The organism is Mitsuaria sp. RG (assembly GCF_028369275.1).
In the GTDB taxonomy this organism is placed as follows: Bacteria; Pseudomonadota; Gammaproteobacteria; order Pseudomonadales; family Pseudomonadaceae; genus Aquipseudomonas; species Aquipseudomonas peradeniyensis.
Map to the genome: position 1 here is coordinate 111345 of NZ_JAQMYQ010000003.1, position 57553 is coordinate 168897.

Annotated in this window: 50 protein-coding genes (2 of these 50 only partly in view); 33 read left to right on the forward strand and 17 right to left on the reverse strand. The window is 63.1% G+C overall.

The window, feature by feature from the left end; genetic code table 11:
• Positions 1 to 1108: the 5' portion of a class II fumarate hydratase gene (locus POF53_RS03015; RefSeq protein WP_232856440.1), read on the reverse strand. 287 nt of this gene lie to the left of the window's left edge; only the first 1108 of its 1395 coding nucleotides appear in the window; it begins with the start codon at positions 1106 to 1108; the stop codon falls past the left edge of the window.
• 153 nt (positions 1109 to 1261) lie between these two features.
• Between POF53_RS03015 and POF53_RS03020 the strand changes: the two genes are divergently transcribed.
• The 7 genes from POF53_RS03020 (at position 1262) to POF53_RS03050 (ending at position 9200) form a co-directional block, all read left to right on the forward strand.
• Positions 1262 to 1786: a DUF2059 domain-containing protein gene (locus POF53_RS03020; RefSeq protein ID WP_050704598.1), complete on the forward strand. Its 525-nt coding sequence runs from the start codon at positions 1262 to 1264 to the stop codon at positions 1784 to 1786.
• 10 nt (positions 1787 to 1796) lie between these two features.
• The gene (locus tag POF53_RS03025) at positions 1797 to 2093 is read left to right on the forward strand and encodes a BolA family protein (protein ID WP_203647638.1); all 297 of its coding nucleotides are present in this window, start codon (positions 1797 to 1799) and stop codon (positions 2091 to 2093) included.
• Between the two features lie 204 nt (positions 2094 to 2297).
• A complete protein-coding gene (gene trhO / locus POF53_RS03030) occupies positions 2298 to 3230 on the forward strand; it encodes an oxygen-dependent tRNA uridine(34) hydroxylase TrhO (protein WP_110736504.1) in 933 nt (310 codons plus the stop codon).
• 3 nt (positions 3231 to 3233) lie between these two features.
• Positions 3234 to 3866 (forward strand): DsbA family protein, encoded by a 633-nt coding sequence (locus POF53_RS03035; RefSeq protein ID WP_254463857.1) that lies wholly within the window; start codon positions 3234 to 3236, stop codon positions 3864 to 3866.
• 43 nt (positions 3867 to 3909) lie between these two features.
• Positions 3910 to 5691, forward strand: coding sequence for an ABC transporter ATP-binding protein (locus POF53_RS03040; RefSeq protein ID WP_498966311.1), 1782 nt, complete (start codon positions 3910 to 3912; stop codon positions 5689 to 5691).
• 228 nt (positions 5692 to 5919) lie between these two features.
• On the forward strand, positions 5920 to 8376 hold the full coding sequence (locus POF53_RS03045; RefSeq protein WP_203647636.1) for an EAL domain-containing protein: 2457 nt from the start codon (positions 5920 to 5922) through the stop codon (positions 8374 to 8376).
• A 38-nt stretch (positions 8377 to 8414) separates the two neighbouring features.
• A complete protein-coding gene (locus POF53_RS03050; protein WP_203647635.1) occupies positions 8415 to 9200 on the forward strand; it encodes an iron-containing redox enzyme family protein in 786 nt (261 codons plus the stop codon).
• Positions 9201 to 9444: 244 nt separating this feature from the next.
• Here the strand turns inward: POF53_RS03050 and POF53_RS03055 are convergent, their stop codons facing one another.
• The 4 genes from POF53_RS03055 to POF53_RS03070 all read right to left on the reverse strand — a co-directional run bounded on the left by POF53_RS03055 (position 9445) and on the right by POF53_RS03070 (position 13086).
• Positions 9445 to 10185: a YciK family oxidoreductase gene (locus tag POF53_RS03055; RefSeq protein ID WP_203647634.1), complete on the reverse strand. Its 741-nt coding sequence runs from the start codon at positions 10183 to 10185 to the stop codon at positions 9445 to 9447.
• A 139-nt stretch (positions 10186 to 10324) separates the two neighbouring features.
• Entirely contained in the window at positions 10325 to 10996 is a 672-nt protein-coding gene (gene mupP / locus POF53_RS03060) for an N-acetylmuramic acid 6-phosphate phosphatase MupP (RefSeq protein ID WP_102684341.1), read from the reverse strand.
• Positions 10997 to 10998: 2 nt separating this feature from the next.
• Positions 10999 to 11697, reverse strand: coding sequence for a bifunctional 2-polyprenyl-6-hydroxyphenol methylase/3-demethylubiquinol 3-O-methyltransferase UbiG (gene ubiG, locus POF53_RS03065; protein ID WP_050704607.1), 699 nt, complete (start codon positions 11695 to 11697; stop codon positions 10999 to 11001).
• 63 nt (positions 11698 to 11760) lie between these two features.
• Entirely contained in the window at positions 11761 to 13086 is a 1326-nt protein-coding gene (locus POF53_RS03070) for a TRZ/ATZ family hydrolase (RefSeq protein ID WP_203647633.1), read from the reverse strand.
• A gap of 111 nt (positions 13087 to 13197) precedes the next feature.
• Between POF53_RS03070 and mtnA the strand changes: the two genes are divergently transcribed.
• From mtnA to POF53_RS03120, 10 genes are all read left to right on the forward strand, one after another.
• A complete protein-coding gene (gene mtnA / locus POF53_RS03075; protein WP_203647632.1) occupies positions 13198 to 14274 on the forward strand; it encodes an S-methyl-5-thioribose-1-phosphate isomerase in 1077 nt (358 codons plus the stop codon).
• Positions 14275 to 14522: 248 nt separating this feature from the next.
• A complete protein-coding gene (gene gyrA, locus POF53_RS03080; protein ID WP_498966316.1) occupies positions 14523 to 17285 on the forward strand; it encodes a DNA gyrase subunit A in 2763 nt (920 codons plus the stop codon).
• Positions 17286 to 17516: 231 nt separating this feature from the next.
• Positions 17517 to 18602, forward strand: coding sequence for a 3-phosphoserine/phosphohydroxythreonine transaminase (gene serC / locus POF53_RS03085; protein ID WP_498966318.1), 1086 nt, complete (start codon positions 17517 to 17519; stop codon positions 18600 to 18602).
• The gene (pheA, locus tag POF53_RS03090) at positions 18602 to 19696 is read left to right on the forward strand and encodes a prephenate dehydratase (protein ID WP_028690825.1); all 1095 of its coding nucleotides are present in this window, start codon (positions 18602 to 18604) and stop codon (positions 19694 to 19696) included. Before serC ends, pheA begins: the two co-directional genes overlap by 1 nt.
• Positions 19697 to 19791: 95 nt before the next feature.
• The gene (locus POF53_RS03095; protein ID WP_203647629.1) at positions 19792 to 22032 is read left to right on the forward strand and encodes a bifunctional prephenate dehydrogenase/3-phosphoshikimate 1-carboxyvinyltransferase; all 2241 of its coding nucleotides are present in this window, start codon (positions 19792 to 19794) and stop codon (positions 22030 to 22032) included.
• Complete coding sequence (gene cmk, locus POF53_RS03100; protein WP_203647628.1) at positions 22029 to 22715, forward strand: (d)CMP kinase; 687 nt, start codon at positions 22029 to 22031, stop codon at positions 22713 to 22715. The genes POF53_RS03095 and cmk overlap by 4 nt, the downstream gene beginning before the upstream one ends.
• Positions 22716 to 22838: 123 nt before the next feature.
• Positions 22839 to 24515: a 30S ribosomal protein S1 gene (gene rpsA, locus POF53_RS03105; protein WP_046856619.1), complete on the forward strand. Its 1677-nt coding sequence runs from the start codon at positions 22839 to 22841 to the stop codon at positions 24513 to 24515.
• 323 nt (positions 24516 to 24838) lie between these two features.
• On the forward strand, positions 24839 to 25135 hold the full coding sequence (ihfB, locus tag POF53_RS03110; protein WP_203647627.1) for an integration host factor subunit beta: 297 nt from the start codon (positions 24839 to 24841) through the stop codon (positions 25133 to 25135).
• Positions 25122 to 25415, forward strand: coding sequence for a lipopolysaccharide assembly protein LapA domain-containing protein (locus tag POF53_RS03115; protein ID WP_498966322.1), 294 nt, complete (start codon positions 25122 to 25124; stop codon positions 25413 to 25415). Before ihfB ends, POF53_RS03115 begins: the two co-directional genes overlap by 14 nt.
• A 594-nt stretch (positions 25416 to 26009) precedes the next feature.
• Complete coding sequence (locus tag POF53_RS03120; protein WP_254463854.1) at positions 26010 to 27059, forward strand: LPS O-antigen chain length determinant protein WzzB; 1050 nt, start codon at positions 26010 to 26012, stop codon at positions 27057 to 27059.
• A gap of 168 nt (positions 27060 to 27227) precedes the next feature.
• Here the strand turns inward: POF53_RS03120 and POF53_RS03125 are convergent, their stop codons facing one another.
• A complete protein-coding gene (locus tag POF53_RS03125) occupies positions 27228 to 28100 on the reverse strand; it encodes a methionyl-tRNA formyltransferase (protein WP_232856431.1) in 873 nt (290 codons plus the stop codon).
• Between the two features lie 791 nt (positions 28101 to 28891).
• On the opposite strand from POF53_RS03125, the gene rffA reads away from it, so the two are divergent.
• From rffA to POF53_RS03175, 10 genes are all read left to right on the forward strand, one after another.
• On the forward strand, positions 28892 to 30028 hold the full coding sequence (rffA, locus tag POF53_RS03130; protein ID WP_234562419.1) for a dTDP-4-amino-4,6-dideoxygalactose transaminase: 1137 nt from the start codon (positions 28892 to 28894) through the stop codon (positions 30026 to 30028).
• A complete protein-coding gene (locus tag POF53_RS03135; RefSeq protein ID WP_498966325.1) occupies positions 30018 to 31316 on the forward strand; it encodes an O-antigen translocase in 1299 nt (432 codons plus the stop codon). Before rffA ends, POF53_RS03135 begins: the two co-directional genes overlap by 11 nt.
• Positions 31316 to 32224 carry a glycosyltransferase gene (locus POF53_RS03140; protein ID WP_232856428.1) on the forward strand — a complete coding sequence of 303 codons (909 nt, stop codon included), beginning with the start codon at positions 31316 to 31318 and terminating at the stop codon, positions 32222 to 32224. Before POF53_RS03135 ends, POF53_RS03140 begins: the two co-directional genes overlap by 1 nt.
• 460 nt (positions 32225 to 32684) lie before the next feature.
• The gene (locus POF53_RS03145; RefSeq protein ID WP_498966327.1) at positions 32685 to 34031 is read left to right on the forward strand and encodes a Wzz/FepE/Etk N-terminal domain-containing protein; all 1347 of its coding nucleotides are present in this window, start codon (positions 32685 to 32687) and stop codon (positions 34029 to 34031) included.
• A 397-nt stretch (positions 34032 to 34428) separates the two neighbouring features.
• Positions 34429 to 35667, forward strand: a complete 1239-nt coding sequence (locus tag POF53_RS03150; protein ID WP_498966329.1) for a hypothetical protein — start codon at positions 34429 to 34431, stop codon at positions 35665 to 35667.
• 106 nt (positions 35668 to 35773) lie between these two features.
• Positions 35774 to 36922, forward strand: a complete 1149-nt coding sequence (locus POF53_RS03155) for a glycosyltransferase (RefSeq protein WP_498966332.1) — start codon at positions 35774 to 35776, stop codon at positions 36920 to 36922.
• Entirely contained in the window at positions 36919 to 37917 is a 999-nt protein-coding gene (locus POF53_RS03160; RefSeq protein ID WP_232856424.1) for a UDP-glucose 4-epimerase family protein, read from the forward strand. The genes POF53_RS03155 and POF53_RS03160 overlap by 4 nt, the downstream gene beginning before the upstream one ends.
• On the forward strand, positions 37914 to 38945 hold the full coding sequence (locus tag POF53_RS03165; RefSeq protein WP_232856423.1) for an MraY family glycosyltransferase: 1032 nt from the start codon (positions 37914 to 37916) through the stop codon (positions 38943 to 38945). Before POF53_RS03160 ends, POF53_RS03165 begins: the two co-directional genes overlap by 4 nt.
• A 157-nt stretch (positions 38946 to 39102) precedes the next feature.
• The gene (locus tag POF53_RS03170; RefSeq protein ID WP_498966334.1) at positions 39103 to 41037 is read left to right on the forward strand and encodes a polysaccharide biosynthesis protein; all 1935 of its coding nucleotides are present in this window, start codon (positions 39103 to 39105) and stop codon (positions 41035 to 41037) included.
• A 143-nt stretch (positions 41038 to 41180) separates the two neighbouring features.
• Entirely contained in the window at positions 41181 to 41519 is a 339-nt protein-coding gene (locus POF53_RS03175; RefSeq protein WP_232856421.1) for a ComEA family DNA-binding protein, read from the forward strand.
• A 47-nt stretch (positions 41520 to 41566) separates the two neighbouring features.
• On the opposite strand, the gene POF53_RS03180 is transcribed toward POF53_RS03175, so the two are convergent.
• Complete coding sequence (locus tag POF53_RS03180) at positions 41567 to 41734, reverse strand: DUF2897 family protein (protein ID WP_082337674.1); 168 nt, start codon at positions 41732 to 41734, stop codon at positions 41567 to 41569.
• A gap of 182 nt (positions 41735 to 41916) precedes the next feature.
• On the opposite strand from POF53_RS03180, the gene pyrF reads away from it, so the two are divergent.
• Positions 41917 to 42618: an orotidine-5'-phosphate decarboxylase gene (pyrF, locus tag POF53_RS03185; RefSeq protein WP_232856420.1), complete on the forward strand. Its 702-nt coding sequence runs from the start codon at positions 41917 to 41919 to the stop codon at positions 42616 to 42618.
• Between the two features lie 100 nt (positions 42619 to 42718).
• Here the strand turns inward: pyrF and POF53_RS03190 are convergent, their stop codons facing one another.
• Positions 42719 to 43720, reverse strand: coding sequence for an NADP-dependent oxidoreductase (locus tag POF53_RS03190; protein WP_498966338.1), 1002 nt, complete (start codon positions 43718 to 43720; stop codon positions 42719 to 42721).
• 176 nt (positions 43721 to 43896) lie between these two features.
• Between POF53_RS03190 and POF53_RS03195 the strand changes: the two genes are divergently transcribed.
• Positions 43897 to 44658, forward strand: coding sequence for an SDR family oxidoreductase (locus POF53_RS03195; RefSeq protein WP_498966340.1), 762 nt, complete (start codon positions 43897 to 43899; stop codon positions 44656 to 44658).
• A 4-nt stretch (positions 44659 to 44662) separates the two neighbouring features.
• Here POF53_RS03195 and POF53_RS03200 read toward each other — a convergent pair whose 3' ends face one another.
• On the reverse strand, positions 44663 to 45838 hold the full coding sequence (locus POF53_RS03200) for an MFS transporter (protein ID WP_498966342.1): 1176 nt from the start codon (positions 45836 to 45838) through the stop codon (positions 44663 to 44665).
• A 123-nt stretch (positions 45839 to 45961) separates the two neighbouring features.
• On the opposite strand from POF53_RS03200, the gene POF53_RS03205 reads away from it, so the two are divergent.
• Entirely contained in the window at positions 45962 to 47359 is a 1398-nt protein-coding gene (locus tag POF53_RS03205) for an aminotransferase-like domain-containing protein (protein WP_254463852.1), read from the forward strand.
• A 114-nt stretch (positions 47360 to 47473) separates the two neighbouring features.
• A complete protein-coding gene (locus tag POF53_RS03210) occupies positions 47474 to 49414 on the forward strand; it encodes a methyl-accepting chemotaxis protein (RefSeq protein WP_254463851.1) in 1941 nt (646 codons plus the stop codon).
• Positions 49415 to 49511: 97 nt separating this feature from the next.
• Here the strand turns inward: POF53_RS03210 and POF53_RS03215 are convergent, their stop codons facing one another.
• Complete coding sequence (locus POF53_RS03215) at positions 49512 to 50702, reverse strand: benzoate/H(+) symporter BenE family transporter (RefSeq protein ID WP_234562877.1); 1191 nt, start codon at positions 50700 to 50702, stop codon at positions 49512 to 49514.
• A gap of 144 nt (positions 50703 to 50846) precedes the next feature.
• Between POF53_RS03215 and POF53_RS03220 the strand changes: the two genes are divergently transcribed.
• Positions 50847 to 51449, forward strand: coding sequence for a glutathione S-transferase family protein (locus POF53_RS03220; protein WP_050704632.1), 603 nt, complete (start codon positions 50847 to 50849; stop codon positions 51447 to 51449).
• 156 nt (positions 51450 to 51605) lie between these two features.
• Here POF53_RS03220 and POF53_RS03225 read toward each other — a convergent pair whose 3' ends face one another.
• The 5 genes from POF53_RS03225 to POF53_RS03245 all read right to left on the reverse strand — a co-directional run bounded on the left by POF53_RS03225 (position 51606) and on the right by POF53_RS03245 (position 54416).
• A complete protein-coding gene (locus tag POF53_RS03225; RefSeq protein ID WP_232856413.1) occupies positions 51606 to 51977 on the reverse strand; it encodes a glutathione S-transferase N-terminal domain-containing protein in 372 nt (123 codons plus the stop codon).
• Positions 51978 to 52034: 57 nt separating this feature from the next.
• Entirely contained in the window at positions 52035 to 52580 is a 546-nt protein-coding gene (gene folE / locus POF53_RS03230) for a GTP cyclohydrolase I FolE (RefSeq protein WP_110736603.1), read from the reverse strand.
• A gap of 69 nt (positions 52581 to 52649) precedes the next feature.
• Entirely contained in the window at positions 52650 to 53210 is a 561-nt protein-coding gene (locus POF53_RS03235; protein WP_232856412.1) for a Smr/MutS family protein, read from the reverse strand.
• Between the two features lie 206 nt (positions 53211 to 53416).
• Complete coding sequence (locus POF53_RS03240) at positions 53417 to 53737, reverse strand: hypothetical protein (protein ID WP_203647603.1); 321 nt, start codon at positions 53735 to 53737, stop codon at positions 53417 to 53419.
• Between the two features lie 88 nt (positions 53738 to 53825).
• The gene (locus POF53_RS03245) at positions 53826 to 54416 is read right to left on the reverse strand and encodes a cysteine hydrolase family protein (protein WP_050704637.1); all 591 of its coding nucleotides are present in this window, start codon (positions 54414 to 54416) and stop codon (positions 53826 to 53828) included.
• Positions 54417 to 54595: 179 nt separating this feature from the next.
• Between POF53_RS03245 and prmB the strand changes: the two genes are divergently transcribed.
• Positions 54596 to 55504 carry a 50S ribosomal protein L3 N(5)-glutamine methyltransferase gene (gene prmB, locus POF53_RS03250; RefSeq protein ID WP_198742723.1) on the forward strand — a complete coding sequence of 303 codons (909 nt, stop codon included), beginning with the start codon at positions 54596 to 54598 and terminating at the stop codon, positions 55502 to 55504.
• Between the two features lie 170 nt (positions 55505 to 55674).
• Here prmB and POF53_RS03255 read toward each other — a convergent pair whose 3' ends face one another.
• Positions 55675 to 56457 (reverse strand): hypothetical protein, encoded by a 783-nt coding sequence (locus POF53_RS03255; protein ID WP_254463850.1) that lies wholly within the window; start codon positions 56455 to 56457, stop codon positions 55675 to 55677.
• A gap of 151 nt (positions 56458 to 56608) precedes the next feature.
• Positions 56609 to 57553: the 3' portion of an alpha/beta hydrolase gene (locus POF53_RS03260; RefSeq protein WP_234562876.1), read on the reverse strand. It continues 15 nt past the right edge of the window; the window shows 945 of its 960 coding nt (coding positions 16-960); its start codon lies beyond the right edge, outside the window; its stop codon occupies positions 56609 to 56611.

Genomic DNA, 57553 nt, shown 5'->3' on the forward strand with positions numbered 1-57553 from the left:
ACTGCAGCAGGTTGTGGATGATCACCGGCTTGAACACGTTCAGCTGCAGATGGCCCTGGCTTGCGGCAAAGCCGATCGCCGCGTCGTTGCCCAGCACCTGGCAGGCCAGCATCGACAGCGCCTCGCACTGGGTCGGGTTGACCTTGCCGGGCATGATCGAGCTGCCCGGCTCGTTGGCCGGCAGGCGCACCTCGGCAAGCCCCGCGCGCGGGCCGGAGCCCAGCAGGCGCAGGTCGTTGGCGATCTTCATCAGGGCCACGGCCAGGGTCTTCAGCGCGCCGGCCAGGCTGGTCAGCGGCTCGTGTCCGGCGAGGGCGGCGAATTTGTTCGGCGCGGTGACGAACGGCAGGCCGGACAGCGCCGCCAGCTCCGCGGCTATGGCTTCGGCGAAACCGTGCGGGGCGTTGAGGCCGGTACCCACGGCGGTGCCGCCCTGGGCCAGCTCGCAGACCGCCGGCAGCGTCGCGCGGATGGCGCGCTGGGCGTAGTCGAGCTGGGCGACGAAGGCCGAGACCTCCTGGCCGAAGGTGATCGGCGTCGCGTCCATCATGTGCGTGCGCCCGGTCTTGACCAGGTGCGTGTGGCGCGCCGACAGTTCGGCCAGCCCCCCCGACAGCTCGGTGATCGCCGGCAGCAGTCGTTCATGCACGGCCTGGACGGCGGCGATGTGCATGGCGGTGGGGAAGCAGTCGTTGGAGCTCTGTGAGCGGTTGACGTGATCGTTGGGGTGCACCGGCAGCTTGCCGCCGCGACCCTTGCCGGCCAGTTCGTTGGCGCGTCCGGCGATCACCTCGTTGACGTTCATGTTGCTCTGGGTGCCGCTGCCGGTCTGCCACACCACCAGCGGGAACTGCTCGTCGTGGTCGCCGGCAAGCACTTCGTCGGCGGCCTGCTCGATCAGCCGGGCGATGTCGGCGGGCAGGTCGCCGTTGCGGTCGTTGACCCGGGCAGCGGCTTTCTTGACCAGCGCCAGGGCGTGCAGCACCGCCAGCGGCATGCGCTCCTTGCCGATGGCGAAGTTGATCAGCGAACGCTGGGTCTGCGCACCCCAGTAGGCGTCCTCTGGAACTTCGACCGGGCCCAGGCTGTCTGTCTCGATACGGCTCATGCTGCGCTCACTCCTTTGTAGTCAGAAATCGCAGTTTAGGCCCTGATTCGACACAGCGGTTCAGTCGCTCGTCGTGCCACTTGAGCACTTCGCCATCACGGCGCAGAATGCTCTACCCTGAGGTACTCGCCTCCCTTTCTTGAAGGAAATGCAATGACCCGTCTTCGTGTCCTCTTTGCCGCCGTTGCCCTGGCCTGCGCCAGCGGCCAGGTACTCGCCGCCACCGCGAGCCACAATGCCGCCGCCGAGAAATTCCTGACCCTGGCCAATGCCGACAAGCTGGGCACCCCGGTGTACATGCAGGTCCAGCAGATGTTCGCCCAGCGTTTCGAACAGACCAAGGCGCCGGCTGCCAAGAAAACCGTGCTCGACAGCTATCAGGCCAAGGCCAACGCCGCCCTGGACAACGCCATCGGCTGGAAGAAGCTCAAGCCGAAGATGGTCGACCTGTACACCGCGACCTTCACCGAGGCCGAGCTGAACGACCTGGTCAAGTTCTACGAGTCGCCGCTGGGCAAGAAAGTCCTGCGCGAGATGCCCAAGGTCACCCAGCAGTCGGCCCAGCTGACCCAGCAGAGCCTGGAACCGGCGGTGCCGGTGGTCAACAAGCTGCTCGACGACATGACCAAGGAACTCGACCCGAGCGCCGGCAAGGCAGCCGCTCCGGCGAAGAAGTGAGCCTGACGCGATGAACATGCAGCAACGCATCGAACAGCAGCTGGCGCCGCTGGGCACCGACCACCTCGAAGTGCGCAACGAAAGCCACATGCACAGCCGTGGCCAGGAAACGCACTACAAGGCGGTGCTGGTCAGCGAGCAGTTCGCCGGGCTGAATAGCGTCAAGCGCCACCAGAAGGTCTACGCCACCATGGGTGAGCTGATGGGCGAGATCCACGCCCTGGCGATCCACACCTACACGCCCGAGGAATGGGCGGCAGTCGGCGCGGCGCCAGCCTCGCCGGTGTGCGCCGGCGGCGGGCACTGAATCCTTTCCGTCGTTCTGGTACAATCTCGCAAAATCCGGGGGCTGCTTTGCAGCCCTTTCGCGGCACAAGGCCGCTCCTACAGGAGTATGCAGTTCCCTGTAGGAGCGGCCTTGTGCCGCGAAAGGGGCGCAAAGCGCCCCCATGCTTTTTATGTCAAACCCGGTCCGCCCCTTACGAGGGCAACCACCAGGAGTTTCAGATTCATGACCCAACCGATCGTCGTGGCGGCGCTGTACAAGTTCGTCACCCTGGAAGACTACGTCGAACTGCGCGAGCCGCTGCTCAAGGCCATGGCCGACAACGGCGTCAAAGGCACCCTGCTGCTGGCTAACGAAGGCATCAACGGCACGGTCTCGGCCACCCGTGAAGGCATCGACGCGCTGCTGGCCTGGCTGCGCAGCGACCCACGCCTGGTGGATGTCGACCACAAAGAGTCGTATTGCGACGAGCAGCCGTTCTACCGTACCAAGGTCAAGCTCAAGAAAGAGATCGTCACCCTCGGCGTGCCGGGCGTGGACCCGAACAAGGCGGTCGGCACCTACGTCGATCCGAAAGACTGGAACGCCTTGATCAGCGACCCGGAAGTGCTGCTGATCGACACCCGCAACGACTACGAAGTGGCCATCGGCACCTTCAAGGGCGCCATCGACCCGAAGACCGAGACCTTCCGCGAGTTTCCCGACTACATCAAGGCCAACTTCGACCCGAGCAAGCACAAGAAGGTCGCCATGTTCTGCACCGGTGGCATCCGCTGCGAGAAGGCCTCCAGCTACATGCTCGGTGAGGGCTATGAAGCCGTCTATCATCTTAAGGGCGGCATCCTGAAATACTTCGAGGAAGTAGCCCAGGAAGAAAGCCTCTGGGACGGCGACTGCTTCGTCTTCGACAACCGGGTCACCGTGCGTCACGACCTGAGCGAGGGCGAGTACGACCAGTGCCATGCCTGCCGCCACCCGATCGACGTGAAGGACCGGGAGTCGGAACACTATTCGCCAGGCGTGAGCTGCCCGCATTGCTGGGACAGCCTGAGCGAGAAGACCCGGCGCAGCGCCATCGACCGCCAGAAGCAGATCGAACTGGCCAAGGCGCGCAACCAGCCACACCCGATCGGCTACAACTACAAAGCCGAGGCCTGATGCATGTCCGCACGCCTGCTCTATGTGATGGACCCGATGTGTTCCTGGTGCTGGGGTTTCGCCCCGGTGGCCGAGGCGCTGATCGCCCAGGCGCGTGAGGCGGGTGTCGTCACCCGCCTGGTGCCCGGTGGCCTGCGCAGCGGCGGCAGCGCCCTGGATGCCTCGACCCGCAAGTACATCCTCGAGCACTGGCAGGCGGTGCATGACGCCACCGGGCAGCCGTTCCGCTTCGACGGCGCGATGCCCGACGGCTTTGTTTACGACACCGAGCCTGCGTGCCGCGCATTGGTCGCGGCGCGTGAGCTGGACGACAAGCGGGCCTGGACGCTGCTCAAGCTGATCCAGCGCTCGTTCTACGAGCAGGGGCTGGATGTCACCCGCGCCCCGCAGCTGGTGGAGCTGGCCGAACAGGCCGGTTTCGACCGCGAGTCGTTCTCGCAGTGCTTCACCAATGCCGATACCCGCGCCGCCACCAGCGCCGACTTCGGCTGGGTACAGGACCTGGGCATTGCCGGTTTCCCCACGCTGCTGGCCGAGCGCAATGGTCAGCTGGCCCTGCTGACCAACGGCTACCAGTCGCTGGACAGCCTGCAGTCGCTGCTCGGCCGCTGGCTGCAGCAGGCCGCCTGTGCTTGACCTGCCAGGGTCGCCAGACCCTGTGCCAGGGAAGTCCCCCGCTGTGCCTGATCGCCTGAGCTGGGCGGAAATCCGCCGCCTGGCCCTGCACCACAAGAAGGCTTTGTGGACTGCCAACCTGGTAGCCGTGCTCGCCGCCCTGTGCAGTGTGCCGATCCCGTTGCTGCTGCCGCTGCTGGTGGACGAAGTGCTGCTGGGCCATGGTGACGCCGCGCTTAAGTGGATGAACAACTTCCTGCCCGCTGGCTGGCAGGTGGCCGCGGGCTATATCGGCCTGATGCTCTGCGCCACCTTGGGCCTGCGCCTGGCGGCGCTGGCGTTCAACGTGGTCCAGGCCAAGCTGTTCGCCGGCCTGGCCAAGGACATCGTCTACCGCCTGCGTATCCGCCTGATCGAGCGGCTCAAGCGCATTTCGCTCAAGGAATATGAAAGCCTGGGCAGCGGTACGGTGACCACCCACCTGGTCACCGACCTGGACACCCTCGACAAGTTCGTCGGCGAAACCCTGAGCCGCTTCCTGGTGGCGGTGCTGACGCTGACCGGCACCGCCGCCATCCTGATCTGGATGCACTGGCAGCTGGCGCTGCTGATCCTGCTGTTCAACCCGCTGGTGATCTTCTTCACCGTGCAGTTGGGCAAGCGCGTCAAGCACCTGAAGAAACTCGAGAACGACAGCACCGCGCGCTTCACCCAGGCGCTGACCGAGACCCTCGATGCGATCCAGGAAATCCGTGCCGGCAACCGCCAGGGCTATTTCCTCGGTCGCCTTGGCCTGCGTGCCCGCGAGGTGCGCGACTACGCGGTGGCCTCGCAGTGGAAGAGCGATGCCAGTGGCCGGGCCAGTGGCCTGTTGTTCCAGTTCGGCATCGACATCTTCCGTGCCGCGGCGATGCTCACCGTGTTGTTCTCCGACTTGTCGATCGGCCAGATGCTGGCGGTGTTCAGCTACCTGTGGTTCATGATCGGCCCGGTGGAGCAGTTGCTGAACCTGCAATATGCCTACTACGCCGCCGGAGGCGCGCTGAGCCGCTTGAACGAGCTGCTGGCGCGGGCCGACGAGCCGCAGTACCCCGCGGGCAGCGACCCGTTCGCCGGGCGCGAGACGGTCGGCATCGAGGTGCGCGACCTGCGCTTCGCCTACGCCGACGAGCCGGTGCTGGATCAGCTGAACCTGTCCATCGCCCCGGGCGAGAAGGTTGCCATCGTCGGCGCCAGCGGCGGTGGCAAGAGCACCCTGGTGCAACTGCTGCTGGGTTTGTACAGCGCCCAGGCCGGGACCATCCGCTTCGGCGGCTCCAGCCTGCAGGAGATCGGCCTGGAGACCCTGCGCGAGAACGTCGCGGTGGTGCTGCAGCATCCGTCGCTGTTCAACGACAGCGTGCGCGCCAACCTGACCATGGGCCGCGATTGCAGCGACGATGCCTGCTGGCAGGCGCTGCGCATCGCCCAGTTGGACGGCACCATCGCCGCGCTGCCCCAGGGCCTGGACAGCATCGTCGGGCGCTCCGGCGTGCGCCTGTCCGGCGGCCAGCGCCAGCGCCTGGCGATCGCCCGCATGGTGCTGGCCGAGCCCAAGGTGGTCATCCTCGACGAGGCCACCTCGGCGCTGGACGCCGCCACCGAGTACAACCTGCACCTGGCCCTGGCGCGCTTCCTCAGCGGCCGCACCACGCTGATCATCGCCCACCGCCTGTCGGCGGTGAAGCAGGCCGACCGCGTGCTGGTGTTCGACGGCGGCCATGTGGCCGAGGACGGCGGCCACCAGCAATTGATCGCCGAGGGCGGCCTGTACGCCAAGCTTTACGGTCACCTGCAGCAGACCTGAGCCACCTACGTCCATGTAGGAGCGGCCTCGTGCCGCGAAAGGGCCGCAGAGCGGCCCCCGGCGATCTTGTGGGGCTGCTGCGCAGCCCTTTCGCGGCACAAGGCCGCTCCTACAGGTGCTGCGCCCCTTTCCCCGTCATCAAAAACCACGCCACAGGCATGGCAAATGGCCTACGCTGTGCTTGTCTAGGTCGATTCGTGCCTTATCTGCCGCCATGACAGGGATTACATGAAGGGAAATCGGACTCTCGAAGCGCCAAGGCTGCTGGGTATCATCTGGCCCTTCGTCGCCGTTGTGGTTTTCCAGGTACTGCTGGGCAGTCTGAGCCTTTATGCATTGTCCGCCGTGCGCGCCTACGTGGCGGGCGAGAGCCTGTGGTCCAAGGCACAGAAGGACGCCATCTATTACCTCAACCTCTACGCCGACGACCGCGATCCGCTGACCTATGCCCGCTACCGCCGGGCGATCCTGGTACCCCAGGGCGATCACAACCTGCGCCTGGCCCTGGACCGACCTGAACCGGACCTGGAAGCAGCGCGCCAGGGTGTGCTGCAGGGTGGCAACCATCCCGAGGACGTCGCCCGGATCATCTGGTTCTATCGCAATTTCCGGCATATCAGCTATATGGAAACCGCCATCGATTACTGGGACATCGGTGACGATTACCTGCGTCAGCTCGACGTGCTGGCCCAGCAGATGCGCGAAGGCTTCGCCGGCGGCGTGATCGACCCGCACCAGGTGGCCAACTGGAAGGCGCGCATCGTCGCCATCAATGACGGCGTGACCCCCGCCGCCAAGGCCTTCAGCGATGCCCTGGGCGAAGGCTCGCGGATGCTGCTCAAGGTGCTGATGCTGACCAACCTGGCCACCGCGCTGTTCCTGATCGCCATGGCCTGGCGGCGTTCAAGCAAGCTGCTGGCCCAGCGCCAGGCGTTCGCCAGCGCGCTGCAGGAGGAGAAGGAGCGGGCGCAGATCACCCTGGAGTCGATCGGCGATGCGGTGATCACCGCCGATGTCGATGGTTGCATCAGCTACATGAACCCGGCCGCCGAGCAGTTGACCCACTGGCAGGCGGTCCAGGCCCAGGGCCTGCCGCTGGCGGCGCTGTTCAGTCTGTTGGACGAGAATGCCGAGGGCGACAGCCTGACGCTGGTCGAGCAGGTGCTCAGCGGCAGCCTCAAGGGCGGCGCCGAGCATGCCCGGCTGATCCAGCGCCTGGACGGCAGTACGGTGTCGGTCAACCTGGTGGGCTCGCCCATTCTTACAGAGGGGCAGGTCAGTGGCATCGTGGTGGTGCTGCACGACATGACCCAGGAGCGCCAGTACATCGCCAACCTGTCCTGGCAGGCCACTCACGACGCCCTGACCGGGCTGGCCAACCGCCGCGAGTTCGAATACCGCCTGGAGCAGGCGCTCAACGGCCTGGCCCGCCAGGCCGGGCGCCATTCGCTGATGTTCCTCGACCTCGACCAGTTCAAGCTGGTCAACGATACCTGCGGCCATGCCGCCGGCGACGAGCTGCTGCGGCATATCTGCGCGGTACTGCAGTCGGGCCTGCGCGAGGGTGACACCCTGGCGCGCCTGGGCGGCGACGAGTTCGGCGTGCTCCTGGAGAACTGCCCGCCGGAGCAGGCCGAGCGGATTGCCGAGCAGTTACGCCAGGCCGTGCAGAGCCTGCATTTCGTGTGGAAGGGGCGCCCCTTCGTGACCACGGTCAGCCTCGGCCTGGTGCACATCGCCCAGGTGCCCAGCACCCTGGAGGCGTCGTTGCGTGCGGCGGACATGGCCTGCTACATGGCCAAGGAGAAGGGCCGCAACCGGGTCCAGGTGTATCACGCCGACGACAGCGAATTGTCCATGCGCTTTGGCGAGATGGCCTGGATCCAGCGATTGCACGTGGCGCTGGAGGAAAACCGCTTCTGCCTCTACGCCCAGGAGATCGCCCCCCTGCACCCCCACGAGAGCCCCGGGCATATCGAGATTCTCCTGCGCCTGCACGACGAAAGCGGGCGCACCATCCTGCCCGACAGTTTCATCCCCGCAGCGGAGCGCTATGGCCTGATGACCGCGCTCGACCGTTGGGTGGTGCGCAGCGTGTTCCAGGTAATCCGCCAGTGCCTGGACGAAGGTCGGGAGGGGCCCTTGGCGATGTGCGCCATCAATTTATCGGGCTCGAGCATCGGCGACGACAAGTTCCTCGAGTACCTGCAACGGCTGTTCAGCGAGTTCGACATCCCGCCACGGCTGATCTGTTTTGAAATTACCGAAACCAGCGCCATCGCCAATCTGGGCAGCGCGATCCGATTCATCAATGAATTGAAAGGACTGGGCTGCAGATTCTCCCTCGACGACTTCTGCGCCGGAATGTCGTCATTCGCCTATTTGAAGCATTTGCCTGTAGACTTCCTGAAGATCGACGGAAGTTTCGTCAAAGACATGCTCGATGACCCGATCAACCGGGCGATGGTCGAAGTGATTAATCACATCGGTCACGTCATGGGCAAGCGGACCATTGCCGAGTTCGTCGAGACGCCGCTGATCGAGCAGGCTTTGCAGGAGATCGGCGTGGACTACGCCCAGGGATACCTCATCGAACGCCCGCAGGTCTTCACCTGCGACAGCCTGCAGCGCCAACGGATTGCCGCGAGGCCCCTTCTGCACCGGGCGCCGGGGACCTTTCGCTGAACAACGCCCGGAAATCACAGGGAATCAAGGAGCTGACAGTGATCGACGCGTTCGTAAGGATCGGACCATTGATGGATCCGGCCAGTTATCCGCAGTGGGCCCAACAACTGATAGAGGATTGCCGCGAAAGCAAGCGCCGGGTGGTGGAGCATGAGTTCTACCAGCGACTGCGCGATGGCCAGCTCAAGCAGTCGACCATCCGCCAGTACCTGATCGGCGGCTGGCCGGTGGTCGAGCAGTTCTCCCTCTACATGGCCCACAACCTGACCAAGACCCGCTACGCCCGACACCCCGGCGAAGACATGGCGCGTCGCTGGCTGATGCGCAACATCCGGGTCGAGCTCAACCATGCCGACTACTGGGTGCACTGGTGCCAGGCGCACGGCGTCCATCTGCATGAGCTGCAGTCCCAGGAGGTGCCGCCAGAGCTCAATGGCCTCAACGACTGGTGCTGGCGGGTGTGCGCCACGGAGTCGCTGGCCATCGCCATGGCGGCCACCAATTACGCCATCGAAGGTGCCACCGGCGAGTGGTCGGCGGTGGTCTGCGCCGAGGACACCTACGCCCAGGGTTTCCCCGAGGACACCCGCAAGCGCGCGATGAAGTGGCTGAAGATGCATGCGCAGTACGATGACGCGCACCCGTGGGAGGCGCTGGAGATCATCTGCACCCTGGCAGGCGAGAGCCCGACGCTGGGGCTGCGTACCGAGCTGCGTCGGGCGATCTGCAAGAGCTACGACTGCATGTTCCTGTTCCTGGAGCGTTGCATGCAGCTCGAAGGGCGTCAGCAGGGGCGTCTGCGCCCGGCATTGGCGGCGGGCTGAGGATAGTCGTTGGATTTGCAGGCCTATTCGCCGGCAAACCGCACACTCAATGAACTTGCACGTTCGCTGTAGGAGCGGCCTTGTGCCGCGATAGGGCTGCACAGCAGCCCCAGCTTTACTGCATCAACGCTGAAATCCTGGGGCTGCTGCGCAGCCCTATCGCGGCACAAGGCCGCTCCTACAGTTGTCGTGCAGCATATGTGGGAGCGGCGGTTCGCCGATGCGACTTGCTCCGCGATGGGTTTTACTGCGCGTTCAGCGCCTGCCCGTTCACATCCTTGCTGTCCGGCCCCATCAGGTACAGGTACACCGGCATGATGTCCTCGGGCAGCGGGTTGTTCTGCGGATTCTCGCTCGGATAGGCCTGGGCGCGCATCGCCGTGCGCGTGGCGCCCGGGTTGATGCTGTTCGAGCGCACCGGCGCCACGCCTTCCAGCTCGTCGGCCAGGGTCTGCATCAGCCCCTCGGTGGCGAACTTCGACACGCCATAGGCGCCCCAGTAGGCCCGGCCCTTGCGCCCGACGCTGCTGGAGGTGAACACCACCGAGGCGTCCTCCGACAGTTTGAGCAGCGGCAGCAGGGTGCTGGTCAGCATGAAGGTGGCGTCGACGTTGATGTGCATCACGCGCATGAAGTTGTCGCCCGACAGCTGCTCCAGCGGCGTGCGCGGGCCGATGATCGAGGCGTTGTTGAGCAGGCCGTCGAGGCGACCGAACTGCTCCTCGATCATCACCGCCAGTTCGTCGTACTGGTGGGGCAGGGCGGTTTCCAGGTTGAACGGGATCACCACTGGTTGCGGATGGCCGGCGGCCTCGATCTGGTCGTAGACCTCGTTGAGGTTGGCCTCGGTCTTGCCCAGCAGCAGCACGGTGGCGCCCAGGCCGGCGTAGGCCTTGGCGGCGGCGGCGCCGATGCCGCGGCCGGCGCCGGTGACCAGGATGATTCGGCCCTTGAGCAGGTCGGGGCGGGCGGTGTAGTCGAACATAACGGGTTCCCTGTTGATGGCATAGCTCCGTGGGAGCGGGCTTGCCCCGCGATGGCGTCAGGGCGGACACCATCATTGCCTGGGCGGGCAGCCTCGCGGGGCAAGCCCGCTCCCACGGGCGTCTATGACTGTTGGTTCTTCAGCAGCCGCACAGCGCGCTGTCGATCACCTTGCGCAGTTCCAGCGGGTGGTCCACCACCACGTCGGCGCCCCAGTTGTTGGGGTTGTCCTCTGGATGAATATAGCCGTAGCGCACCGCCGCAGTGCGGGTGCCGGCGTCGCGGCCGGACTCGATGTCGCGCAGGTCGTCGCCGACGAACAGCACGCTGGCCGGGTCCAGGTCCAGGGTCTTGCACGCCAGGATCAGCGGCTCGGGATCGGGCTTGCTGTTCTTCACGTGGTCCGGGCAGATCAGCAGGGCCGAGCGCTCGGCCAGGCCCAGGCGCTGCATGATCGGCTCGGCGAAGCGCACCGGCTTGTTGGTGACCACGCCCCACAACAGGTTGCCTTTCTCGATGTCGGCCAGCAGCTCCGGCATGCCGTCGAACAGCTTGCTGTGCACCGCGCAGTCGCGCTGGTAGCGCTCGAGGAATTCCAGGCGCAGGGCCTCGAAGCCGTCGGCCTCGGGGTCCATGGCGAAGGTCGCGGCGACCATGGCGCGGGCGCCGCCGGAGATCACCTCGCGGATGCGCGCGTCGTCGATGGCCGGCAGGCCGCGGTCGGCGAGCATCGCCTGGCAGATGGCGATGAAGTCGGGCGCTGTGTCCAGCAGGGTGCCGTCCATGTCGAAGAGTACTGCTCGCAGGCGCATGCTCATTCCTCGCGCAGGGTCTGGATCATGTAGTTGACGTCGACGTCGTTGTTCAGCTTGTAGTGCTTGGTCAGCGGGTTGTAGGTCAGGCCGATGATGTCCTTGACCTCGAGGCCCGCGGCGCGGCTCCAGGCGCCCAGCTCGGAGGGGCGGATGAACTTCTTGAAGTCATGGGTGCCGCGCGGCAGCATCTTGAGGATGTACTCGGCGCCGATGATCGCCAGCAGGTAGGCCTTGGGGTTGCGGTTGATGGTCGAGAAGAACACCTGGCCGCCCGGCTTGACCATGCGGTAGCAGGCGCGGATCACCGACGAAGGATCGGGCACATGCTCGAGCATCTCCAGGCAGGTGACCACGTCGAACTGTTCAGGCATCTCCTCGGCCAGGGCCTCGGCGGTGATCTGCCGGTATTCCACCGCAACGCCGGACTCCAGCTGGTGCAGCTGGGCCACCGCCAGTGGCGCCTCGCCCATGTCGATGCCGGTCACGGTGGCGCCGCGCTGGGCCATCGCCTCGCTGAGGATGCCGCCGCCGCAGCCGACGTCCAGCACCTTCTTGCCGGCGAGGGCGACGCGCTCGTCGATCCAGTTGACCCGCAGCGGGTTGATGTCGTGCAGTGGCTTGAACTCGCTCTCGCGGTCCCACCAGCGGTGGGCCAGGGCTTCGAACTTGGCGATTTCGGCGTGGTCGACGTTGCTCATCTGAACAGTCCTCTGAAGCTTCTATGAAAGTGTCACGGGGCGCCAGCCATGGCTGGCGCCCGGTTATTCGTTGCGCCCGCCGATGCGGGCTCCCCAGGCGCGGGCATTGGCGGCCAGGGCCTGCTCGTCCATTCGCGTCAGGCGGCGGTCCAGCACCAGGGCGTGGCCGGCGACCCAGACGTCCTTCACGCAATCGCGGCCGGTGGCGTAGATCAGTTGCGAGACCGGGTCGTGCACCGGCTGCTGCGCCAGCCCCGACAGGTCGAAGGCCACGAGGTCGGCGGCCTTGCCCACTTCCAGCGAGCCGGTCGTCGCCTCCAGACCCAGCGCCCGGGCGCCGTTGAGCGTGGCCATGCGCAGCGCCCGGTGGGCGTCCAGGGCGGTGGCCGAGCCGGCGACGGCCTTGGCCAGCAGCGCGGCGGTACGGGTTTCGCCGAGCAGGTCGAGGTCGTTGTTGCTGGCGGCGCCGTCGGTGCCCACCGCCACGTTCACCCCGGCCTGCCACAGGCGCTCCACCGGACAGAAGCCGCTGGCCAGCTTGAGGTTGGATTCGGGGCAGTGGACCACGCTGGTGTTGCTTTCTACCAGCAGGGCCAGATCCTCGTCGCTGACCTGGGTCATGTGCACCGCCTGCAGGTTTGGCCCCAGCAGGCCCAGGCGGGCGAGGCGGGCCAGCGGGCGCTCGCCGTTGTCCTTGAGCGCCTGCTCGACTTCGCCGGCGGTCTCGTGGATATGCATGTGCAGCGGTGCGTCGAGCTGGTCGGCGATCACCCGGATCTTCTCCAGGTTCGCATCGCTGACCGTGTACGGCGCGTGCGGGCCGAGGGCGACGGTGATGCGCGGGTGGTGCCGCAGGTCGCCGAACAGCTCGATGGCCAGGTGCAGGCCCTCGTCCGGGGTGCGCGCGCCGGGGATCGGGAAGTCCAGCAACGGCACGGCGATCTGCGCGCGGATGCCGCTCTGGTGCACGCGGTCGCAGGCCTCGCGGGGGAAGAAGTACATGTCGGCAAAGCAGGTGATGCCGCCCTTGAGCTGCTCGGCAATGGCAAGGTCGGTGCCGTCGCGCACGAAGGCTTCATCCACCCAGCGGCCCTCGGCCGGCCAGATGTGTTCCTGCAGCCAGGTCATCAGCGGCAGGTCGTCGGCCAGGCCGCGGAACAGGGCCATGGCGGCGTGGCCGTGGGCGTTGACCAGTCCGGGCGTCAGCACGCAGTCGGGCAGCTCGCGTACCTCCCGGGCCATGGGCGCCCGCTCGCGGGGGCCGAGCCAGGCGATCCGGCCGTCCAGAACGCCCAGCGCATGGCCTTCGAGCACCACGCCGGCCGGCTCCACGGGGACCAGCCAGTCCGGCACAAGCAGCAGGTCGAGGAGGGGAGTGGCGGTGGGCATGCGCGGCATATACCTGGGTCGGTTCGGCTAAACGCGCAGTATACCCGAGCGTCCGCGGCTGAGGGTCGCTATAATCGCCGGCTTTTGATGCCAGGGCGACGGGGAGAGGCGATGCGCGAGCAACTGATGGCGGCGGAGACGGTGACGGGCATCGAGTGGCGCGACGGCGTGCTGTACCTGCTCGACCAGCGCCTGCTGCCGCTGGAACAGTGCTGGCTGGCCTGCACCGAGGCGGCCGAGGTGGCCGAGGCGATCAGCGACATGGCCGTGCGCGGTGCCCCGGCGATCGGCATCTGCGCCGCCTACGGCCTGGTGCTGGCGTTGCGCCGGAGACTGGCCGAGGGCGAAGGCTGGGAGGAATCCCTCGAGGAAGACTTCATGTTGCTGGGCGAGGCGCGTCCGACCCCGGCCAACCTGTTCTGGGCGCTCAATCGCATGCGCGAACGCCTGCAGCGCCTGCGTCCCGGCGAGGACGTGCTGGCGGTGATGGAGGCCGAGGCGGTGGCCATCCACGAAAGCGATCGCGAGGCCAACCTGACCATGGCCCAGTTCGGCGTCGAGCAGATCCGCCGCCATCAGGGCAGCGAACAGGCCCTGCTCACCCACGGCAACGCCGGCGCCTTGGCCACCGGTGGCTTCGGCACCGCCCTGGGGGTGATCCGCGCCGCGACCCTGGAGGGCATGGTCGAACAGGTCTACGCCTGCGAGTCGCGGCCCTGGCTGCAGGGCTCGCGCCTGACCGCCTGGGAGCTGGCCGCCGACGGCGTGCCGGTGACCGTGGTCGCCGACGCGGCCATGGGCCACCTGATGAAGACCAAGGGCATCACCTGGGTGGTGGTCGGTGCCGACTGCATCGCCGCCAATGGCGACGTGGCGGCGAAGATCGGCACCTACCAGATGGCGGTGACCGCCATGCACCATGGCCTGCGCTTCATGGTGGTGGCGCCGAGCACCAGCATCGACCTGAACCTGGCCACCGGCGAGGACATTCCGCTGGAGACCCGTGGCGAGGAAGAGCTGCTGGAAGTGGCGGGCATCCAGGTGACGGCCGATGTCGAGGCCTACAATCCGGTGGTCGATGTCACGCCGGCGGACCTGATTGACGTGATCATTACCGAGAAGGGTGTGGTCGAGCGCCCGGATACGGCGAAAATCGCCCAGTTGATGTGTCGAAAGCGCCTCCATTGAGGCGTTTTTTCACCCATTTGGATGGCACTGCAAGGCAACCTGCCACATCTCCCATGCGTCCCGTGTTTGTGATACCATCCGGCAGTTTCCAAGGCTGCTCTTTACGGCGGCCTTCATTGCGCAGATCCATGTCACAACTCATTGATTTGTCGTAAGTCGTCGCACCCTATATGCGCTGCGGCGGCGAGCTTCGTTCGTCCTTCGAGGGATCAGGCGAAGTTTCACCAGAAAAAGGAATCAGGCTTCTCATGGGCGAACTGGCCAAAGAAATCCTCCCGGTCAATATCGAAGACGAACTGAGACAGTCTTACCTCGACTACGCGATGAGCGTTATTGTCGGGCGAGCGCTGCCCGATGCGCGTGACGGCTTGAAGCCCGTGCATCGCCGCGTTCTGTATGCGATGAGCGAACTGGGCAACGACTGGAACAAGCCGTACAAGAAATCCGCCCGTGTGGTCGGTGACGTGATCGGTAAGTACCACCCGCACGGCGACACCGCCGTGTACGACACCATCGTGCGCATGGCCCAGCCCTTCTCGCTGCGCTACCTGCTGGTCGATGGCCAGGGCAACTTCGGTTCGGTGGACGGCGACAACGCCGCGGCCATGCGATACACCGAAGTGCGTATGTCCAAGCTGGCCCACGAGCTGCTGGCCGACCTGCACAAGGAAACCGTCGACTGGGTGCCCAACTACGACGGCACCGAGCAGATCCCGGCGGTCATGCCGACCAGGATCCCCAACCTGCTGGTCAACGGTTCCAGCGGTATCGCCGTGGGCATGGCCACCAACATCCCGCCGCACAACCTCGGCGAAGTGATCGATGGCTGCCTGGCGCTGATTGACAACTCCGACATCACGGTCGATGAGCTGATGCAGTTCATCCCGGGTCCGGACTTCCCCACCGCCGGCCAGATCAACGGTCGCCAGGGCATCATCGAGGCCTACCGCACCGGCCGTGGCCGCATCTATATGCGCGCCCGTTCCGAGATCGAGGACATCGACAAGGTCGGTGGCCGCCAGCAGATCGTCGTCACCGAGCTGCCGTACCAGCTGAACAAGGCGCGGCTGATCGAGAAGATCGCCGAGCTGGTCAAAGAGAAGAAGATCGAAGGCATCACCGAGCTGCGCGACGAGTCCGACAAGGACGGCATGCGCATCGTCATCGAGCTGCGTCGCGGCGAGGTGCCGGAGGTGGTGCTCAACAACCTCTACCAGCAGACCCAGCTGCAGAGCGTGTTCGGCATCAACATCGTCGCGCTGATCGACGGTCGCCCGCGCCTGCTGAACCTCAAGGACCTGCTCGAAGCGTTCGTTCGCCACCGTCGCGAAGTGGTCACCCGCCGCACCGTGTTCGAGCTGCGCAAGGCCCGCGAGCGTGGCCATATCCTCGAAGGTCAGGCGGTCGCGTTGTCCAACATCGACCCGGTCATCGCCCTGATCAAGGCCTCGCCGACGCCGTCCGAAGCCAAGGAAGCGCTGATCAGCACCGCTTGGGAATCCAGCGCGGTGCAGGTCATGGTCGAGCGCGCCGGCGCCGAGTCCTGCCGTCCGGAAGACCTGCCGGAGCAGTACGGCCTGCGTGAAGGCAAGTACTACCTGTCGCCGGAGCAGGCCCAGGCCATCCTCGAGCTGCGCCTGCACCGCCTGACCGGCCTGGAGCACGAGAAGCTGCTGGCCGAGTACCAGGAGATCCTCGAGCAGATCGGCGAGCTGATCCGCATCCTCAGCAGCGCCGAGCGCCTGATGGAAGTAATCCGCGAAGAACTCGAAGCGATCCGCGCCGAGTACGGCGATGTCCGCCGCACCGAGATCCTCAACGCCAGCCACGACCTCAACTACGGCGACATGATCCCGGAAGAGGAGCGCGTGGTGACCATCTCCCACGGTGGTTACGCCAAGACCCAGCCATTGTCCGCGTACCAGGCCCAACGCCGCGGCGGCAAGGGCAAGTCGGCCACCGGCGTCAAGGACGAGGACTACATCGAGCACCTGCTGGTCGCCAACAGCCACGCTACCCTGCTGCTGTTCTCCAGCAAGGGCAAGGTGTACTGGAAGAAGACCTACGAAATCCCCGAGGCCTCTCGCGCCGCACGTGGTCGTCCGCTGGTCAACCTGCTGCCGCTGGAGGAAGGTGAGCGCATCACCGCCATGCTGCAGATCGACCTGGAGGCGCTGCAGCAGCACGCAGATCCCGACGAGGAGCTGGAAGACAGCGACGACAGCGTGATCGAAGGCGAGCTGGTGGAAACCGAAGAGATCGACGAGGAAGACGGCGACACCCCTGAGTGGGCCGCCGAACCGACCGGCGCCTACATCTTCATGGCCACCGCCTCCGGCACCGTGAAGAAGACCCCGCTGGTGCAGTTCGCCCGTCCGCGCTCCAACGGCCTGATCGCCCTGAAGCTCAAGGAAGGTGACACCCTGATCGCCGCGGCCATCACCGACGGCGCCAAGGAAGTCATGATGTTCTCCGACGCCGGCAAGGTGATCCGCTTCGCCGAGAGCGTGGTCCGCGAAATGGGCCGTACCGCCCGTGGCGTGCGCGGCATGAAACTGGGCAAGGGTCAGCAGATCATCTCCATGCTGATTCCCGAGTCCGGCGCGCAGATCCTCACCGCCTCCGAGCGCGGCTTCGGCAAGCGCACCCCGCTGTCCAAGTTCCCGCGTCGCGGCCGTGGCGGCCAGGGCGTGATCGCCATGGGCACCAAGGGGCGCAACGGCTTGCTGATCGGCGCCATCCAGGTGCAGGAAGGCGAGGAGATCATGCTGATTTCCGACCAGGGCACCCTGGTGCGTACCCGGGTCGGCGAGGTGTCCAGCCTGAGCCGTAACACCCAGGGTGTGACGCTGATCAAGCTGGCCACCGACGAAACGCTGGTAGGCCTGGAGCGTGTCCAGGAGCCATCCGAGGAAGAGCTCGACGACCTGGTCGAGACGGACGAGGAGGGCGCCCCGCTCGATGCGGCGGGCGAGGACAACGCCGGTGCCGAAGAGGCGCCTCAGGAATAACCGAAGCAACAACCCGAACGGGGCGACCAAGGTCGCCCCGTTTGACTGATAAGGGCCTGGCCCGATCCGCAGGTTGGTCGCATAACCTGTGGGAACGGGTTTACCCGCGAAGAAGACACCGCGGTGCATGGCAAGGGCTTCGCCCTTGTTCGCGGGTAAACCCGCTCCCACAGGGTTTCCGCTGGCATCGAAGATTTACGATTTGTTCTATTTGGCAGAGCGAGAGTGGATGTGAGCAAACGAGCCTTTAACTTCTGCGCCGGCCCCGCCGCGCTTCCCGATGCTGTCCTGCAGCGTGCCCAGGCCGAAATGCTGGACTGGCGCGGCAAGGGTCTGTCGGTGATGGAAATGAGCCATCGCAGCGACGACTACGTGGCCATCGCCGAAAAGGCCGAGCAGGACCTGCGCGACCTGCTGTCCGTCCCCTCCAACTACAAGGTGCTGTTCCTGCAGGGCGGCGCCAGCCAGCAGTTCGCCGAGATTCCGCTGAACCTGCTGCCGGAGAACGGCACCGCCGACTACATCGAGACCGGCATCTGGTCGAAGAAGGCCATCGAGGAAGCGCGTCGCTTCGGCAACGTCAACGTCGCCGCCAGCGCCAAGCCCTACGACTACCTGGCCATCCCGGGCCAGAACGAGTGGCAGCTGAGCAAGAACGCGGCCTACGTCCACTATGCGTCCAACGAGACCATCGGCGGCCTGCAGTTCGACTGGGTGCCCGAGACCGGCGACGTGCCGCTGGTGGTCGACATGTCCTCCGACATCCTCTCGCGTCCGACCGACGTGTCGCAGTTCGGCATGATCTACGCCGGCGCGCAGAAGAACATCGGCCCCAGTGGCCTGGTGGTGGTGATCGTCCGTGAAGACCTGCTGGGCCACGCCCGCAGCAGCTGCCCGACCATGCTCGACTACAAGATCGCGGCCGACAACGGTTCGATGTACAACACCCCGGCCACCTATTCCTGGTACCTTTCGGGCCTGGTGTTCGAATGGCTCAAGGAGCAGGGTGGCGTCGAGGCCATGGAGCAGCGCAACCGCGCCAAGAAGGACCGCCTGTACGGCTTCATCGACGCCAGCGAGTTCTACACCAACCCGATCAGCCACAACGCCCGTTCGTGGATGAACGTGCCGTTCCGCCTGGCCGACGAGCGCCTGGACAAGGCCTTCCTGGCCGGCGCCGACGCCCGTGGCCTGCTCAACCTCAAGGGGCACCGTTCGGTCGGCGGCATGCGCGCGTCGATCTACAACGCCCTGGGCCTGGAGGCCGTCGAGGCGCTGGTGCAGTACATGGCTGAATTCGAGAAGGAGCACGGCTGATGTCCGACCAGGAACTCAAGGCCCTGCGCGTGCGCATCGACAGCCTCGACGAGAAGATCCTCGAGCTGATCAGCGAGCGCGCCCGTTGCGCCCAGGAAGTGGCCAAGGTCAAGACCGCGTCGCTGGCCGAAGGCGAGGCGCCGGTGTTCTATCGCCCCGAGCGGGAAGCCGCGGTGCTCAAGCGCGTCATGGAGCGCAACAAGGGGCCGCTGGACAACGAAGAGATGGCGCGGTTGTTCCGCGAGATCATGTCCTCGTGCCTGGCCCTGGAAGAGCCGCTGAAAGTCGCCTATCTCGGCCCGGAAGGCACCTTCACCCAGGCGGCGGCCATGAAGCACTTCGGTCACGCCGTGGTCAGCCGTCCGATGGCGGCCATCGACGAGGTGTTCCGCGAAGTGGCGGCCGGTGCCGTCAACTTCGGCGTGGTGCCGGTGGAAAACTCCACCGAGGGCGCGGTCAGCCATACGCTGGACAGCTTCCTCGAGCACGACATGGTCATCTGCGGCGAGGTGGAGCTGCGTATCCACCACCACCTGCTGGTGGGCGAGAACACCAAGACCGACAGCATCACCCGCATCTACTCCCATGCCCAGTCGCTGGCCCAGTGCCGCAAGTGGCTGGATGCCCATTACCCGAACGTCGAGCGCGTGGCTGTCTCCAGCAACGCCGAGGCGGCCAAGCGGGTCAAGGGCGAGTGGAATTCGGCGGCGATCGCCGGTGACATGGCGGCCAACCTGTACGGGCTGACCCGTCTGGCCGAGAAGATCGAGGACCGCCCGGACAACTCCACGCGCTTCCTCATGATCGGCAGCCAGGAAGTGCCGCCGACCGGTGACGACAAGACCTCGATCATCGTTTCCATGAGCAACAAGCCGGGCGCGCTGCATGAACTGCTGGTACCGTTCCACGAGAACGGCATCGACCTGACGCGCATCGAGACCCGTCCGTCGCGCAGCGGCAAGTGGACCTACGTGTTCTTCATCGACTTCGTCGGCCATCACCGCGATCCGCTGATCAAGGCGGTGCTGGAGCAGATCAGCCAGGAGGCTGTGGCGCTGAAGGTGCTGGGGTCGTATCCGAAGGCGGTGCTCTGACGTATGTTTCAAGGTTCATCGCGGGCCTCGTGGGAGCAGGCTTGTCCCGCGATGGGCTTACAGGCTGTCTTGATTTCTGAACAGGGTTCGCACTCGTGGTTGATGCTGTAACAAACAAATCCGCACCGATTGTCGGTCGCCTGGTCGTGGTCGGTCTCGGCCTGATCGGCGGCTCCTTCGCCAAGGGGCTGCGTGAAAGCGGCCTGTGCCGCGAAGTGGTCGGCGTCGATCTGGATGCCGAGTCGCGCAAGCAGGCCGTGGTGCTGGGCGTGGTCGATCGTTGCGAGGCCGACCTGGCCGCCGCCTGTGTCGGCGCCGACGTCATCCAGCTGGCGGTGCCGATCCTGGCCATGGAGAAAGTCCTGGCCCGCCTCGCCCAGCTCGACCTGGGTGACGCGGTGATCACTGACGTGGGCAGTGCCAAGGGCAATGTCGTGCGCGCCGCTCGCGAAGCGTTCGCCGAGCGCCTGCCGCGCTTCGTGCCCGGACACCCGATCGCCGGTTCCGAGCAAAGTGGCGTGGAGGCTTCCAATGCCGCGTTGTTCCGTCGCCACAAGGTGATCCTCACGCCGCTGGCGGAAACCGATCCGCAAGCGCTGCACCTGGTCGATCGCCTCTGGCGCGCGCTGGACGCCGATGTCGAGCACATGCCGGTGGAGCGCCATGACGAAGTCCTGGCCGCCACCAGTCACCTGCCGCACCTGCTGGCCTTCGGCCTGGTCGATTCGCTGGCCAAGCGCAATGAAAACCTGGAGATCTTCCGGTACGCTGCGGGGGGCTTTCGCGATTTCACGAGAATCGCCGGCAGCGACCCGATCATGTGGCACGACATCTTCCTCGCCAACCGCGAGGCGGTCCTGCGCACTCTCGATACATTTCGCAGCGACCTCGACGCCTTGCGCGACGCGGTCGATGCTGGGGACGGGCACCAATTGCTGGGCGTGTTCACTCGCGCCCGGGTTGCCCGCGAGCATTTCAGTAAAATCCTGGCCCGCCGGGCCTATGTGGACGCTATGAACGCCAACGATCTGATTTTCCTGGCCCAACCGGGTGGCCGCGTGTCCGGACGGATCCGCGTACCTGGCGACAAGTCGATTTCCCACCGCTCGATCATGCTCGGCTCGCTGGCCGAAGGCACCACCGAGGTGGAAGGTTTCCTCGAGGGCGAGGACGCCCTGGCCACCTTGCAGGCCTTCCGTGACATGGGTGTGGTCATCGAAGGCCCGCACCACGGCCGCGTGACCATCCATGGCGTTGGCCTGCACGGCCTCAAGCCGCCACCCGGGCCGCTGTACGTCGGCAACTCCGGCACCTCGATGCGCCTGCTGTCCGGCCTGCTGGCGGCGCAGTCGTTCGACACCACCATGACCGGCGACGCCTCGCTGTCCAAGCGCCCGATGAACCGCGTGGCCAATCCGCTGCGCGAAATGGGCGCGGTGGTCGAGACGGGCCCTGAAGGGCGTCCGCCGCTGACCATTCGTGGCGGGCACAAGCTCAAGGCGCTGAACTACGCTCTGCCGATGGCCAGTGCCCAGGTCAAGTCCTGCCTGCTGCTGGCTGGCCTGTACGCCGAAGGCACCACCACCGTCACCGAGCCGGCGCCGACCCGTGATCACACCGAGCGCATGCTGCGCGGCTTCGGCTACGCGGTCGAGTCGAACGGTGCCGTGGCCTCCCTGCAGTCCGGCGGCAAGCTCACCGCCACCCGCATCGAAGTGCCGGCGGACATTTCCTCCTCGGCGTTCTTCCTGGTGGCGGCGTCCATCGCCGAAGGTTCCGAGCTGGTTCTGGAGCACGTCGGCATCAACCCGACCCGCACCGGCGTGATCGACATCCTGCGCCTGATGGGCGGCGACATCACCCTGGAGAACCAGCGTGAAGTCGGCGGCGAGCCGGTAGCCGACCTGCGCGTGCGCGGCGCCAAGCTCAAGGGCATTGATATTCCCGAGCACCTGGTGCCACTGGCCATCGACGAATTCCCGGTGCTGTTCGTCGCCGCCGCCTGCGCCGAAGGGCGCACCGTGCTGCGTGGCGCCGAAGAGCTGCGGGTCAAGGAGTCGGACCGCATCCAGGTGATGGCCGACGGCCTGATCGCCCTGGGCGTGAAGTGCGAGCCGACCCCGGACGGCATCATCATCGACGGCGGCCAGATCGGCGGCGGCGAAGTGCACGGTCACGGCGATCACCGCATCGCCATGGCCTTCAGCATCGCCTCGCTGCGCGCCAGCGCGCCGATCGTGATTCATGACTGCGCCAACGTCGCCACGTCGTTCCCCAACTTCCTGGCGCTGTGCAAGGAAGTCGGCATCCGCGTCGCCGAAGAGGGCAAGTCGTGAATTCCCAAGCACCGGTCATCACCATCGACGGGCCGAGCGGCTCGGGCAAGGGTACCGTGGCGGGCCTGCTGGCCCGCGAGCTGGGTTGGAAGCTGCTGGACTCCGGCGCGCTTTACCGCCTGCTGGCGTTCAACGCCAGCAACCATGGTGTCGACCTGACCAACGAAGAGCTGCTCAAGGCCCTGGCCGCCCATCTGGATGTGCAGTTCATCGCCGCCGAGCCGGGCAAGCTGCAGCAGATCATTCTCGAGGGCGAGGATGTCAGCCACGTCATCCGTACCGAGACCGTCGGCGCCGGCGCCTCGATGGTCGCCTCGCTGCCGGCCGTGCGCGAAGCGCTGCTGCAGCGCCAGCGCGCCTTCCGCGAGGCCCCGGGGTTGATCGCCGACGGTCGCGACATGGGTACCGTGGTGTTCCCCGACGCGCCGCTCAAGGTGTTCCTCACCGCCAGTGCCGAGGAGCGTGCCCGTCGCCGCTACCTGCAGTTGAAGGGCAAGGGTGAAGATGTTAGTCTGTCAAGTCTGCTAGATGAGATCCGTGCGCGCGATGAGCGTGACACCCAGCGCGCAGTGGCCCCGCTCAAGCCGGCGGCCGATGCCATTCAGCTGGATTCCACGGAGTTGTCCATCGAGCAGGTGCTGCAACGCATCAGAAGCGAGCTCGCCCTGCGCGACCTGGCCTGATGGAGAGGAGAGCGGGCAGGGGCACCAGTCAACGTCCTGTCAGCGCTTCTTAACTTAACGAAACCCACATTGTCTGGAATGTGGCTATGGGCGTCTTTTTCGCCCGAATCTACAGGAATTAAAATGAGCGAAAGCTTTGCAGAACTCTTTGAAGAAAGCCTGAAAACCCTCAATCTTCAGCCGGGTGCAATCATCACCGGTATCGTTGTCGACATCGACGGCGACTGGGTTACCGTACACGCTGGCCTGAAGTCCGAGGGTGTCATCCCGCTCGAGCAGTTCTACAACGAAACTGGCGAACTGACCATCAAGGTTGGTGACGAAGTTCACGTTGCGCTGGACGCGGTCGAAGACGGCTTCGGCGAAACCAAGCTGTCCCGTGAGAAAGCCAAGCGCGCCGAGTGCTGGATTGTTCTGGAAGCTGCTTTCGCTGCTGAAGAAGTGGTCAAGGGCGTTATCAACGGTAAGGTTAAAGGCGGCTTCACTGTCGACGTTAACGGCATCCGTGCGTTCCTGCCGGGCTCCCTGGTTGATGTCCGCCCAGTGCGCGACACCACCCACCTCGAAGGCAAAGAGCTGGAATTCAAGGTCATCAAGCTGGACCAGAAGCGCAACAACGTTGTCGTTTCCCGTCGCAGCGTCCTGGAAGCCGAAAACAGCGCCGAGCGCGAAGCTCTGCTGGAATCGCTGCAGGAAGGCCAGCAGGTCAAAGGTATCGTCAAGAACCTCACCGACTACGGTGCGTTCGTTGACCTGGGCGGCGTCGATGGTCTGCTGCACATCACCGACATGGCCTGGAAGCGTATCAAGCACCCGTCGGAGATCGTCAACGTTGGTGACGAGATCGACGTCAAGGTCCTGAAGTACGATCGCGAGCGCAACCGCGTTTCGCTGGGTCTGAAGCAACTGGGCGAAGACCCATGGGTTGCTATCAAAGCCCGTTACCCAGAGAGCACCCGCGTGACTGCTCGCGTCACCAACCTGACCGACTACGGCTGCTTCGCTGAGCTGGAAGAAGGCGTTGAAGGTCTGGTGCACGTTTCCGAAATGGACTGGACCAACAAGAACATCCACCCGTCGAAAGTCGTTCAGGTTGGCGACGAAGTGGAAGTCATGGTTCTGGACATCGACGAAGAGCGTCGTCGTATCTCCCTGGGTATCAAACAGTGCAAATCGAACCCATGGGAAGACTTCTCCGGCCAGTTCAACAAGGGTGACAAGATCACCGGTACCATCAAGTCGATCACCGACTTCGGTATCTTCATCGGCCTGGACGGCGGCATCGACGGTCTGGTTCACCTGTCCGACATCTCCTGGAACGAAGCTGGCGAAGAAGCCGTGCGTCGCTTCAAGAAGGGCGACGAGCTGGAAACCGTCATCCTGTCGGTTGACCCAGAGCGCGAGCGCATCTCCCTGGGCATCAAGCAGCTGGAAGACGATCCGTTCTCCAACTTCGTTGCTGTCAACGACAAGGGCGCTATCGTCAAGGGTATCGTCAAGGAAGTTGACGCCAAGGGCGCTATCGTGACCCTGGCCGACGACATCGAAGCTACTCTGAAAGCTTCCGAAATCAGCCGTGACCGCGTTGAAGACGCCCGTAACGTGCTGAAGGAAGGCGAAGAGATCGAAGCCAAGATCATCAGCGTCGACCGCAAGTCCCGCGTTATCAGCCTGTCCATCAAATCGAAGGACGACGCTGAAGAGCGCGAAGCCATCCAGAGCCTGAAAAACGCTCCGGAAGCGGCTGCCGATACCACCATGGCTGCGCTGCTGCGCGAAGCAATGGCCAAGCAGAACTGAGTTCTGTTTGATCGGTAAAAAGGGCGACCCTCGGGTCGCCCTTTTTTGTGCCTGCGATTTGCCTGGTCGAGCAGAAGCAGATTGTTCCTACAGGGTTTGTAGATGTTTCTGGGCTCGTGAGCGGTGTACGAGCAGTAGGCTTTACCGCTCGCCGGCAAAGTCGCGCCGCAGTGCGCTCGCGTTCGTGTGGGGTGGGGGTCGCCCGTGCGGGGCCTTATCTTGAATTTTTTTGTTTAGTCAAGAACCACCCTGTTCAAATCCGCCGGAGCGTGCTACAAACTGATTAAGCAATGATCTAGCTGCTTGATAACGAAGGGAAAAATATGACGAAGTCGGAGCTGATCGAACGTATTGTCACCCATCAGGGGCTGCTCTCGTCCAAGGACGTCGAGCTGGCCATCAAGACCATGCTCGAGCAGATGTCGCAGTGCCTGGCGACCGGGGATCGTATCGAGATCCGTGGCTTTGGCAGCTTTTCCCTGCACTACCGCGCGCCGCGGGTAGGGCGCAATCCCAAGACCGGCCAGTCGGTCAGCCTCGAAGGCAAGTATGTGCCGCACTTCAAGCCCGGCAAGGAGCTGCGTGATCGGGTCAATGAAGATGAGCATGAGCACCCTTGAATGGAGGAGCGGCCTGATGCGTAATCTAAAGCGCGCCCTGGTGGTGCTGTTCGTGCTGCTATTGGCGGCTGTCGTATTGTTCTTTGTGCTGGAGAACCAGCAGTCCGTATCCTTGGTGCTTTTTGGCTGGTCGGCGCCGTCCGTGCCGGTGGCAGTGTTGGTGTTGGTGGCATTGGTTATTGGTTTGGCCGTGGGGCCGATGCTGGGTGCCTATGGTGTGGCGCGAGGGCGGCGCCAGCTTCGCGAACGTGGCCGGAAAGGCGTGCGTACTGAAGCTTGAAGATATTTCCTACAAGTTACTAAGAGTTTTCCGTATTTGAATGCAGCTTGAGAAGTGAGGTAATTCCTCGCTTGTCAATTTGCCTGTTGAAGGATTCGGAAGAATGGATGTCTTGGTGATCCCTCCTCATTGCCCCGCTCAAGGCCTGCCAGCAGTGCCTTTGGGGTTCTCATGGCGCGCTCGGCCATATTGCGATGCTACCTGCCATCTGTTCCTGATGGTCTACTCTTTACAATGAGTTACCAGTCTGACCACTATTGGCAAGGGCAAGGCTTTGGGCCGTTTATCGTCCATGGACGGTGTTGCCTGACGAGTGCGTGAAGGGCATTTCCAGCTACGCCCGTGTCCAGGTGGGTGCCAAGGTTAGGCTGTTCATTGCGTTCAAAGTGTCACGCCCGCGTCCTATGATGTTGATGGGCTGCGGGGCGTTGGTCGGGTGGTCGGAACTAATTGCGGCTTGCTTTCTCTATAGAAGGCTGCTGGTTGTGGAAGTGTATCGATAATCCAGATTGCCAAACACCAGCCAGGTGAATCTGGATTTCTACTGTGCAGTGACTCATGCAATGCAGACGGACCCAAGGAAAAATAGAATAAATGCGCAATGAACGTGAGCGCCTGAGTGGTGATGAGATTGATCTGTTTGAGCTGACCGAGGCATTGTGGGGGCAAAAGCTGTTGATTGGTCTTGTGACCGGACTTGTAGCAGCAGGCGCCTTGCTATATGCCTACTTGGCGGAACCTGTATACGAAGTCAAGGTTTTTGTGCAGCCACCCACCTCGAATGATATCGCCCAGTTGAACTATGGGCGGGGTGGGGGTTCTGGCCTGGTCATGTTGACCGTCAAGGATGTTTTTGACGTTTACCTGCGCAACTTGCAGTCGGAGTCATTGCGACGCAAGTTCTTCCGTGAAACCTACTTGCCAGCCTTGCCTGAGGCTCGTCGCCGCGGCTCCCAGGATGAGCAATATGATCGCTATCTGTCGGCGGTCTCCTTGGGGCAGGTATCCAGGGAAGGGGCGGACAGGCATTTCATCAAGGTCGAGGCCTCGGATCCGAAGCGGGCTGTCGATTGGGCGGCTCGCTACGTCGAAATGGCCGGGCGGCTGGGGGAAGATGAAATTGTCGAAAATGTAATGACCGACGCCAAGGTCAAGGCGAAGAATCTCGAGCAGGAGATAAACATCGCGCGGGAAGGTGCGAGAAAGCTGCGCGAGGATCAGCTTGTCCAGCTTACCGAGGCGCTCAGAGTGGCTCGAACGATCGGCTTGGAAAGGCCGCCAATTATTGCGAACAACCTCTCTGGCGAAGTCTCCGCAGGTATGGAGGGATCGCTCATCTACATGCGCGGTAGCAAGGCGTTGGAGGCTGAGATCGACAATTTGCGCAATCGTACCTCTGATGATCCGTTCGTGCGCAATCTTCGCGAGCGTCAGGAATCGTTGGCGTTCTACCAGTCCTTGCAGGTCGCTGGGGAGGCTGTGAAGGTCTACCGGCAGGATGGGGCTGTTGATTTGCCGGATGAGCCGGTAAGACCCAACAGGAAGATCATTGGTATTCTCGGCTTGGTCGCGGGTGGCGTGCTCGGGATTGGTATGGCGGTGCTGCGTGTCCTGTTCATCCGCAGGCGAGCCTTGCACAATTAACGAGCGTCTTTCGTGGCCCGAATGCTCGGGCGGTACGCATGTTGTGCTACGAAGAGCGCCAGGTGGAACTGGTTTCTTCGTAGCACCTTTCTAAGTGCCGGTGTGTGGAGGCGAAAAGAGCGCCATGGATCTGGGCTGCTCTTTTCCGGAGGTGCCTGGTGCGGTGTTTCAGCTGAAACGTGAGCGGAATCTGGCGAGGGGGAGCAGGTCCTCGGACGTGTTGTCGTCGCGGCACTTCAGTACTTTCAGCAGGCCTGTTCCGCAGACGATCACCGGCAGCCCATCCTCGATGAAAATGACTTTTCCGATGTCGCGGTTTTCGATCGTGACGTCTTCTACTTCTTCTGCCGCCAGAATGCGCGCGGGAGTACCGTTGATTCGGCAGAACGCGCCGCGGTACGGGGTGCTGAGTGCATCAATCGTGCGGCGGATGGTTGAAGCGGGCAGTGACCAATCGATCTGATAGTCGTCATCGTCGCGCCAGAGGCTGTAGGTGGCCAGGCTGTGATCTTGTGCACTTGCCGTCGGCTTGTTACCGCTGGCAAGTGTCGAGAGTACGGCCATCCCGCATTCCAGATAACAGGCGTTAATGGCGGTAATTGCTTCTGCTATGGTGATGGGGTATTGGAGTGTAGTTGACGCCTGTTGGATGATATCGCCGCGGTCATACTCGCTGGCACCAAAGAGTGCCGTCACGCCGACTTCTTTCTCTCCGTTGATCAGTGCATTTACCAAGGGGGCAAACCCACGATAGCGTGGTAGCAGCGAATCATGGAAGACAATCAGCTTGTCGGTGGGGTGCTTGATCAGCCAGCGCCATGAAATGGCGATGACATATTCGCTTGTTACCTGGCTGTGGTCTTTCTTGAAAATGAACTCGACGCCGGCGGCTTTGCATGTTTCTGCAATCTGTTCCGAGTAGTCATTTGCCACGGCGCTGTCTTGGCCGATGACAACTAGCGATATTATATCCTTGAATTTCGAGGTGGCCTGTTCGGTGAAGGCAAGGCCCTTCTCGGTCATTGCAAAAATTGTAAGCATTGTGATTCTCGGTGCGGATGGGGTGTTGGGTGCCCTGAGATTGCTCGCCTGTGCGGCTGCGTCGCTGTGCTCATGTGACGGACTCGGTGCCGGGCGCGATACCTGCCTGGGAAGGGTAGCTTTGATTTCTCGACGCCCGCAAGCCCTGTGGCCTCCATTGTTGGGGTGGCTGAAGGGCGAATGCTGCCCGCCGGCGTTGGGCTGGGGTCGCTGTCTGGAGCAGTATTCACAGGGAAAGGTGGGGTGTCCGGAGGGCGTTTCTTGAGGTCCTGCTGGCGAGGTGCATCGGTGATTGGCTCTTGAATTATTGCAGGAAATTGGCAGAATCACCGAGGTTAAAAGCTCTTTCGCATGGGAAAAATCTGAACAATCCGACGTGACCGCCTATGCGGCGTTGAAGTAATGTTCCGTTCAATCGGCTCAGCCAGCCTTTGCCATGAATCTGCCGGGAGTGACAGGTTTCGAATGTGAGGTCAACTGAAGGCGAGCCAGGCGAAAAGGAGATGATGCTGGGGGATCGAATTTTCCAGGCAGGAGGTCGGAGTCGGTCCGTAGGCTTAATGAGATGTTCTGTAACGCGATGAGGCATCAAGCATACAATGCTGCGCGGAGCGGAAGGCTCATTGTGCATGAGTCGTGAAGGCACCCTTGAAGGGGGCTTTGTTGCAAGTACATTGGCGATGTCGCGATCAATTATCTTCGCGGTGTTTAAGCAGGTTGTTGTCAGCTTGGTTTAGTTGTGCGGCACTTACGTATTGTCGCTGAAAAAGCCGCTCTTGAAGGACTAGAAGATGATTCCATTTAACAAGCCACCTCATATCGGGAACGAGGACACTCATGTACTGGCCGCCATGCGCAGCGACAAGATGTCCGGGGATGGTGCTTATGGCCATAAATGCCAACAGTGGTTTGAAGAGCGGTTTTCCTGTCACAAGACCTTGCTGACACCTTCCTGCACGCAAGCGCTGGAAATGGCGGCGCTGCTGCTGGATATCAAGCCGGGTGATGAAGTCATCATGCCCAGCTATACGTTCGTCAGTACGGCGAATGCCTTCGTTTTGCGCGGTGCGACCATCGTGTTCGTCGATGTGCGTCCCGATACGATGAACATTGACGAGACCTTGATCGAGGCGGCTGTCACACCGCGTACTCGGGCGATTGTTCCTGTGCACTATGCCGGTGTGGCTTGTGAGATGGACGTCATCATGGATATCGCCAAGCGCCACAACCTCTATGTGGTCGAGGATGCAGCCCAGGCAATGATGTCGACTTACCATGGTAAAGCCCTGGGGACCATCGGGCACATGGCAGCGTTCAGCTTCCATGAGACAAAAAACTACACCAGTGGCGGTGAAGGTGGGTTGTTGCTTATCAATGATCCTCAGTTCATCGGGCGTGCGGAGGTCATCCGCGAGAAAGGGACCAATCGCAGCCAGTTCTTCCGCGGGATGATCGACAAGTACACCTGGGTAGACGTCGGTAGCAGTTATCTGCCAAGCGAGCTGCAGGCTGCCTATCTCTACGGCCAGCTCGAGAAGGCCGATGAAATCAACCAGACGCGCCTTTCCATTTGGCAGCGTTACTGGGACGCGTTCCAGCCGCTGGTGGGCAAAGGGCTCGTCGAGCTAGGTGTTGTGCCTGAGGGGTGCCGTTTCAATGCCCATATGTTCTTCCTGAAGGTGCGGGATCTTCAGCATCGAACCAGCGTCCTGAGCCGGTTGCGCGAGCTGGGTATCGGCGCGGTGTTCCATTATATTCCGCTGCATTCGGCGCCAGCCGGGAAGTCCCTGGGGCGCTTCCATGGCGTGGACAACCACACCACCCGGGAAAGCGAGCGCCTGCTCCGCCTGCCGCTGTGGATTGCCATGTCTGATGAAGAAGTTCAGCAGGTCATCGATGCTGTTGTGAAATCGATCGATGTCGAATAGCGCCTCTCGCGATGAAGTCGAATCGGTTCGCAAGCGTATAGGGGTGCTCGCCGGCGCGCTATTCACGACAGCGTCCCATCTGTCGAAAATTCTGGTGGGTTTTCTGTTCCTGAAGCTGGTCGCGGTCTACCTGGGGGTGGAAGGGCTGGGTGCGCTCGGTAACTTGATGAGCGCTGTTCTGTTCCTGTCGTTGCTGGCCGGCGGCGGGATCCAGAACGGTGTCATCAAGTACGTCGCCGAGTATCGGCACAAACCGAAGCAGATGCTTCGGTTTCTTGCAGGGGCGCGACTCTATTCGCTGGGACTGTGCACGCTGATTCTGCTGGGGACGATAGTCTTCAGCGGCCCTCTGTCTCATTATTTGCTGGGGGGAGAATACGCCTGGCTGATGGTGGTGCTGGGGGTTGCGCAGTTCGGTTTCGCATTTACCAATATCGTCAATGGCACTGCCAATGGCCTGCATGAAACCCGGGTTTACGCGACCATACAGATCGTGGGTAATCTGCTCACGCTACCCCTGGCGTGGTTGCTGATCCGTCAGTTCGGCCTGGTCGGGGCGGCGCTGTCGATTATCGTATTTTATTTGTCATACAGCCTGCCGGCGTTGTATTTCTTTGCCCGCTCAAGGCTGCGTAGGCATGTGCGCTGGCGTATCGCCTACCGGCCGCAATTTGCAAAGCTCTCGGGTTTCACGCTGATGGCTGCTGTCGGCGCGGTGAGCGTACCGCTTGTAGAAATTGTTGTGCGTAATCTGTTGCTGGAGAATGCGGGGCTGCAAGCGGCCGGGCTCTGGCAGGCATCGCTCAAGCTGTCCAGTGCCTACATGGGGTTCTTCGTGGTCTTTCTCGCGGCGTACTTCATTCCGATCGTTTCGGGCTTGCAGGATCGGCTCAAGGTAGCGGCGGTGGTTCGCAAGTTCATGGTGCTGGCGATATGCCTGTTTGGTGTGGGTGCGATTGGCTTCTACGGACTGCGCAGCTTCTTCATTCCGCTATTGTTGTCAGCCGATTTTGCCGAGCTGGGTGATTTTATCCAGTATCAGTTGCTGGGAGACCTGTTCAGGGTGACTTCCTACGTCATAGGTTTTGTGGTGGTCGCCAAGGCTGCGACCCGGATCTATGTGCTGGGTGAGATAAGTCAAGGGGTCCTGTTCTGTCTGTTCAGTACCCTGGCATTGAAGCAGGGGTGGGGGCTGCAGGGCGTATTCATTGCGCACCTGGCAATGAATATTATTTATTTCGCCTGCTCTGTCATTGGTTTTTATATTTATACGAAAAGGGTGGTTTGATGTTGAGCGCAACCGTGGTTGTCTCCTGCTACAATCAGGAGCGCTATATTGCAGAGTGTCTCGAAAGTATCCTGGGTCAGGAAGTCAATTTTGACCTTGAGGTGATTGTTTCTGATGACTGCTCGACCGATAGTACCCAGCGTATTATTAGGGAATGTGCTGAAAAGCACCCGGGACGCTTGAAGTTGGTTTTGCGTGAGCAAAATGTGGGTGTGTCAAATAATTATTATGCCGTTCATGCCTTGGCGACAGGGGATGTGGTTTTTCACTTTGATGGCGATGACATCATGATGAGTGGGAAGCTCCAGGAACAGTACGATCTTTTTGTCCAGTACCCTGATGTCAACATCGTTTTCCACAAGGCTGTGTACTTTTCTGATGATCGCAGTTATCAGTCAATACCGCCCTATCCCGGAGAGGAGGCGCCTTATCACACCTTCTTTTCGCTGCCGGAGCTGGCCCGCTGGGGTTCGACTTGCGTCCACAGTGCTTATGCCTACCGCCGTTCCGCTCGCAAGGTGACCGCTGCCCAGGAGTCGATGGAGTGGTACTTTGCGATGGACACCATGATTCCTTCCGGGCGCGGTGTGTTCATCAACAAGCCATTGGTCATGTATCGCTGCAATCCGGGTAATGGTTCTTATCTGTCCACCTTGGCGGGGCGTACCAAGGCCTACAGGATTTACTTTAGAGACGTTGCGGATTACTTTGACAGTCACCCGGAATTGCGCACGGATTTGTACGCGAACTTCCTTGTGACTTTCTTGGCGATGGCACGTTCCACACGCAAGGTACTGCCAGAGAACCTGGCGTTCGGTCTGAAGAATATCTTCTATTTTCGACCTCGGAAGTTTATTCAGGCGGTTCAGGTTCGCCGCTTGGTCGGGCCCGAGGAGAAGGTTCGCTGAGCGCAAGCCGCTCGTGTTTCATGCGTGCTCCTGATGTACAAGCGCCGCCCGCTCGGGCGGTGATGCTTCAGTCAGGCCGTAGGCCATGTGCAGGCTGAGGGGGGGAGGTCCAGCATTTTCGGTCTGGGCGTCCAGTCAAGCCTCCAGTGTCTTCAGGTGAACTTGCGGAGCGCGGTGGGATGGTTTGATTTTTCTTTGGCTTGCGTAGGAAATTTCCTGTCTTCGAGGCGCCAGGTTTTCGAGCCTGGTACGCGGGAGGGTGACACTGTACTGTCAACTCTGTGTGGTAGCCAAGGGCGCTGCCTGCTGCTTGTATAAATGGCGTTCGCTGCCATAATGCGAGCCTTTCCTTGCATGCGGGCACGGCCTGCATTTCCACAAAGTGGCACGGATATGCCTTACGCCAAGCCATGGGATGGGTCCTGCCGCAGTATTCCTTCAGCTCTAAGGCAGGTCGATCGTGACTGTTATCAATCGTTTTCCAGTGGTGGGCGCCTCAGGTTTGGATCTCTTCAGCGCAGGGGTCGCATTGTGGCGGGGCAAGCGTCTGATCCTCGGCACGATGGCGGTGACTACGTTGGCTGCATTGGCCTATGGGTACATGGCGACCCCCAGCTATCGGGTCACCAGCGTCCTGCGTCCAGTCGCCCAGTTCGAGCTGGATGCCCTGAATCGGTCCGGTGTCTACAAGCTTCAGCCTGAACAGGCGCTGCAGCGGGTCGCTACTGCACTTGAGTCTTACGACACCCGCTTTGCCTACTTCCAGGCCCATCCAGAACAGTTCAATTCTTTCCAGGTTCCAGGCTTGAGCGTGGAGCAACGCTTCGAGCTCTTCGGTCGCAATGCCTTTCAGGTACGCCGCAGCAGTGCGTCGAATGGCGAGGGAAGCCCCGAGGCGCTCACCCTCGACCTCACCTACCGTGCCGGCGACGACGGGGTTGCCATTATCGACGGCTTGATAGAGCAGGCCACACTGGTCGAGCGCGAGCGAATCGATAGGGATGTCATTACCGTCGTGGCCAACCGGCTCAAGGAGCTGGATACCCGGCTCGAGAAGTCGAGAGTTTCCTACGAGATGCTCAAGGAGGTTCAAATCGCCTCGCTGAGTGAGCGGGATGCGGTAAAACGTGCCCAACTGCTTGATGAGATGCGCGCACGCCGAACCGAGCTGAAAACCCTGCGCGCCAATCGTATCGCGCAGCTGGATGAGGCGTTGCTCATCGCTCGGCGGCTTGGCATCAAGCGTCCGTCGACCCCGGCTTCGATAGCCGGCAGTGCTGGAGTCAACGCAACGAATGTCGTGGTTGCCGACATAACCAGTCGTGACCCCCTGTACTTCCTGGGCTCCGATGCCCTTGAGGCTGAGCGCGCGGCATTGCTCCAGCGCCGCTCCGACGACTTTGCCGACACGCGAATTCCGCAGATTGCCAAGGAGCTGCAGTTGCTTGACCGCAATCGAGAGGTTGAGGCGTTGGAGCAGCGAAAACAGGCAGATTTGTACCTGCAGGATATTGCAAGCATCAAGGCTGAGCGGTTCGCCTTGGAACAAGTGAGCTTGCAGGCCAAGGACCTCAAGTTGGTCAGTGTCGACCAGCGTGCCGTCAATCCGCTTGAACCGGTTTCACCCAGCAAGTGGTTGCTCGGGATCGGTGGGTTGCTTGTAGGCCTGGTGGTAGGCGCGGGTATCGCGCTGGCTCGTCACCTGCTGATCGCTGGTATGCAGGCGAGGAGTGCTGGCACTGAGCCGTTGGCCCCGCAGGCTGTTGCTCGCCGCCGCGATGACCTCATCGAGGTCGACCCGCGCTAAGGGGGCAGGCCGGCGCTTGCTGGTGTAAAGGCAGGTTGCGGGTGGTTGTCCTCTGGCGACTCTGGCAAAGACAGATATGCGGTAGTATGGAGGATCACCTGCTCCTCTGGTGAAGTGCCCGTAGAGGTACAGGCATATTGATATCTAGGTTGGCCGCAGCGGAGTTTGTTCATGCTATCTGCCAGGTCGTTTTCACCAAGTCAGGAACGGCGCCGGCGGCGCCTTTCCAAGCATCTTCCATTAGCGTGGATCATGGCGCATGCCATGAACGTGGCCCGTGACGATTTTCCGGATTGCAAAGGTATGGTCATTCGGGCGGCGGTGATGTGCAGGGCAGAAGGCTGCGGCAAACCGTTCAAAGGATAGTGGGGAAGATCAAAGTGAGTGTGGTAGCTGGATGAGCAACCCAATGACAACAGCTGTAGACATGAGCAGCGCTGGGCAGCAGGAGAGAAAAGGTTCTTTTCTACTTGCTCTGTTGGTACTGACGGTGACCATTGGGTTTCCGCGTGTCTATGGCACCGAGGTACCGATGGCGGTATTGCTCATGCCCTTCTATATGTTGGGCTTTTTCAGGTTGCTGATGAGTAATGGTGGGTTCGCAATTGCCTTCCTGTTGCTTTTTGGTGGCTGGCTGCTCGGGGGGGCGCTGGTGGCATCTGCGGGAGCGCCTGGTGATCTGTTCTTTCACTTTGTGGTGTCCAGCAAGATCTTTCTGAATATATTTTTCGGTTATGTCATTCACCGCGTCTTGACCAAGCGACCGTCTGCGTTGCTGGCCTGGATTTTCCTGCAGTGCGCGTTGGCGATCATATCGATCCTAGACAGGGACGTGTACACCACGCTGCTGGGCTTTATATCACCACGCTCGGCGGAGGTCTTCCAGCATATTTACGGGTTGCGTGCGCTGGGCTTTGGCTTGTTTCATGTGGATGGCGCGCTTACGTTGGTCATCACGGTGTTTTACTATCTGCTCATTTCACAGAAAAGCTTCCTGAAGAGTTTGCTCGTCATCATGATCTTCCCCATCGCGATGGCAATTGCTCGTAGTGCAATTATTCCTTTCGCCATCCTGGGGCTGAGCCGTCGTGGCTTGGGACTGAAGGTTCTACTATTGCTGTCGGTCGTCACGATGGTGGTGCTGAGCTTCTATGTAACGTCTGGGCCCTTGTACCAAGCCACTGAAATCTTCAGGAATATCGTAACCAAGGGTGAGTTGCACAGTGACAGCGTCCAGTCGTTGTCGGAGATGTACATATTCCCTGATCAGCTATCCACCTACCTGTATGGTGATGGCCGCTATTTTTCTGAAGACACTTCTGAGTTGGGGTTCTACAAAGGGACAGATGTCGGCTATCTGCGACTTTTGTATTTTTCCGGTTTTGGTTCTATCGTCGTTTTTATGTTGCTGAATTGCTTTTATCTCGTGCCCGTCCTGTTCGGCGGGCGCTATGAGAAAAGTCGTGATATCAAGGTTTTTGCGTTGGCCCTGTTCTTGATCTTCGTGATCATTAATTTCAAGGGGCTGCAAGTCATGCCGATCTTTGCCGTTTCCCTCTATCTGTTCGCCGGGCAGCAGGAGCGTGACGCCAGACGCCAATCTAGGCTGAACCGCATGCAGGGAGCGGTTGCATGACGTCGAGGGCTGCTGTGGTCGCTGCCAGAAGTTGTGAACTGACCGGCGAGACCTTGTCTGTAATTATCATTCAATCTGAAGGGTAGTGAGTCGTTTGGAAACACAAATGCGGCCGCGTAAGAAAATCTGTTTGGTTGCCACGGTCCCTGTCGTTTTGCATGTCTTCATGCGCGAGCATATCAAGCGTCTTTCCGCGAACTACGATGTGACACTGGTGGTGCCCGGTACGCGCCATGACGTCGAGGCGCTGCTGGGAGAGCATGTCGACTTCATTCCCTATGCCATCGAACGCAAGATCTCCCTCAAGCGTGACGTGATCTCGCTGTACCGGCTTTGGCGAATCCTGATGCAGCGTCGTTACGACTGCGTGCTTTCCCTGATGCCCAAGTCAGGGCTTGTCGCCATGTTGGCGGGGTGGCTGTCGGCGACACGGTGCCGCGTGCACATCTTTACCGGGCAGGTCTGGTTCACCCGGCGTGGGCTGGGGCGTCGCTTCCTGATGTTCCTTGACCGTCTCCTGGCTGGCGCCGCAACGCACCTGCTGACGGACAGTCATTCGCAAAGAGATTTCCTGATCGAGTCAAAGATCGTCGCCAGAGACAAGATCAGGGTGCTTGGCAAAGGCTCCATCAGTGGCGTGGATATCGAGCGCTTCAAGCCGGATCCGCAGCGTGCCGCGCAAATGCGTAGCGAGATGAACATCGCCGAAAACGCCAAGGTTTTCCTGTTTCTTGGTCGGGTCAATACGGCCAAGGGGATTCTGGATCTCGCCCAAGCCTTTGCATCGCTTGGCGAAGGGTATGCCGATGCCCACCTGCTGGTTGTCGGACCTGACGATGAGGGTATCGATGAGTCGCTGGCGGCCATCCTGCAACCTTGCCAGGACCGTTTTCACCGTGTGGGCTTCACCCGTACACCTGAGCACTACATGGCAATGGCCGACGTGTTTTGCATGCCCAGCTACCGGGAAGGTTTTGGCCTGGCGGTGATCGAGGCCGCAGCGGTGGGGGTGCCCAGCATGGTCTCGCGAATCTACGGATTGACCGATGCCGTCGAGGAAGACGTCACCGGGCTGTTCCATGAAGCAGGCGACATTGCGCAGATCCGCGAGGTTCTCACCCGGCTTCATGGCGACTCGGTACTTCGTGATAGGCTCGCGCTCTCTGGTCTGCAGAGGGCTCGCCGGGACTTCTCGCAGGATCTGGTGGTTGGGGAAATGCAGGTGTTCATCAAGGCGATCATGGACCGCCAATGACGCCGCAAGTAGAAAGGACAAGGGGCGATGGTACGATGCGCATAGTGTTAACAGGCGGTTCCGGATTTGTTGGTCAAGGTGTGTTGAAGCGATTGGCGACGATGCCGGTAGAGGTGGTTGCGGCAGTGCGCCAGCAATCAACACCATTGCCCGCCGGGGTTGAGCCACACCTGTTCGATGACCTGGCAAGCGAATCTGCCTGGCCTCAGGCTGAGCGGCCATTTGATGTAGTGATTCATTGTGCCTCCAGGGTGCATGTGATGAACGAGGTCGCCGCCGACCCGCTGGCGGAATTTCGAAAGGTCAATGTCGAGGCAACGCTCGCCTTTGCCCGGCGCGCCGCCCAGGCTGGGGTAAAGCGCTTTGTCTTTATCAGCTCGATCAAGGTCAATGGCGAGGGAACGCCTTTGGGGCGGCCCTACCATGCAGATGATGATGCCTCGCCCTCGGACCCTTACGGGGTGTCCAAGCAGGAAGCGGAAGAGCAGTTGATGAAGCTGGGACGTGACCTGGGCATGGAGATCGTCGTCATCAGGCCTGTGCTGGTTTACGGACCTGGGGTGAAGGCCAACTTCCACAACATGATGCGTTGGCTCGACAAACAGATTCCGTTGCCTTTCGGTGCCATACATAACAAGCGCAGCCTCGTGGCCCTGGACAACCTCGTCGACCTGATCGTGTTGTGTTGCTCGCACCCGGCGGCAGCCAACCAAGTGTTTCTGGTGAGTGACGGCCATGACGTTTCCACCACGGAGCTGCTGCAGAAGATGTCGGTCGCCCTGGGCAAACCGGCCAGGTTGATACCGGTTCCGAGCTCGCTACTGACCCTCGGGGCCAATCTGCTGGGTAAGCGGGCGCTGTCACAACGTCTCTGCGGCTCGCTTCAGGTCGATATCTCCAAGACACGCCAGATGCTCGGTTGGGAGCCGCCGGTGTCACTGGAGGAAGCGCTCGGCATCACTGCAAAACATTTCCTGGAAAACCCCATTCGATGAGTTACTGGATCCTTCCCATTGCTGTTCTGCTGGTTTCTTACTTGCTGACAGGGGCGTTGCGTCGTTATGCAATTGCCCGAAGCATCATCGATGTTCCCAATGCCCGCAGTTCTCACTCCGTTCCCACGCCACGCGGTGGTGGTGTGGCAATCGTGCTGGCGTTCCTCGCGGCATTGCCGGTTGCCTACGGCCTCGATCTCATCTCGACGGGGCTGCTGATCGGTTCTCTGGGTGGCTGCGGCCTGGTGGCGGTAATCGGATTTCTCGACGACCATGGCCATATTGCAGCCCGGTGGCGATTGCTGGGACATTTTTCCGCAGCCTGCTGGGTGTTGTTCTGGCTAGGTAATGCTCCAAAGCTGGTGGTCCTGGGCGCGACACTGGACATCAGCCTGGTTACCTACGTGCTGGCGGCTTTCTACATTGTGTGGATGCTTAATCTCTATAATTTCATGGACGGTATCGATGGCTTGGCTAGCCTTCAGGCGATAACGGTCTGTTTGGGTGCATGCGTCATCTATGTCGCTTGCGGCGCTTCATCAATGGTGTGGGCACCAGCCTTGCTTGCATTGGCCGTGGCTGGTTTTCTGTTCTGGAATTTCCCGCCGGCGCGTATTTTCATGGGCGACGCAGGCAGTGGTTTCCTGGGAATCCAGTTGGCGCTGCTGTCGTTGCATGCCGCGAACGGCGACCCCGTGCTGCTCTGGTCGTGGATCATCCTGATGGGTGTTTTCATTGTCGATGCCACCTTTACCCTGGCTCGTCGGCTGTTGCGTGGCGACAAGGTCTATGAAGCACACCGAAGCCATGCCTACCAGTATGCTTCGCGACAATTTGGCAAGCACCGTCCCGTCACGCTGGCCGTGACGGCCATCAATCTGCTCTGGCTGCTGCCTTGGGCGGCCGTCGTGGCATTGGGGCATGTGGATGCATTGGTTGGCGTGATCTTGGCTTATGCACCGCTCCTCGCGCTTGCGGTCAAGTTCAAGGCGGGGCAAAGGGAAATCGTCGACAAGTCGCCAGCATGAGTGTCCAAAGGGCCCCGGCGGCATTGATCATGCCAGCCACTACAGTTGCGAGTGCGGCTAAGGTTCAGGTAAGAGGAGAATGATTTTGAAAGGGGTTATGGATAGTTTTCGGTCCGCATTGCTAGGGTTGCCTCGGCGATACAAAAGGCTGTTGCAGGTGGCAACTGACGTCGTGCTGGTCTGGGGGAGCTTGTGGCTGGCATTTCTCGTTCGCCTGGGGGTCGAAGAGCTGTCCAATCCGATCAAGGAGCACCTGTGGCTCTTTATCGCCGCCCCGATTGTGGCGATTCCGTTGTTCATCCGCTTCGGCATGTACCGTGCGGTCATGCGATATTTCGGTAACGATGCGCTGATCGCCATTGCCAAGGCCGTCAGCCTTTCGTCGTTGATCCTTGCCCTGGTGGTCTACTGGTACAGCAACCATCAAGCGGTGGTGCCGCGTTCGATCATCTTCAACTACTGGTGGTTGAGCCTGGTGTTCCTGGGCGGTCTGCGCCTTGTGATGCGCCAATATTTCCTCGGCGACTGGTTCGCAGCCGCCAAGCACGTGCCCTTCACCAATCGTGATGACGGTTTGCCGAAGGTTGCGGTTTACGGGGCAGGCGCTGCCGGCAACCAGTTGGTTGCGGCATTGCGCATGGGCCGGTTGATGCGGCCGGTGGCTTTCATTGACGATGATGTAAGTATCAGTGATCGGGTGATCGCCGGGCTGCAAGTCTACAAACCCAAGCATATCCAGAGAATGCTGGACCTGACCGGCGCCGAGGAAATCCTGCTGGCCATTCCTTCGGCGACCCGTGCGCGTCGCCGTGAGATACTTGGCTTCCTCGAAGGTTTCCCTTTGCATGTGCGTAGTGTGCCTGGCTTCATGGACCTGGCCCGTGGTCAGGTCAAGGTCGATGATATCCAGGAGGTCGACATTGCCGATCTGCTTGGACGTGACCCGGTGCCAGCCCAGGACGAGCTGCTGGAGCGCTGTGTTGTCGGCCAGTCCGTTCTGGTAACCGGAGCCGGCGGGTCGATCGGGTCCGAGCTCTGCCGTCAGATACTGAGTCTTCGCCCGAAGAATCTGCTGCTGTTCGAACACAGCGAGTTCAATCTCTACAGCATCCTCAGCGAGCTGGAGCAACGGGTTGCCCGTGAGTCGCTGCCTGTCAGGGTGCTGCCGATCCTGGGCTCCATTCGCAATCCTGACCAGTTGCTTGATGTCATGCGTACCTGGCATATCGATACGGTCTACCATGCCGCTGCCTACAAGCATGTACCCATGGTCGAGCACAATATCGCCGAAGGTGTGTTGAACAACGTATTCGGAACGCTCAACACGGCACAGGCTGCGTTGCAGGCAGGCGTTTCGAACTTCGTATTGATCTCCACCGACAAGGCAGTGCGTCCAACCAATGTCATGGGCAGTACCAAGCGTCTGGCGGAAATGATCCTGCAGGCCTTGAGCCGTGAGTCTGCTCCTGTCCTGTTTGGTCGCAGCAGCAATCTATCCCATGTCAATCGGACAAGATTCACCATGGTCCGATTCGGCAACGTACTGGGTTCCTCGGGTTCGGTGATTCCGCTTTTCCACAAGCAGATCAAGTCGGGTGGTCCGCTGACCGTAACCCATCCGAAGATCACCCGTTATTTCATGACCATTCCCGAGGCCGCGCAGTTGGTTATCCAGGCGGGGTCCATGGGGCTGGGAGGGGATGTGTTCGTGCTGGACATGGGCAAGCCGGTGAAGATCGTCGAGCTGGCGGAGAAGATGATTCACCTTTCTGGCCTCAGTGTTCGCTCGGAGCGAAATCCCAATGGCGACATCGCCGTCGAGTTCACTGGATTGCGGCCCGGCGAGAAACTCTATGAAGAATTACTGATCGGGGACAATGTGGTTTCCACCCGGCATCCGATGATCATGAGTGCCGACGAGGACTTCCTGGATTGGTCCGTGCTCAAGGAACAGTTGATTCGACTGCAAGGCGCCGTCCAGGCGGATGATTACGTTGCGGTTCGTCAACTGTTGCGCGAAATGGTCAGCGGTTATTCCCCGGACAGCGAGATCGTGGACTGGATCCATCTGCAGCGACGCATGGATCCCTGACACCCAGGGGCGACGCACTGCTGGAATGATCTGGAAATAATCTCCCCGGCACCGGCATCTTGATCGGACATCCAGAGCGACTAGGGTTTAGAGGCAGCCAAGGAACGCTGCCTCTGAAATCCTGGACCAAGGAGTCTTTGATCATGCGAAACAATGTACTGACCTATCTGTTGCTACCACTCTTCACTTGCCTGTCATTCACTCTTTCCGCTGCGCCAGCAGCGGCGCCGGCGCCCGCTGTCGAACAGGTCGAACCGCGAGCTGCCGCGTCATCGGTAGCAGCGGAAAAGGTTGATCTCAACCAGGCCGATGCATCGACCCTGCAGAGCGAGCTCAATGGCATCGGCAAGGCAAAGGCCGAGGCTATCGTGGCCTATCGCGAGGCGCACGGCCCTTTCCAATCGGTCGACGAGCTATTGGAGATCAAGGGTATCGGCAATGCGCTGCTGGAACGCAACCGTGAAAAGCTGAGGGTGGATTAACCTCGGCTAGCCGGCCGATCCTGCATCGGTCGGCTTTCTACCGCCTGTCAGCGGTCTGCCGCATCCTTCGCATCCGCCTCGGCGTTGCGCTCATGCACCTTTTTCAACTGCTCCTCGGTCAGCGGCAACTTCTTCGCCGTATCCCGCAGCAGCATCAACCCGCCGACAATCGACCCGAGAGCAACAAGCAGTATCAACCAGGCATACCAAGGCATCGAGATTCTCCTGAAAGCGTATAGGGCACCGCTTACATGGCATTCGAGCCATTGCCGCAGCCGTTGGTTCAATTATAGGAGCCGCCCCCGCCCGGGCCAAATCTCATGACCCGCGGCCCCCAAACCCCGCGCCACTTCGTTTACAATGCGCGCCGTTTACGACTTGCCAAGAGACCCTGCCCATGTCCGCCTGCCAGACGCCCCTGATCGTCGCCCTGGATTTCCCCACCCGTGACGCCGCCCTGAAGCTGGCCGACCAGCTCGACCCCGCCCTGTGCCGGGTCAAGGTGGGCAAGGAACTGTTTACCAGCAGCGCCTCAGGGATAGTCGAAACCCTGTGCGGCAAGGGCTTCGAAGTGTTCCTCGACCTCAAGTTCCACGATATCCCCAACACCACCGCCATGGCGGTCAAGGCCGCGGCCGAGATGGGTGTGTGGATGGTCAACGTGCACTGCTCCGGTGGCCTGCGCATGATGTCGGCCTGCCGTGAGGAGCTGGACAAGCGCAGCGGCCCGCAGCCGCTGCTGATCGGCGTGACCGTGCTGACCAGCATGGAGCGCGAGGACCTGGCCGGCATCGGCCTGGATGTCGATCCGCAGGAGCAGGTGCTGCGCCTGGCGGCGCTGGCGCAAAAAGCCGGCATGGACGGCCTGGTGTGCTCGGCACTGGAAGCGCCGGCACTGAAGGCGGCGCACCCGTCGCTGCAGCTGGTGACCCCGGGTATTCGCCCGGCGGGCAGTGCCCAGGATGACCAGCGCCGGATTCTGACGCCGCGTCAGGCACTGGACGCCGGTTCCGATTACCTGGTGATCGGGCGTCCGATCAGCCAGGCGGCAGATCCGGCCAAGGCACTGGCTGCCGTGGTGGCTGAAATCCGCGGTTGAATCAGGGATCGTGGAAGCGGGCTTGCCCCGCGATGGCGCAAGTCCAGGCAATCGCCATCGCGGGGCAAGCCCGCTCCCACAAAGCGCTTGGCTGCTGATCTCAGACCTTCAGCACCAACTTACCGAAATTCTCCCCGCTGAACAGCTTGAGCAGCGTCTCGGGGAAGGTCTCCAGGCCTTCCACCACATCCTCCTTGCTCTTCACCTTGCCGCTGGCCAGCCAGCCGGCCATTTCCTGCGCGGCCTTGCCGTACTCCTTGACGTAGTCCATCACCACGAAGCCTTCCATGCGCGCACGGTTGACCAGCAGCGACAGGTAGTTGGCCGGGCCCTTGACCGCTTCCTTGTTGTTGTACTGGCTGATGGCGCCGCAGATCACCACCCGGGCCTTGAAGTTCAGGCGCGACAGCACGGCATCGAGGATATCGCCGCCGACGTTGTCGAAGTACACATCCACGCCATTGGGACACTCACGCTTGAGGCCGGCCAGTACGTCTTCGGTTTTGTAGTCGATGACCCCGTCGAAGCCCAGTTCATCCAGCAGGTACTGGCACTTCTGCGCGCCCCCGGCGATGCCCACCACGCGGCAGCCCTTGAGCTTGGCGATCTGCCCGGCAATGCTGCCGACCGCGCCGGCGGCGCCGGAGATCACCACGGTTTCGCCGGCCTTGGGTTGGCCGACATCGAGCAGGGCGAAGTAGGCGGTCATGCCGGTCATGCCCAGGGCGGACAGGTAGCGGGGCAGGGGCGCCAGGCGCGGGTCGATCCGGTGCAGGCCCTGGGGTTCGCCGGTGAAGTAGTCCTGTACGCCAAGGGCACCGCTGACATGGTCGCCGGGCTTGTAGTCCGGGTGATTGGAGCTGACCACCTCGCCGACGCCGAGGGCGCGCATGACCTGGCCCAGGCCCACGGGTGGGATATACGACTTGCCTTCGTTCATCCAGCCGCGCATGGCCGGATCCAGCGACAGGTAGAGGTTCTTCACCTGCACCTGGCCTTCCCCCGGCTCGCTGGCGGGCACCTGCTCGTAGGTGAAGTCGTCACGGCGCACGGCGCCGACCGGGCGGCGGGTCAGCAGGAAGCGGCGGTTGGTGTGGGGCATGGCGAGTTCTCCTGAACGAGTGTGAGGGGCTGATGATCGGCGGGTTGAATGGGCCGCGTCACGCAAGATCACCGCGAACGATAGTAGTCCAACCGTGCCCTTGATGATGCTGCCCAGCCCGGCGGTGCCCTGACTAGACTCAGCCACGACTTCCCATCCTTTTGCAGGAGCCAGTGATGAGCATGACTTTCTCCGGCCAGGTTGCCCTGGTCACCGGTGGCGCGGCGGGTATCGGCCGGGCGACGGCCCAGGCATTCGCCGCCGAGGGGCTCAAGGTGGTGGTGGCCGACCGTGACGCGAGCGGGGGCGAAGCCACCGTGGCGCTGATCCGCCAGGCTGGCGGCGAGGCGCTGTTCGTCGCCTGCGACGTTACCCGTGACAGTGACGTGCGTCAGCTGCACGAGCAGGTCATCACGGCCTATGGCCGGCTCGACTATGCCTTCAACAACGCCGGTATAGAGATCGAGAAGGGACGCCTGGCGGAGGGCAGCGAGGCGGAGTTCGACGCGATCATGGGGGTCAACGTCAAGGGTGTGTGGCTGTGCATGAAGTACCAACTGCCCCTGCTGTTGGCCCAGGGCCGCGGCGCCATCGTCAACACCGCCTCGGTAGCCGGCCTGTCGGCGGCGCCAAAGATGAGCATCTATGCGGCGTCCAAGCATGCGGTGATCGGCCTGACCAAGTCGGCGGCCATCGAGTATGCGAAGAAGGGCATCCGGGTCAACGCGGTGTGCCCGGCGGTGATCGACACCGACATGTTCCGCCGCGCCTACGAGGCCGATCCGCGCAAGGCCGAGTTCGCCGCAGCGATGCATCCGGTCGGGCGCATTGGCAAGGTCGAGGAGATCGCCAGTGCGGTGCTGTACCTGTGCAGCGATGGCGCGGCGTTCACGACGGGGCACAGCCTGACTGTCGATGGCGGCGCCTTGGCGATCTGACCGACTAATTCGACCCCTGTGGGAGCGGGTTTACCCGCGAAGAGGCCCGCGAGGTTTTCCACAGGCCCAATGCCACGGCGGCACAGCCCACCAGCAGGACGCCGCCGAACACTTCCAGCGCCATGCGCGATCCCAGCCGATCGCTGAGCAATCCGGTAAAGATCACCGGCAGGCTGAACCCCAGGTAGGCGAGCAGGAAGAACCCGGCACTGGCCCGGGGCTTCTCGCTCCCGGCCAGCTCGTTCACCGCCGCCAATCCGCCCAGGTAGATAAAGCCATAGCAGGCGCTGCTCGCAGCCACGGCGCCCAGCAGCATACCCAGCAGATTGCCGCTGTCAGCCCCCCAGGCCAGCAGCGCGTAGCTGCACGGCAGGATCAGCAGCCCCAGCAAGGTAGCCTGGGCACTGGCCAGGCGCCGGGCCAGCGGCTGGAACAGCAAGCCGCAACTGATCACACAGAAGGTCGAGAACCCCGACCAGGCGCTCAGCCCGTGCTGACGCAGGATCCTCGGCAGCAGGGCGATCACCAGCCCGACACAGGCCCAGGCCAGGAGGATCGCCAGGCCATAAGCCAGGCTGCCGGCGGGGTAGCAGGGCAGGCGCAGCATGGCGCTGCGCTGCGCCGGGCGAGGGTCGGGCAGGCGCCAGACCAGCAGCAGGGCGACGGCGGCCAATGCCAGTTGCAGGTGGAAGCTGCCGGGGGTGAGGGTCGGCCCGCTTAGCAGGAACAGGCTGGTCAGCGCCGCGCCCAGGCCGAAGCCGAGCGACGTGCTGGCGGTGACCCAGGTGGCGGCGCGGCCACTGGCGTCAGGCGCCATCAGCTCGCTCATGTAGGCGGTGGCGGTGGCCGAGGCGAGGCCTGTGCCCAGCCCCAGGAACAGGCGCGCCAGGCCCAGCATCTGCAGGCTCGGCGCCAGCAGCATGAGCAGCGTCGCGACCATCGACAGGGCCAGCGCGACCAGGATCAGCGGGCGCCGGCCCACCCGATCGGCCAGGCCGCCGAGGGCCAGCAGCACCGGCAGTACGCCGAGCACATAGCCGGAGAAGGCCACGGCGGTTGCCGCCGCGCCTTGCCCGGACAGGTCGGCGTAGGTGATGTATAGCGGGGCCTGCAGGTTCACCGCCAGGGTGATCAGGCACAGGGCGAAAGCCAGCAGGGCTGGGGCGTGACAAGTGGGCATCGGGGCGGATCCGCAAGGCAGTGGCTGTGGTTGGCAGCATCGGCCTTTGCACAGGTGCTCGCCAAGGCACACTCACGGGGCATTTATGCTTAACTGTTTGCCTGAAAGCAGCGAACACTTGCCATGCATTTTCATCTTGATCGTGACCTTCCCACCCCCTTGGTCCAGCAGCTGACCGAGCACCTGCAGGCCTGGATCGAACAGCAGCGCCTGCGCCCCGGCGCGCGCCTGCCGTCGATCCGCGCGCTGGCCAAGGCGCAGTCGGTAAGCGCCTCGTGCGTGATCGAGGCCTACGACCGCCTGGCGGCCAACGGCTGGCTGGAGGCGCGACATGGCGCGGGCTTCTTCGTCGCCGAGCGCAAGCCGGGCTTGCGGCCCGACCCCGGCGAGCCCTGGGGCGAGGCAATCGACGGCAGTTGGCGGCAGTTTCGCGAAGGGCATGAACAATTGCTCAAGCTCGGCTGCGGCTGGCTACCGGTGGCCTGGCGCGCCGAAGCCGAGCTGGCCCAGGCCATCCGCCAGGTCAGCCGCGGCGCGCCCGAGGCGCTGTTCGACTACTGCCCGCCCCAGGGCCTGGCCAGCCTGCGCCTGCAACTGCACAAGGGGCTGGCGCGGCTGGATATTGCCGCCGAGCCGGAGCGGATCCTCACCACCCAGGGCGCCAGCCATGCCCTCGACCTGCTGGTGCGGACCTTGCTGAAACCGGGCGACACGGTGCTGGTGGAGCGCCCCGGCTACTACAACCTGTACAACTTGTTGCGCGTGCACGGTGTACACATGCTCGAGGTGCCGCGCACCGCCATTGGCCCGGACCTGGTGGTGCTCGAGCAGTTGCTGGCCGCGCACCAGCCCCGTTGCCTGTTCATCAACAGCCTGTACCAGAACCCGACCGGTACCTGCCTGACGCCCAAGGTCGCCTACCGCCTGCTGGAGCTGGCCCGCGAGCATGACCTGCGGATCGTCGAGGATGACCTGTACGCGGACTTCCAGGACGGCCCGGCCACGCGCCTGGCGACCCTCGACAGCGAGCAGCGGGTAATCTACCTGGGCAGTTTCTCCAAGACCCTCAGCAGTTCGTTGCGGGTCGGCTATCTGGTGGCCGACCCACCGTTGATCGCCCGCCTGGCCGAACTGAAGATGGTGGCCGGCATTGGCACTTCGCGCTTCGCCGAGCAGGTGGTCGGGCAGATGCTCGCCAATGGCGGCTACCGCAAGAGCGTGCAGCGCTTGCGGCTGCGCCTGGGGCAGCACCGGGCCAGGACGCTGGGGCAACTGGAGGCCTGTGGCTGGGAGGTGTTCTGTGAGCCGGTCGGCGGTATGTTCGTCTGGGCCCGGGTGCCCGGGCGCGACTTTGCCGAGCTGGAGCGATTGGCGCTGGAGCATGCGGTGTTGCTCACCCCGGGCAGCGCTTTCGATCCGCAGGGGCGGGCCAGTGACTGGCTACGGATCAATGTCGCCTATGGGCAGGATTCCCGGGCCCAGGCGTTCTTCCGGCATGCAGGGCGACCTTTGGCGGTCTGAAAGCGACACGCTCATAGCTAAATGACACCATTCGCGCACGCGGCCCTTGTGACCAGGTCGGCGCCATTGTCACTCTTGTCGCCGGCGGAGGGCCAAAAAGCGAGGAGGGCGGTGATGACGGCGACCAAGCACGGTGTATTGGCCAACCTGGGCATGGCGCGCAAGCTGGGCCTGGGTTTTGCCCTGGTGTTGCTGCTCACTCTGGTGGTGGCCGCCATCGGCGTATACGCCCTGGCCAACGTCGGCCAGCGCTTCGAGGGGCTGCGGCAGATGGCCCAGTTCAACACCGACCTGTTGAAGCTGCGCCAACATGAGCAGGCCTTCGCCCTGCGTTCGGATATCAAGGAGGCCGATGCCCTGCGCATGGGCCTTCAAGGGCTGGTGGAGCGGGCCCGCGCCGCGCCTGCGCTGACTTCCGCCGAGGCCGACCTCAGTGCCTACGGGCAGGCCTTCGACCAGTTCGTCCAGGCGGTGCAGGCCAAGGAGCTGGCGCTGGACATGGCCAGCTGGTCGGTATCGAGCGTGGCCAACAACCTCGATGTGCTGCAGGCCGGCCTGGCCGACGACGGCACCTACACCCTCAAGCAGTCCCAGGGCCAGCAAGGCGGCGAGTTCCTTGAGCAGGCCGGACAGGTGGGGCAGGTGTCGCGGCTGATGCTGCAGGCCATGGACGAGGCCCGGGTGCGCCTGGAGCAGAGCCGCAAGGGCGGCGAGGCTGTCGCCGAGGGGCGCATCGCCCAGACGGTGGAGGCCGCCGGCCTGGTGGACCAGCTCAAGTCGGCGGTGACCGATGCCGGCTACCAGAGCGTGCTGGGCGAAGTGGCCGGGCATATCGCCAGTTTCTCCGAGAAGCTCAACGAGTACACCGACCTGCTGGGCCAGGAGCGGGGTATCAAGGATCAGTTGCAGGCCCGGGCCGAGCAGGTCACCACGCGGGTCGACCAGGCCTACCTCGCCCAGGAGCAGGCCATGCAGGCGGAGCTTGCGCGCAACACCGTGGCCATCGCCGCGGCCACGGCCCTGGCACTGCTGGTGGGCGTGCTGGCGGCCTGGTTGATCACCCGGGCCGTGGTCGCGCCGCTCAAGCGGGTGATCAGCCGTGCCCGGCGCATTGCCGCGGGCGAGCTGGGGATCGAGGCCGAGCCGCCGCGTGCCGACGAAGTCGGTCAGCTGCTGCAGGCCATGCAGCAGATGGCCGAGGGGCTGTCCGGTATCGTCAGTGGCCTGCAGCAGGGCATCGATCAGCTGGCCGGCAGCGCCCAGGCCTTGTCGGCGGTCACCGAGCAGACCAACCGCGAAGTCGGTAGCCAGAAGGATGAGACCGAGCAGGTGGCCACTGCCATGCAGCAGATGACCGCCACCGTCCATGACGTGGCGCGCAACGCCGAGCAGGCGGCCCAGGCGGCCCAGGATGCCGACGACAAGGTCGAGTCGGGGCAGCAGGTGGTGCGCCAGAGCATGCAGCGCATCGAGCAGCTGGCGGTGGCAGCCGAGACCGCCAGCAGCGGTATCGACAGCCTCAGCGCCGAGATCCATACCATCGGTGACGTGCTCGAGGTGATCAAGAGCGTGGCCGAACAGACCAACCTGCTGGCGCTCAACGCGGCGATCGAGGCGGCCCGCGCCGGCGAGCAGGGGCGTGGCTTCGCCGTGGTGGCCGACGAGGTACGCGCCTTGGCCCGGCGCACCCGGCAGTCCACCGAGGAAATCGAACGGCTGGTCGCCAGCCTGCGCGGCAACGCCCAGCAGTCGGTGACGCAGATCCGTGGCAGCACCGAGCTGGTGCGCCTGGCGGTGGCCGACACGCTGAAGACCGAGAGCGCCCTGGGCAGCATCGCCGCGGCGGTGTCGTTGATCCAGCAGATGAACCAGCAGATCGCCGCGGCGGCCGAGCAGCAGAGCTCGGTCGCCGAGGAGATCAGCCGCAGCGTCACGCAGATCCGTGGCAGTGCCGACCAGGCGGCGCTGGCGATGGAGGACAATGCCCGCTCAAGCGTCGAGTTGGCGCAGCTGGGCAATGACCTGAAGGGGATGGTGGGGCACTTCAGGCTGTGATTGGCTGTGGCGGCCCTATCGCGGGGCAAGCCCGCTCCCACGCATGCCCGCTCACGGGGTCTGGGCGTGGGAGCGGGCTTGCCCCGCGATAGCGTTGTCAGCCCCTGCGCGGACTGAGAATCAGCAAGGTCAGCACCCCCGCCACGATTCCCCAGAACGCCGAGCCGATCGAGAACAGGGTGAAGCCCGACGCCGTGACCATGAAGGTGATCAGCGCCGCCTCGCGCTCGCGTGCCTCGCCCATGGCCACGCTCAGGCCGTTCATGATCGAGCCGAACAGCGCCAGGGCGGCAATCGACAGCACCAGCTCCTTGGGCAGGGCGCCGAACAGCGCCGCCAGGGTCGCGCCGAAGGTGCCGGCGATGCCGTAGAAGATCCCGCACCAGACCGCTGCCGTGTAGCGCTTGGCCGGGTCTTCATGGGCATGCGGCCCGGTGCAGATCGCCGCGCTGATCGCCGCCAGGTTGATCCCGTGGGAGCCGAACGGCGCCAGCAGCAGCGAGGCGAACCCGGTGGCCGAGATCAGCGGCGAGGCCGGCACCTGGTAGCCGTCGGCGCGCAGCACGGCGACGCCGGGCATGTTCTGCGAAGTCATGGCCACCACGAACAGCGGGATGCCGATGCTGATGGTCGCCGCCAGCGAGAAGCTCGGCGTGGTCCACACCGGGGTGGCGATCTCCAGCTGGAAGCCGCTGAAGTCCAGCAGCCCCAGGGCGCCGGACAATGCCGTGCCGACCAGCAACGCGGCCAGCACGCAGTAGCGCGGTGACAGGCGCTTGACCAGCAGGTAGCTGAAGAACATCCCCAGCACCAACACCGTGCGGTGCTGGGCGGCGACGAAGATCTCGCTGCCGATCTTGAACAGGATCCCGGCCAGCAGGGCCGAGGCGAGCGAAGCGGGGATGCGCCGCACCAGGCGCTCGAAGCTGCCGGTCAGGCCGCACACCAGCACCAGCACGGCGCAGGTGATATAGGCACCGATGGCCTCGCCGTAGCTGACGCCACCGAGGCTGGTGATCAGCAGCGCCGCGCCGGGTGTCGACCAGGCCACGGTGACCGGGGTACGGTAGCGCAGCGACAGGCCGATGCTGCACACCGCCATGCCGATCGACAGGGCCCAGATCCACGACGAGATCTGCGCGCTGGTCAGGCCGGCGGCCTGGCCGGCCTGGAACATCAGCACCAGCGAGCTGGTATAGCCGGTGAGCATGGCGATGAAGCCGGCGACGACCGCCGACGGGGAGCTGTCCGCCAGCGGCCGCAGGCGCGCGGAGGTGGCATCGGTCATGGGGAATTCCTTGTGCAGGTGTAAGCAGTTTTTTCAGGCTACCGTGCAATGGCGTGATCCTTGCCATACAGCAGGCATTGCATTTAGCCGTACAGTCGCCAACTATGGGGTATTACTGCGCAACTGCGTGAAAGGGGAGGGGCGATGTACAAGGTGTATGGGGATTACCAGTCGGGCAACTGCTACAAGGTCAAGCTGATGCTGAGCCTGCTCGACCGCCCGTATGAGTGGCACCCGGTGGATATTCTCAAGGGCGAAACCGAAACGCCCGAGTTCCTGGCCATGAACCCCAACGGCAAGGTGCCGGTGCTCAAGCTCGAGGACGGCACCTGCCTGTGGGAGTCCAACGCGATTCTCAACTACCTGGCCGATGGCAGCGAGTTCCTGCCCAGCGAACCACGCCTGCGTACCCAGGTGCTGCAATGGCAGTTCTTCGAGCAGTACAGCCACGAGCCGTACATTGCCGTGGCGCGTTTCATCCAGTTCTACCTGGGGCTGCCGCAGGACCGGCTGGAGGAATACAAGGGGCTGCACAAGGGCGGCTACAAGGCGCTAAAGGTGATGAACAAGCAGCTGGAAATGACGCCCTACCTGGTTGGCGAGCAGTATTCGATCGCCGATGTGGCGTTGTACGCCTATACCCATGTGGCGCATCAAGGGGGCTTTGACCTGACCGAATATCCGGCGGTGAAAGCCTGGCTGGCGCGGGTGGCCAGCCATCCACGGCATGTGCCGATGGTGGATTGACTCGCTGCTGCCCCACCCCTGTAGGAGCGGCCTTGTGCCGCGAAAGGGCTGCGCAGCAGCCCCTCGGTCTCAGCGTCGACGCATCAATCGCCGGGGCCGCTTTGCGGCCCTTTCGCGGCACAAGGCCGCTCCTACAGTGTGGGGCGTGCGTGCGGGTCAGACCGCCGCGAAGCGTTTGTCCAGATAGGCAATGATGTCCTTGGATTCATACATCCAGGTCACCTTGCCGTCCTCCTCGATCCGCAGGCACGGCACTTTCACCCGGCCGCCGCCTTCGAGCAGCGCCTGGCGGTGCTGGGCGTCGTTCTTGGCATCGCGCAGTGCCACCGGCACGTTCAGGCGGTGCAGGGTGCGGCGGGTCTTCACGCAGAACGGGCAGGCATGGAACTGGTACAGCGCCAGACCCTTGGTCTGCTGCTCGACCTGGGCCTGGGCCGCGGCATCGCGCTGCTTTTTCGCCGGGCGGCTGATCCAGTCGCCGAACACGATTAGCTGGCCGAGGCCGACCCGCAGGGCTTTGACGATCATGGGCAACTCCTGAAATGAAAAAGCCGACCCATGGGGTCGGCTCGGGATACAGGCCGATCACTTGATCAGGCTGAGGAACTCGCTGCGGGTGGAGGCGTTGTCGCGGAACTCGCCGAGCATCACCGAGGTGAGCATGGTCGAGTTCTGCTTTTCGACACCGCGCATCATCATGCACATGTGCTTGGCTTCGATGACCACCGCCACGCCCGCGGCGCCAGTTACCTGCTGCACGGCCTCGGCGATCTGGCGGCTGAGGTTTTCCTGGATCTGCAGGCGACGGGCGTACATGTCGACGATCCGCGCCACCTTGGACAGGCCCAGCACCTTGCCCTTGGGCAGGTAAGCCACGTGGGCCTTGCCGATGAACGGCAGCATGTGGTGTTCGCACATCGAGTACAGCTCGATATCCCGGACTAGCACCATTTCGCTGTTGTCGGAGGTGAACAGCGCGCCGTTGGTGACTTCTTCCAGGGTTTGCTCATAACCGCGGCAAAGGTACTTCATGGCCTTTGCGGCCCGCTTGGGCGTGTCGAGCAGGCCCTCGCGGGAGACGTCCTCGCCGATCTGGCTGAGAATCGCGGTGTAGTTCTGTTCCAGGGACATGGATCTACCTGTGGGATTTTTCGCAAAGACGAAGGGTACGGCGGCGACGGCGGCGCTGCAAGCGCGATGTCACTCGTCGCGCCCTTCGAGCATGGTTCGCTTGAGCATCACGTACACCGCGCCGGTGCCGCCGTGGCGGGCCTGGCACGAGGCAAAACCGAGCACTTGCGGGTGCTGGCGCAGCCAGGTGTTGACGTGGCTCTTGATCATCGGGCGCTTGCCGTCCAGGCGCGCGGCCTTGCCGTGGGTGACGCGCACGCAGCGCACTTCGAGCTTGGTCGCCTCGGCGATGAAGGCCCACAGCGTCTCGCGGGCCTTCTCGACGCTCATGCCGTGCAGGTCGAGGCTGCCCTCGAAGGCAATCTGGCCGAGCTTGAGCTTGCGGATCTGGGTTTCCTGGACGCCGTCGCGGCGCCACATCAGTTCGTCCTCGGCGCCGACGTCGATGACGAACTGGTCGGACAGGCCGTCGATCACCAACGCCTGGTCGCTGCGGATGGTCGCCGCCTGGCGCAGGCCGGCCAGCTGCTTGCGGTCGGCCTTTGGTTTGCCGACTTCGGCGCGGTCGTGCTTGATTGGCTTGACGCCCTGCACTTGGCTGCGGAAGAGGGAAAAGTCGTCGTCTTGCATGGTGCCTCCACGTGGGCGGCGTAGTTTACGCGACTGTGCGTCGGCGTGAAGCCCTGAGCTGCGCGCGGTTTGTGTAGGAGCGGCCTCGTGCCGCGAAAGGGCTGCAAAGCAGCCCCAGGATTTCCGCTTCGATGCATAGATCGCCGGGGCCGCGTTGCGGCCCTTCGCGACACAAGGCCGCTCCTACAGGGGGATGTGTAAATCTGTCAGTCGTGCTTCTTCATCAGGTGCGGCGACAGGTTCAATTCGCGGCCACGGCGCAGGCGGATGCGGCTGCGTCGCCAGACGCGCACGCCGATCCACAACAGCAACAACCCGACCACGACGAGAATCGCCGACAGCGGGCGGTTGGCATTGAGCTCGGCGAGCGCTGCGTAATTGCCCAGCAGGCCGGCGAAACCGGCCATGGCGAGCAAAATGCCCAGGGTGGCCAGCAGCACCGAGAAAGCGGCGGAAACCCGCGCGCCCCAGTTGCTTGGCTCGCGCTGGCGCAGGCGCTTGGCATCGAAACTGCCTTTGAGCTTCATTCGAATTCCTCAGGATCTGGTAGAGCTGATCCGGATTTCGACCTGCGGGTCACCTCGGGGTTCCGCCCGTCCGCCGGGCGGTCGTGGCTCAGACCAGGCTGGCGGTGGGGGCGACGCAGGCGAAGTTGTCGGCCATCACGGCCATCTCGCACTGGTGGATCTGCGCGGCGGGGATCACGGTGTCCTTCAGGGCCAGGTCGCGGGTCGCCGAGGCGTCTTCCACCAGGGTGCAGCGATAACCATAGTCCTTGGCGCGGCGTACGGTGGTGCTGACGCTGGAGTGGCTCATGAAACCGCAGACGATCAGGTCCAGCGGGCCGAAGGCCTGCAGCGTCTCGTGCAGCTTGGTGTTCTTGAAGGCGTTGGGCATGCGCTTGTCGATGATGGTTTCACCGGCCAGTGGCTCCAGGCCCGGGATGAACTCGCCGGCCGGTCCCTGGGGGTCGAAGCGACCGCCGACGGTGCCGAGGTGGCGCACGTGGATGATCGGGCGACCGGCCTTGCGGGCGGCATCGAGCAACCTGGCAATGTTCGCCACGGCCTCGTCCATGCCCGACAGCGCCAGCGGACCGCTCAGGTATTCCTTCTGCGCGTCGATGACGATCAGGCTGGCTTGGCCCAGCTTGGCCGGCGGGTAGTCGCGGCCAGTGAGGCGGAACATCGTGGTTGGAACGGACATCAAGGGCTCCTTGGGTAGGGCTTTTGTACGCCTATTCTCCCTTGCCTTGACGCCAATGTGAATGGTTGACAGCGCAGACAGCGTGGTTGCTGGCTTGTGGCTATCGGTTTGGCTATCAGAGGAAACAAATGTGCGGTGTGGGCTGTTAGACTTTTGTCCTGTCTGAAAAGGAGTACCCCGTGATCACATCCCGCCTGCGCACCCTGCGCGACCATATCCGCTGGGCGGTCAGCCGCTTCCATGAGCATGAACTGTTCTTCGGCCACGGTGCCGACAACGCCTGGGACGAAGCTCGCCTGCTGGTGCTCGGCGCGGTGCACCTGCCCTGGGAGGTGGCCGACAGCTACCTGGACTGCGCGCTCGAGGATGACGAAACGGTACGCCTGCAGCACCTGCTCAAGCGCCGTATCGAAGAACGCGTGCCCACCGCCTACCTGCTGGGCGAGGCCTGGTTCTGCGGCATGTCGTTCATCGTCGACGAGCGGGTGCTGGTGCCGCGCTCGCCCATCGGCGAGTTGATCGAGAAACGCTTCGAGCCGTGGCTGGCCGGCGAGCCTGCGCGCATCCTCGACCTGTGCACCGGCTCCGGCTGCATCGGCATTGTCGCCGCCGAGGTGTTCCAGGATGCCGAGGTAGTGCTGGCCGACCTGTCCTTCGACGCGCTGGAGGTGGCCAACCAGAACATCGAGCGCCATGGCCTCGATGAGCGGGTGTACACCGTGCAGGGCGATGGTTTCGCTGGCCTGCCGGGGCAGCGCTTCGACCTGATCCTCTCCAACCCGCCGTATGTCGACGCCGAGGATTTCGGCGACATGCCGGCCGAGTACCATCACGAGCCCGAGCTGGGCCTGGCCTGCGGCAACGATGGCCTGGACCTGGTGCGGCGCATGCTGGCCGAGGCGGCCGACCACTTGACCGACAAGGGCCTGATGATCGTCGAGGTGGGCAACAGCCAGGTGCATGTCGAGTCGCTCTATCCCGAGGTGGACTTCGCCTGGCTGGAGTTCGAGCGCGGTGGCCACGGGGTGTTCATGCTGACCGCCGAGCAGTGCCGGCAGCATCAGGAGCTGTTCAAGGCGCGGGTCTGAAGGATTCACACCGCCCCCTGCTGTAGGAGCGGCCTTGCCGAGGCGTCGGACCGGCCGGAAAGGGCTGCGTAGCGGCCCCAGGATATCAGTGTTGATGCAAAGATCGCCGGGGCCGCTTTGCGGCCCTTTCGCGGCACGAGGCCGCTCCTACACGGATCGCGTAGGGCAGGTCAGCGGGTGGCGATCCAGATCAGCAACCCGGCCTGGAACACCGCGAACGCCACCAGGCAGGTGATGGTGAAGCGCAGGCCGCTGTCCTCGCGACGGTACTTGGCCACCCGCTCGTCACGCTCGCGCAGCTGGGCTTCCTTCTCCATCAGGTTCTGCTCGGCCTGCTGCAGCATGCCGGCGGCCTCGAGGTTGTCCACGCGCTGCACCTTCTCGGTGTTCCAGCCGCCCTTGAGCTGGCCCACCGGGGTTTCCACCACGCGCCCCTTGAGCAACTGGCCGTCGGTGTACTCCACCGCCAGGCCGACGCTGCCCAGCACATGGTCGCGGCGCAGGCGGGTGTCTTCGTTCAGGGCGTCCTTGTTCGGCAGGCTCATGCCCTCGACCCGGTAGTGCGAGCAACGCTGCTGCAGCCACTGCACCGCCTGCGCCAGCAGGTAGCGGCCAAGGCCACGGTTCAGCGGTTCCAGCTGCAGACCGGCCGGGTCGCCGATACGCACCGTGCGCGCTTCGTGGTCGACGCGGATATCCAGCTGGTTCTGTTCCTTGCGCACCTTCTGCCCCGGCAGGCGGATTTCCATGCGCAGCAGGCTGTGGGCCTTGTCGTGGCGCTCGGCGTAGCCGAACTGGACGAAACGCAGCGGGCGGGCGCCGCTGTTGCGGTCGGTCGGCAGCGGCGCCAGGCGCAGCAACTGGAAATGCTCGGCGGCAAGGTCTGCCCAGGGCAGCGGGGCGCTTTCCGGGGCTTGTTCTTCGGTCGCCTCGGCGGCGGGGGCATCGGTCATCAGGGAATCCTCAGGTGCACGGCGGCCGGGTGCCGGTACCTGCAAGGACATCGCAGATGTGGGCTTGCCCGCGATCGGGGCGCGCATGCCCCCGGATCACTGCCTTCTTAGCCGCGTTATCGGCAGGCCGGGCCAATACCTGAGGGCGCTTTCAGGCCTGCGGCAGCCCGTGGATGAACAGGACGATGCGCTCCCCCAACTCACGGGCCAGCGGTAGTTCGGGATTGCGGTAGCTGTCACGCTGCTGGCCCATCTCCCGGGGGCTGATGCGCAGCATGTGGTTCATGCCGTCGATCAGCGCCAGCTGGGCGTCGGGCTTGGCGGCCTTGAGGCGCTCGGCGTCGGCCACCTCCACCTGGATGTCGTTGCGGCCCTGGACGATCAGCGCGGGCACCGTGAGCCGGGCGAATGCGGCCGCCGGGTCCTGGTGCAGCAGGGTGATCAGGTACGGCTGCACGCTGGGGCGAAATACCTGGCGCAGCGGGGCGGGCACGTCGAGGCTGGTCTGCCCGGCCTGCAACCGGTCGATCAGTGCCACGCCACCGGCCAGTTGCGCCGGGGGCAGGCGCTGGGCCAGTTGTTCACGCAGCACGTCGGCCACCGGCCGGCCGCTGCCGGCCAGGGTGATCACCGCGCTGGCGCCGGCCTGCTCGGCGGCCAGGCTGGCGATCAGCGCGCCTTCGCTGTGGCCGACCAGGATCAGCGGACCGAAGCGCGGGTCCTGGCGCAACGCGCGGCCCCAAGCCACCACGTCGGCGACATAGCGTTCGACGCTGAGGTCGCGTTCGTCGGGGGTGGCCGGCTGGCTGGCGGCCACGCCGCGCTTGTCGAAGCGCACGCTGGCGATGTGCTCGCCGGCCAGCAGCAGGGCCAGGCGCTTGAGGTTGTCGATGCGTCCGGAGGCAGGGTTGTTGCCATCGCGGTCGGTAGGGCCGGAGCCGGCGATGATCAGCACCACCGGTGGCGGGGTGGTTTGCTGGGGCAGCAGCAGGCTGCCGTGCAGCACGCCCTGGCCGGTGTCCAGGTCGATGGGGCGTTGCAGTACGGTGGGCGCGGCCTGGGCGAGGCTGGCGCAGAACAGCAGGAGCAGGGCGGC

Excerpts from the sequence above, each read along its gene's own strand:
- POF53_RS03210 (WP_254463851.1), top strand. The coding sequence starts at position 47,474 with ATGACGGCGACCAAGCACGGTGTATTGGCCAACCTGGGCATGGCGCGC.
- POF53_RS03235 (WP_232856412.1), bottom strand. The coding sequence starts at position 53,210 with ATGCAAGACGACGACTTTTCCCTCTTCCGCAGCCAAGTGCAGGGCGTC.
- POF53_RS03115 (WP_498966322.1), top strand. The coding sequence starts at position 25,122 with ATGAGCACCCTTGAATGGAGGAGCGGCCTGATGCGTAATCTAAAGCGC.
- POF53_RS03020 (WP_050704598.1), top strand. The coding sequence starts at position 1,262 with ATGACCCGTCTTCGTGTCCTCTTTGCCGCCGTTGCCCTGGCCTGCGCC.
- mtnA (WP_203647632.1), top strand. The coding sequence starts at position 13,198 with ATGCGCGAGCAACTGATGGCGGCGGAGACGGTGACGGGCATCGAGTGG.
- rffA (WP_234562419.1), top strand. The coding sequence starts at position 28,892 with ATGATTCCATTTAACAAGCCACCTCATATCGGGAACGAGGACACTCAT.
- POF53_RS03215 (WP_234562877.1), bottom strand. The coding sequence starts at position 50,702 with ATGACCGATGCCACCTCCGCGCGCCTGCGGCCGCTGGCGGACAGCTCC.
- POF53_RS03070 (WP_203647633.1), bottom strand. The coding sequence starts at position 13,086 with ATGCCCACCGCCACTCCCCTCCTCGACCTGCTGCTTGTGCCGGACTGG.
- POF53_RS03125 (WP_232856431.1), bottom strand. The coding sequence starts at position 28,100 with ATGCTTACAATTTTTGCAATGACCGAGAAGGGCCTTGCCTTCACCGAA.
- POF53_RS03120 (WP_254463854.1), top strand. The coding sequence starts at position 26,010 with ATGCGCAATGAACGTGAGCGCCTGAGTGGTGATGAGATTGATCTGTTT.
- POF53_RS03135 (WP_498966325.1), top strand. The coding sequence starts at position 30,018 with ATGTCGAATAGCGCCTCTCGCGATGAAGTCGAATCGGTTCGCAAGCGT.
- rpsA (WP_046856619.1), top strand. The coding sequence starts at position 22,839 with ATGAGCGAAAGCTTTGCAGAACTCTTTGAAGAAAGCCTGAAAACCCTC.
- ubiG (WP_050704607.1), bottom strand. The coding sequence starts at position 11,697 with ATGAGCAACGTCGACCACGCCGAAATCGCCAAGTTCGAAGCCCTGGCC.
- POF53_RS03165 (WP_232856423.1), top strand. The coding sequence starts at position 37,914 with ATGAGTTACTGGATCCTTCCCATTGCTGTTCTGCTGGTTTCTTACTTG.
- POF53_RS03025 (WP_203647638.1), top strand. The coding sequence starts at position 1,797 with ATGAACATGCAGCAACGCATCGAACAGCAGCTGGCGCCGCTGGGCACC.
- pheA (WP_028690825.1), top strand. The coding sequence starts at position 18,602 with ATGTCCGACCAGGAACTCAAGGCCCTGCGCGTGCGCATCGACAGCCTC.
- POF53_RS03245 (WP_050704637.1), bottom strand. The coding sequence starts at position 54,416 with ATGTCCGTTCCAACCACGATGTTCCGCCTCACTGGCCGCGACTACCCG.
- gyrA (WP_498966316.1), top strand. The coding sequence starts at position 14,523 with ATGGGCGAACTGGCCAAAGAAATCCTCCCGGTCAATATCGAAGACGAA.
- POF53_RS03180 (WP_082337674.1), bottom strand. The coding sequence starts at position 41,734 with ATGCCTTGGTATGCCTGGTTGATACTGCTTGTTGCTCTCGGGTCGATT.
- POF53_RS03225 (WP_232856413.1), bottom strand. The coding sequence starts at position 51,977 with ATGATCGTCAAAGCCCTGCGGGTCGGCCTCGGCCAGCTAATCGTGTTC.
- POF53_RS03155 (WP_498966332.1), top strand. The coding sequence starts at position 35,774 with ATGCGGCCGCGTAAGAAAATCTGTTTGGTTGCCACGGTCCCTGTCGTT.
- POF53_RS03150 (WP_498966329.1), top strand. The coding sequence starts at position 34,429 with ATGAGCAACCCAATGACAACAGCTGTAGACATGAGCAGCGCTGGGCAG.
- pyrF (WP_232856420.1), top strand. The coding sequence starts at position 41,917 with ATGTCCGCCTGCCAGACGCCCCTGATCGTCGCCCTGGATTTCCCCACC.
- POF53_RS03175 (WP_232856421.1), top strand. The coding sequence starts at position 41,181 with ATGCGAAACAATGTACTGACCTATCTGTTGCTACCACTCTTCACTTGC.
- POF53_RS03205 (WP_254463852.1), top strand. The coding sequence starts at position 45,962 with ATGCATTTTCATCTTGATCGTGACCTTCCCACCCCCTTGGTCCAGCAG.
- POF53_RS03190 (WP_498966338.1), bottom strand. The coding sequence starts at position 43,720 with ATGCCCCACACCAACCGCCGCTTCCTGCTGACCCGCCGCCCGGTCGGC.
- POF53_RS03240 (WP_203647603.1), bottom strand. The coding sequence starts at position 53,737 with ATGAAGCTCAAAGGCAGTTTCGATGCCAAGCGCCTGCGCCAGCGCGAG.
- folE (WP_110736603.1), bottom strand. The coding sequence starts at position 52,580 with ATGTCCCTGGAACAGAACTACACCGCGATTCTCAGCCAGATCGGCGAG.
- POF53_RS03140 (WP_232856428.1), top strand. The coding sequence starts at position 31,316 with ATGTTGAGCGCAACCGTGGTTGTCTCCTGCTACAATCAGGAGCGCTAT.
- POF53_RS03220 (WP_050704632.1), top strand. The coding sequence starts at position 50,847 with ATGTACAAGGTGTATGGGGATTACCAGTCGGGCAACTGCTACAAGGTC.
- POF53_RS03160 (WP_232856424.1), top strand. The coding sequence starts at position 36,919 with ATGACGCCGCAAGTAGAAAGGACAAGGGGCGATGGTACGATGCGCATA.
- POF53_RS03035 (WP_254463857.1), top strand. The coding sequence starts at position 3,234 with ATGTCCGCACGCCTGCTCTATGTGATGGACCCGATGTGTTCCTGGTGC.
- POF53_RS03200 (WP_498966342.1), bottom strand. The coding sequence starts at position 45,838 with ATGCCCACTTGTCACGCCCCAGCCCTGCTGGCTTTCGCCCTGTGCCTG.
- POF53_RS03045 (WP_203647636.1), top strand. The coding sequence starts at position 5,920 with ATGAAGGGAAATCGGACTCTCGAAGCGCCAAGGCTGCTGGGTATCATC.
- mupP (WP_102684341.1), bottom strand. The coding sequence starts at position 10,996 with ATGCGCCTGCGAGCAGTACTCTTCGACATGGACGGCACCCTGCTGGAC.
- POF53_RS03055 (WP_203647634.1), bottom strand. The coding sequence starts at position 10,185 with ATGTTCGACTACACCGCCCGCCCCGACCTGCTCAAGGGCCGAATCATC.
- POF53_RS03255 (WP_254463850.1), bottom strand. The coding sequence starts at position 56,457 with ATGACCGATGCCCCCGCCGCCGAGGCGACCGAAGAACAAGCCCCGGAA.
- POF53_RS03195 (WP_498966340.1), top strand. The coding sequence starts at position 43,897 with ATGAGCATGACTTTCTCCGGCCAGGTTGCCCTGGTCACCGGTGGCGCG.
- trhO (WP_110736504.1), top strand. The coding sequence starts at position 2,298 with ATGACCCAACCGATCGTCGTGGCGGCGCTGTACAAGTTCGTCACCCTG.
- ihfB (WP_203647627.1), top strand. The coding sequence starts at position 24,839 with ATGACGAAGTCGGAGCTGATCGAACGTATTGTCACCCATCAGGGGCTG.